This window comes from Micromonospora sp. DT231 (genome assembly GCF_049847025.1).
Classification (GTDB): Bacteria; Actinomycetota; Actinomycetes; order Mycobacteriales; family Micromonosporaceae; genus Micromonospora.
Map to the genome: position 1 here is coordinate 626,722 of NZ_JBNCNO010000001.1, position 55,727 is coordinate 682,448.

The window sequence follows — 55,727 nt, forward strand, 5'->3', positions numbered from 1 at the left end:
GCGGCCATAGCGGGAAGTTTCGTAGTGCTCGACTTCCCGACGAAGGGTGCCAGGTCGGCAGAGCCAACGACCGTCTTCAAAGAGAGTGTGTCAGGGGCTTTGTATCTTGACCGTCTTGAGGAGGTCAAAGCGTACGCCGAGGTGTGGAACACGCTCAGGGAGCAAGCTCTGAGCGTGGAGGATTCGTGCAAGCTGATGCAAGAGATCAAGGAGAGGCACCATGGGTGATCTGACCGGCGCTACCTGGCGCAAGAGCACCAGGAGCAGCGATTCGGGTAACTGCGTTGAGGTTGCTGACAACCTCCGTGACGTCGTCGGTGTGCGAGACAGCAAGGATGTCCAAGGGCCGGCCCTGGCGTTCGCTGCGGACACCTGGCGAGCCTTCGTTGCTGGCGTTCGGGCTGATTCCCTGAGCTGAGCGCGCTTCGGAAGCGGAGTCACCTGGCACCGACCAGGCGTTGATCTCGACGCGGGCTACTGAGATCATCGGTCGCTTGGTCTGCGGGCCCGGCTCGATCCGATCAGCTCACACGAAGGGGCACGACGTGCAACGTCATGGCTGCGTGATCCGACTCCGCCCGGAGCAGCGGGAAACCTACCTGCGGCTCCACGCCGACGTCTGGCCCAGCGTCGAGCAGACGCTGCGCAAGGCGAACTTCCGCAACTACACCATTTTCCTCCACGAGGACCTGCTCTTCGGCTACTACGAGTACGTCGGCGACGACTACGAGGCCGACTCGCAGCTGATCGCCGCGGACCCGCAGACCCAGGAGTGGTGGAAGCTGACCGACCCGTGTCAGGAGTCGATCGCCGAGCCCGGCTCGGGAGACTGGTGGGCCCCGATGCGCGAGATCTGGCACCTGACCGACGAGGCGGTCGCGCAGGCACCGGATCCGACCCGGCAGGGCTCCGTCACCTAGACGAGTGAGTGTTGAGCGGTATGCCGCAGAGTCATGGTTATGAATCTGCGGCATACCGCTCACTACCGCGTCCGCCCCCGCGGACGTGACCAACGGTCACCGTTGGAGGTTCGTTCGCTCCAACGGGGTGACAACTCGGCTCGCGCATTGAAGACTAGCTTCATTCGTCCATGTGGATTGGTCGATATCCTACGGAGGAAGCGTGCTCACGAGAAGGAAGCTGCTCGTCGCCGCAGCAGCGGCCGTGGTCGGCGTTGTGCCGCTGGCTGGCAACGCGGCCGCGGCCGCGTTGCCAGAGCTGAACATGGAGGCGCTGATCAAGGCGGCCCAGATCGACCCTCGTCGGCCGGACACCGCGCTGACCGAGGGGGCCAAGGACAGCGTCCTGCTGGTGGAGCGCGCACTCCAGGCGAGAGGGCTACTCTCGTCGGCGTACGTCGACGGTCACTTCGGCACCACCACGATCGCCGCGTACGCCGCGTACCAGCGGTCCCTCGGCTACACCGGTCTCGACGCGACAGGTCTACCCGGCCCGTCGTCGCTGCGGTCGCTCGGCGAGGGACGGTACACAGTGGTCAGGGCGATCTCGCCGGGCAGTGTGGTGACCCTGCGCGGTGTGCAGGTCAACACGCGCACCAGGTCGATGCTGATCGAGGCCGAACGCCTGCTCGGCCGCCAGCTCGCCATCACGCAGGGCTCGTACAGCAGCGGTGTGGGTGCCTCTGCCGGCACGCACGACGGCGGCGGCGCGCTCGACCTCTCGGTCAGCGGTCTCTCCTCGGCGGTCCGGACGGACGTGCTGCGTCGACTGCGCACGGTGGGCTTCGCCGCGTGGCTGCGGACCCCGGACCAGGGGGACTGGGGTTACCACATCCACGCCATCGCGCTCTCCGACACCGACCAGTCGACAGGTGCGCAGAACCAGGCCGGCGACTATTACCTCGGTCGTAACGGCCTGGCCAACCGGGGCGTCGACGATGGCCCAGCGGTCAGCCCGAAGCGAACCTGGGAGGAATACCAGCGCACGCTCTGAGGCCTACCGGTTCACCCACGTCGATGCCGGCCACTGAGCCCGGACATCTTCACCGTGCAGCAGGTGTCCAACCAAAAATCTTCGGCAGAACGTGGGCGTGCTTGTCGATCGGGGTCGGTCCCATTCGTAGCCCTGGTGAGAGCCCGCCACCGCGGCGGGCCACCGACCCACCGGAGGGCACGATGACCACCACAGCGACCACCACCACCCCCGCCACCACGTCGACCGTCGGCGCGCTGATCCGGACCGGTCTCGTCGCCACGGTCGCCGCGAGCGCCGCCACCATGGCCATCGCCGCCGTCGGCCGCGCGGCGGGGATCAGCCTCGACGTGGCCGACGCGCCGATCCCGGTGTCGGGCTTCGGCGTGCTGACCGCCGTATTCTCGCTGGTCGGGGTGATCCTCGCCGCGCTGCTGTCCCGCTTCGCCGGGCGTCCGCGGCGCTCGTTCGTGCGTACCACTGTGATGTTGACGGTCCTGTCGCTGGTGCCGGACGTGATCGTCGACGCCGGGGCGGCCACCAAGGCGCTGCTGATGCTCACCCACCTGGTCGCGGCCGCGATCGTCATCCCCGCTATCGCGCGCCGCCTGGCCGCCTGACCTGTCGCCACTCACCATCCAACGGTTGGAGGATCGTCATGAAGCAGTACCTGCTGTCCGTGCACGCCGTCGAGGGCGCGCCGGAGATGTCCGACGAGGAGACGCAGACCATGTTCCGGGAGACCGGCCGGGTCAACGACGAGATGCAGGCCGCCGGCGCCTGGGTCTTCGGCGGTGGGCTCCGGTCGCCGGACAGCGCCACGGTCGTCCGGGTCGAGAACGGCGCCACCAGCATGAGCGACGGGCCGTTCGTCGAGACGAAGGAACACATCGCCGGGTTCTGGGTCATCAAGTGCGCCGACCTGGACGAGGCGTTGGTCTGGGCCGAGAAGTGCGCGGCGGCCTGCGGCCCGATCGAGGTGCGCCCGTTCGACGACCTGTCCCAGGCCTGACCGGGAGCCGGCCGGCCGACATGGACCTGGGGAGCATCTACCGCGCGGAGTACGGCCGCTGTGTCGCCACCCTGGCCCGCCTCCTCGGTGACCTCAGCCTCGCCGAGGAGGCGGTCCAGGACGCCTTCACCAAGGCTCTGGAGAAGTGGCAGACCCCGCCGCCCAACCCGGGTGCCTGGATCGTGACCACCGCCCGCAACCGGGCCGTCGACCGGCTCCGCCGGGAGTCGACACGGGAGGCGCGGCACGCCCAGGCCCTGCTGCTGCACCACCAGGACGAGCCCCGAGAGGTGGGACCGGTGAAGGACGACCAACTGCGACTCATCTTCACCTGCTGCCACCCGGCGCTCGGTCCGGACGCGCGGACCGCCCTCACGCTCCGCCTGCTCGGCGGTCTCGACGTGCCCGAGATCGCCCGGGCCTACCTGATCCAGGAGTCGACTGTCGCGCAACGCATCGTGCGCGCGAAGAAGAAGATCCGGGACGCCGGCATCCCCTACCGGGTACCCGCCGAACACGAGCTGCCGGACCGGCTGCCCTACGTGCTCACCGTGCTCTACCTGATGTTCAACGAGGGCTACGCGTCCACCGCCGGACCGTTGATCAGAACGGACCTGTGCGCCGAGGCGATCCGACTCACCCGCGAGCTTGCCGCGTTGATGCCCGACGAGCCCGAGGTGTTGGGCCTGCTCGCCCTGCTGCTGCTGACCGAGGCGCGCCGCCCGGCCCGGCTCGACCCGTCCGGCGAACTGGTGCTGCTGGCCGACCAGGACCGGTCACTGTGGAACCGGGCGCTCATCGCCGAGGGGCACGACCTGGTCCGGCGTTGCCTGCGGCGCAACCAGCCCGGCCCGTACCAGATCCAGGCCGCGATCGGCGCGGTGCACACCGACGGCGCGGCCACCGACTGGCCGCAGGTCCTGGCACTGTACGACCAGCTCCTCGCACTCACGCCGAGCCCGGTCGTCGCGCTCAACCGTGCGGTTGCCGTCGCCGAGGTGCACGGGCCGGCGCTGGCCCTGGCCGGGTTGGCGGATCTCGACCTCCCGGGCTACCACCGGCTGCCGGCCACCCGCGCCGAGCTGCTGGTCCGGCTCGGCCGCGACGAGGAGGCCCGAGCCGCCTACGACCAGGCCATCGCACTGGCCACCAACGAGACCGAGCGGGCCCACCTGCGGGCTCGTCGTACCGCACTCACCCGTGAACGGAGCACATCATGACCGCCACCTACACCGTCGACGTCTTCTCCAGTCTCGACGGCTTCGGCAGCAGCAGCGGCAACTGGGGCGGCTACTGGGGGAAGCAGGGTCCCGAGCTGCTCGCGCACCGCCTGGCCGTCTACGGCGAGGAGCAGCGCATGGTCTTCGGCGCCCGTACGTACCGGGCGTTCGCGCAGATGCTGGCCGCCAGCACCGAGGAGTCCGAGGTCCGCGACGCCTGGGTGACCCGGATGAGGAGCCTTCCGGCGACAGTGGTGTCGAACACGCTGGAAGGCCCCCTCGACTGGCCGGACGCGACAGTCCTGCGAGGCGACGCCGTCGACGTCGTCGCCCGGCTCAAGGAGGAGTCCGACGTGCCCCTGCGCTCGCACGGCAGCCTGTCGATGAACCGGGCGCTGCTGGCCGCCGGACTTGTCGACCACGTCCAGGTGACGCTCTTCCCGGTGATCACCGGACAGACCGGAACCGAGCCGATCTTCTCGGGAGCGGCCGACTTCGACCTGGAGCTGATCGAGAGCCGGACCCTCGACGGCCGCACCCAGGAGTTCACCTACCGGCCCACCCTGCACGTCTGAGCCGTCTGGGCATCCTCGGATGGCCGATCGCCGGCTCACGGTGGCGGAGAGTCAGTCGACCGTGGGCGGCCGGTGGAGCGTGCGCAGCGGAGAGCAGAACACCGGAAGCCAGGTCAGCGCGTTCGCGATCGCGCCGACCACAAGCGCGGCACGGACGCCTCCGTACTGTCCGAGCACTCCGGCGAGTACCGCGCCGATGGTGAGGGCGCCGGTGAGCAGAAACCGGAAGGTGGCGTTCATTCGTCCGAGCAGCGCATCCGGGGTGGCGCCCTGGCGCAGGCTGACCCCGATCACGTTGCCTACTCCCGTCCGCCAGGCCAGCGCCAGCCAGCCGACCCCCGCCACCCAGAGCATCGGTCCCGTGTCGATAAGCGTGACCAGTCCGCCGAGTGGCGCGGCGAGCAGCCCGGGCAGCCAGAGGGCGCGGCCGTGACCGATCCGCTCGGCGAGCGGGCGTGCGGTCACCGCGCCGAGCAGGGCGCCGATCCCGCCCATGCCGAGGAACAGGCCGAGGGCGGCGGCGCCCAGCCCCAACTCGCGGAGGAACACCACGGGCAGCAGGGTCGTGGTCAGTTGCATGGTCAGGTTGATGCTCGCGGTCGAGAGGGCGAGCGGGCGGAGCAGGGGGTTGCCGGTCACGTGCCGGACGCCCGCGCCGAGCTGTTGGACGAAGCCGCCTGGCGCCCGCGGCGAACGGCTGCGGGGTGCCTCGGCACGGATCCGGGCCAGGATCACACCGGACACCACGAAGGTCACCGCGTCCAGCACGATCGCGACCGGGGCCGTGAGCGCTTGTACGACGATCCCGCCCAGACCTCGACCGGCGATCTGCATGGTCGCGCTGGTGCTCATCATCAGAGCGTTCGCCGCCACCAACCGGCCCCGGCCGACCAACTGCGGCAGATAGCTCTGCGCGGCGACGTCGGCGAAGACGGTGGCGACTCCGGTCAGCAGTACCACCAGGTACAGCTGCGGGATGGTCAGCCCCCCGGCCCACCATGCCAACGGCACCGATGCGACAAGCGCCGCCCTGGTGAGATCGGCGGTGACCAGGACGGCGCGGTGCGGCAGCCGGTCCACCCAGACTCCGGCCGGCAGGCCGATCAGCAGGAACGCGGCGGTGCTCAGCGCGCCGAGCAACCCGACCTCACCAGGGCTTGCCGACAGCAGGGACACCGCCAGCACCGGCACGGCCAACTGGCCGATGTGGAAACCGACTCCATCGACGAGGGCGGCGGCGTAGAGCAGTCGGAATGTTCGCGGCCAGGGACTGTCCTGGTCCTTCGATCCAGTCGTCATCGAGGCGGTGGTCATGCCGCCACGGTGGCGGCGGCAGCGCCTCGAACCGATAGATTTGACTCTCGCCGAATCCGTCGGGGGCGCCACATGATGCTTGTCGGTCTGAACGCGCGGGACCTGGCGATGACCCGATTCGCGGTGTCACCACTCTGGGAAGCGGTGGCGAGCGTACGAATCGTCAAGCGGCCACATCAGTTTCCGGAGCATCTGGCCTGGTCCGAGCGGGTCCGACCACGCTTGGCCGGCGTGCGGTGGCAGCTCCTCGCCGAACTGGTGCGGGTGCCGACGTCGATCATCCCGACCTTCGTCTGCCCGCCGCCGGCCACCTCACAGCCCACCCTTGACGTCGAGTTGGCGTCCCTCGTCACCACCCCTGCCGACGCGGTGCGGGCCAGCCTCGACGAGCTGTCCGGGCCCCGGTCATCGGCCCTGGCGGCGCTGTACGCCGACCCGCCCAGTCACCTGGCCCGGCTGGCCGAGGCCATTCGGGCGTACGTCGACGCGGTCATCGCTCCCTACTGGCCCCGGATGCACACCCTGCTACAGCGGGAAGTGCTACTCGGCGCACAGCGCATGGCCACCGACGGAGTTCACGGCCTGCTCAACCACCTCGATCCCAACGTCCGGCTGCAGGCCGACACGCTGTCGGTGGAGCACCTCGCCCGCAGTGGCACGGTGCGACTCGACGGGCGGGGCCTGCTGCTCGTACCGTCGGTGTTCATCGGCCGTCGGGTGTGGTCGAACTTCGGCTCTCCTGGACAACCGGTGCTGCGCTTCCCGGCGCGGGCAGCGGCTACGCTGTGGGAACGGGATCGGACCCCGCACGCGCACGCGCTCTCCCGGGTGCTGGGTCGGACCCGCGCGGCGCTGCTGCACGAGTTGGCCGTGCCGACCTCGACCCTGGAACTGGCCGAGCGGTGCCGGCTCACCTCGGGCACTGTGTCCCAGCATCTCGGCGCGCTGCGTGACGCCGGCCTCGTCGGCACCCACCGGGTCGGACGCTTCGTCCTCTACGCCCGCACCACCGCAGCCGAGGCGCTGATCGCCGCCAACGGTACGGCTGTCACCTGAGGCTGGTCGGCGAGGCCCGCCACGGCAATGGCGCACCTCGGCGGTATGACGCTTCCGCTATGCCGAACATCGATGGCCGTCACACTAACATCAACGCGTATCGATGATCTGGCGGCCGGTGGCCGTCGACGAGCGCAGGGGAGTGCCCGATGTTCCGAGGACAACTGAGACGCGCGGCGCTGGCCGTGCTGGTGGCGATCCTGACGGCGGCCGGGACGCAGCTCGCCACCGGTACGCCGGCCGCCGCCGTTCGGACCGTCTACTACGACGCGAGTCGGACCGGCGAGTTCCGCACCAACTTCGACCAGGCGGCGCAGATCTGGAACAGCCGGGTCAGTAACGTCCGACTCCTGGCCGGCACCCCGGCCAGCATCACCATCTACGTCGACGACGGCTGGCCCCGCGCGCAGCCGACCGGTCTCGGCTCGGGCCGGATCTGGATGGGCCGTACGGCCGTCAACCAGGGCTACGACCGCACCCGCATCGCCACCCACGAGGTCGGCCACATCCTGGGCCTGCCGGACCGGCGCACCGGGCTCTGCTCCGACCTGATGTCCGGCAGCAGTGCACCGGTGTCCTGCCGCAACGCGACCCCCAGCGCGGCCGAGGCGAGCCGGGTCAACTCGCTGTTCGCCGGCAGCCTCGCCGCGCCGGCGAGTACGACGTACACCTGGACCGGCGCGTCCGACGTCGAGCCGCTCGTGGTCGGGCGGTGAGCCACGTCGACCTGCCGTCCATCCGCTCGTGGATCTCCACTCAGGTCGGTGGTCTGCCCGTCTGATCCAGCAGCGACATCGCGGGCGGGGGCGAGCGCCAGACGCGCCCCCGCCCCGGTGTCGCCCACGCCGAGTCGGCCACCGGCCGCCGGTCCGCCCGGCCCGGTCCGGTCCACCGCGATCCCGGTGCCCACCACCTCGGCGGGCGGTCCCCCCGCACCCATCGCCCCCGATCGCTCCACCGCTGGCGGGGGCGCCGGCACCCCCGGGGCCGCCGTGCCGCGCCGCGACGGCGACACCCCCGCGCCGACCGTCCCGCCGGCCCTCGCCACCCCCACCTCGAATGCCTGGCCACCCACGTCGTACCTGCTGGTCGTGGTGGTCCTCCTCGCGGTGCTGGTGGTGCTGTTCCTGCGCCGCCGGGCCCCGGTCCCCGTCGCCGCACCCGGTCCCGGTCCGGGCGCCGACCCGGCACCGGATCCCGGCCCCCTGCCCGATAACGTCAGCCGGTTGCCGACCAGCCTCAACGCCATCTACGAGATGGGCCGACAGGACGAGCGACTGGAACAGGAACGCCGCCAGCCCACCTGAGGCACGGCCTCAGGGGGCCGAGTACGCGCCCTCGCGCCGCGGGACGGCGTCGTCGTAGACCCCGACCGGCCCGCTGTAGCGGTCGGTGCCCGTCGGGTACGGCCAGGCGTTCGCGGTGCAGCCGTGCAGGCCCAACGTCTGCTGCTGCATCACCGGCGCCGGCCGGCCCCGCCGGGGGCACCGCTCGTGACCGAACCCGAGTTTGTGCCCCACCTCGTGGTTGACCATGTACTCGCGGTAGGTGGCCAGACTCGCTCCGTAATCGGGCACCCCCTTGACCCAGCGCGCCACGTTGAGCACCACCCGGCCACCGTTGCGGCACGAGGTGTAGGCGTCGGGCACGTCCTGGCAGAGCGTGTCGCGGGTGCCAGGGGTCGCCAGGTAGATGGTGAAGTCGGTCGAATCGCCGGCGCCCACCCGGCGTAGCCGCCACATCCCGCCGGCCGTCCACCCGCGGGGGTCGTTCAACGTCGCGGAGATGGCCGTCGCGACGTCGCCCACCGGCAGACCCCGGATGTCGCGTTCCACGGCGATCCGGTAGCGCAACAACCGACCCTCGGTCGCTCCGGTGGGTGCCGCCTCGGCGGGTGCCGTCGTCCAGCGGTTGCCGCCGGTGGCGGGGTAGCGGACTCCGACAGCCGGCGCGGAACTGGGCGGGACACCGACGACTCTGGTCGGCCGACCGGAGGCGGTGACCGTGGCCGGCTCGCTGGGCCGTGGCCCAGCGGCGACGGGATCGGTCTCGGGTTGCCCGGCAGCCGGTAGCCCACACCCGGTGAGCAGCGCCACCACCAGGAGTAACACCGCAGAGGCGGTACGCCACCGGCGGGTAACCTTCGTCGACATGTCTCTCCCCTCGCCCGCCGGTCGGCGGCGGCGCGGAGGAGAAGACGGGCGACCACCGGAAAAGGTTGAGGTGATCTGGACTCAACTTTTCCCCGGCCTCGCCCGTCTCTGGGGTGTGGCACGGGGAGGGTTCTTAGGTGGCGCGGGGTGACGCGGAGTTCGTCGAGTTCGCCAGGGCGGCGTCCGGGCGACTGGTGCATGCCGCGTTCCTCATGACCGGCGATCACCACCTGGCCGAGGACGCCGCGCAGACCGCCCTGGTCCGCACATATGCGTCCTGGTCACGGATCCACGACGACGACGCCTACGGGTACGCCCGCCGCACCCTGGTCAACCACCTGGTCGACGGGTGGCGGCGACCGATGCGGGAGTACCCGACCGACGAGGTGCCGGAGCAGCGGCGCGGCGACGTGGCCGACGAGGTGGCCACCCGGCGCTGGTTGATCGCCATCCTCGGCGCGCTCAGCCCTCGTGAGCGGGCCATCGTCGTGCTGCGCTACTACTTCGACCTTCCGGAGGCGCAGGTGGCTCGGGAACTCGCCGTATCCGTGGGCACGGTCAAGAGCACCAGCTCGCGAGCCTTGGAGAAGCTGCGCGCCGCCTCGCCGCGAACAGCCGACAGGGAGGCGCGCCGATGAGCGAGTGGGATCTGCTCCGCGACGCCATGCGGGCCACCGAGCGCCCCGGGACCGCGCTCGACCTGGACCTGGTCCTGCGCGAGGGGCGGCGGCTCCGTACCCGTCGGCGGGTTGCCGGAGCGGGAGCGGCGACGCTCGCGGCCGGACTGGCCGCCGTCGTCGCGGTGGGGGTCGTCACGCGGCCGGACGATCGGCCCGGACCCGAGCGCCCACCGCCGGTCGCCGTCGCTCCGCCGTCGGCCGCTGTCTCGCCGACGGCCCCGGGCTCGGTCGAGTCGACGCCACCGCCGACGATGGCCCGCGACGTGCCTCCCCCGAAGCCCCTGGGCCAGATCATCGACAGCGGGGTGCGGCACGGCTCCGACCGGCGGGTGTACTACGTCATCGGGCTGTCCGTGCTCAGTGCGCCCAAGGTGACGATCGGGCTGGCCGCCGGTCGCCAGGCACCGAACGGCGCCCTGACCACGGACATCCTGGCCAACGACGTCGAGGGGTCCGACCGCAGCCCCGGGTTCCACGAGATCGGCTACGACGAGAGCTCGTCGACCGCGCCGGTGCCGACCTTCGGATACTTCGTCGGCCCCGCCCATCGGATCATCGGCACGGTGGCCGGCCGGCAGGTCGACGCCCGACTGGCCCGCTGGAGTGTCGACAAGCAGGTGGTGATCTTCTGGTTCGACCCGGCCCAGTTGACCCCGGGGGAGCCGCTCGACGGCATCATCGCCCGCGACGCCAGCGGTCGCCGACTCTGACGCGCCGGCCTGTCGCTCAGGCCGGATCGGCCAGCCGGCGCTCGATCGTCACCGTCGTCCCCTCGGCGGTGGAGACCAGCCGCACGTCGCCGTAGGCGTTCATCAGCAAGGCGCCGCGCCCACGGTCCATCGCCGGCCGGCGGTCCCGCCAGGTGCCGAAGTCCCGCACCGAGATCCGGATCAGCCCGCCGCCCACCTGGAGCCGGACCCGCACCTCCGGACGGCTGGGCTGCTGCGCGTGCTCGACCGCGTTGTTCATCGCCTCGGACGCGGCGAGCAGAAGATCCTCCAACACGTCCGGGTCGACGTCGAGGTCGTCAAGCCTCAGCCGGACGTCCCGACGCATGGCCGCCGCCGAGGTGGGTGCGGACGGGTAGGTCCACCCGACGTCCAGGACGTCGCCCAGCCCGCTGCGGTCGGTGGCGGCCCGCGCCAGCACCGGCGCGTCCTGCCCGGGTGCGACCGTCCGGGGCGGCGCGACGGCGTTGAGGGGGTCGGGCCGCGCCGACGCCGTGTCGACTGTCGGTGCGGTGACGTCGCCGACCGTGTGGCTGCGGGCCCGCCGGATGCCGGCCCGGACCCGGGCGATCAGCTCGGCCGCGGCGAACGGCTTCACCAGGTAGTCGTCGGCGCCCAGGGTGAGGCCCTCCACGCTGGCCTGCCCACCGGCCCGGGCGGACAGCACCAGCACCGGCAGAGTGCGGGTCGCCGGGTCCGCGCGTAGTCGCCGGACCAGGTCGAAGCCGTCCAGCACCGGCATCATCACGTCGGTGAGGACCAGGTCCGGCCGTTCGCGGTGGACCTCGTCGAGGGCCTGCCGGCCGTCGGTGACGGCCCGCACCCGCCAGCCCTGCCCGGTGAGCAGCCGGCTGAGGTACGCCCGCATGTCGGCGTTGTCATCGGCGATGAGGATCCGTGCGCCGACCAGCTCGTCCACGGCCGGACCGGACACGTCGCCGGGCTCGGCCGGATCGCCGCCCGACTCGGTGAGCCAGCCCATCGCCTCCTCGACGGTGGCCCGCGCCGCGTCACCCCGTCCGACCGGCGACGGCCCGCTCCCCGCCGTGCGGCCCGCCGCCGACCAGGGCAGCGCCACGGTGAACGTGCTGCCGACACCCACGCTGCTCGTCACCCGCACCGCGCCGCCCTCCAGCCGGGCCAACTCGGATGCCAGGGCCAGGCCGATGCCCGTGCCCTCGTGGCTGCGGGCGCGGGCGCCGCGGACCCGGTGGAAGCGTTCGAAGAGTTTCGGCAGGTCCGCTTCGGCGATGCCGATGCCGGTGTCCGCGACGATGAGGCGGATCTCCTCGTCGTCGGCTTCCAGGGTGACCCGGATCCGGCCGATGAATGTGTACTTCAAGGCGTTCGACAGCAGGTTCGTGACGATGCGTTCCCAGTTGACCGGGTCGATCGTGACCGGCCGGGGCAGCGGCGGGCAGACCACCTCGAGAGTGAGTCCGGCCCGTTCGACGGCGGCCCGGAACACGCTGGCGAGCTCGGCCGTGAGCGCCGCCAGGTCGAGCACGCGTGCGTCGCTGCGAGCCCGCCCGGCCTCCAGGCTGGAGAAGGTGAGCAGGCTGTTGACCAGGGTCAACAGTCGCGTGGCGTTCCGCCAGGAGGTTTCCACCCGCTCCCGCTGCGCCGCCGGCAGCGGCGCCGTGGCGTCGGTGAGGGCGTCGGCGAGCGGGCCGAGGATCAGGGTCAGGGGGGTACGGAACTCGTGGCTGACGTTGGCGAAGAAGTCGGTCTTCACCCGGTCCAGTTCGGCGAGCGCCTCGACCCGGCGCCGCTCCTGCTCGTACTCCTGGGCGTTGCGCAGCGCCACGGCGATCTGCTGGGCCAGCAGTCGGTAGAAGGACCGGTACGCCTCGTCCAGACCTCGGTTGGGGCTGATCCCGGCCAGGAGGACGCCGAGCGGCTGATCCTCGCCGCCCGAGGGCAGCGGCAGTGCCAGCGCGGTCCGGACCGGGTCGCCCCACGGGCCGCCGGGCAACGCCAACCGGTCGGCGATCTCGGACACCGCGGTCGGTCGACCCTGCGCGGCGTCCGCCAGCCCCCACACGTCCGCGGCCGGGCCGGGGTCGGCCAGCTCGACGGTGTCCGGCAGTGCCCGCGCGTACCCCTGGTCGCCGCCGGTGCGGGCGACCCGCCGCAGCACCGTGCCGTCGCGCAGGTAGATGGCGGTGAACGGGACGTCGAGCGGGTGGCCCTCGATCGCGTCGGTCAGCCGGGCGCCGGTGGCGTGCACGTCGACGGTGCGTCCGTCGCCGAGAACGGACAGGTCGCGCAGCAGTCGCAGCCGACGTTCGCCGACCACCTGCTCGGTGACCTCGCTGCACACGGTGAGCACGCCGACGGTCTGGCCGTCGTCGTCGCGGACCGGGGCGTGCGAGACGCTGAAGTACGCCTCCTCGCGGTAGCCGGCCCGTTCCAGCAGCAGTCGCAGGGCGGGGACCCAGCTGGCCACCCCGGTCGCCGTGGCCTGCTCGATGAGCGGGGCGAGGACGTCCCATCCCTCGGCCAGGGTCACCCGGACGTCGTCGCCGAGCGCGGCCGGGTGTTTGTCGCCGATCAGGGCGGAGTACGCGTCGTTGTAGAGCTGGGAGAAGCTCTCTCCCCAGAGCAGCAGCATGGGGTACCGGGACGAGAGCACCGTCCGGACCGCGGCGCGCAGGCTCTGCGGCCAGTCGGTCACCGGGCCGAGTGGGGTGCGGGCCCAGTCCAGCTCTGCCATCAGCCGGCCGGTGTCACCACCACCGGTGAACAGGTCGATGCCGGGTCCCGTCACGCTTGGTCCGGCCCCATCGCAAGCCCCCGTTCCGGGCCCGACGACCCCTGCTGGCGTTACCTACCCATCCTGACACCTCTACTCACCTGTGCCGACGCCGGTACCTACCGTCGAAGCGACGGTGGTTCGGGACGAACGACCGATGCTCGCAACATTGATATCTGTAAGTGTCTCGGGTATCTCTCCAACCCCGAGGAGCCCCCATGAGAGGCAGAACGCTGAGCGCGGGTGTCGCGCTCGCCGTGTTCGCCGGGATGACGGTGACGCTGGCCGCCCAGCCGGTGACCGCGTCGCCCACCACCGCGACAGTGGCCCGGCCGATCGCCGCGTCCGCCGCCGCGTTGGCCGCACCGGACATCTCCGTCACGAACGTCCAGGCGCACCTGACCCAGTTCAACGCCATCGCCAGCAGCAACGGCGGCAACCGCCGGGCCGGCTCGGCCGGCTACGCCGCCTCACTCAGCTACGTCAAGACCAGGTTGCAGTCGGCCGGCTACACCGTCAGCGAGCAGTACTGCTCCAGCTGCACGTACCCCTCGAACAACCTGATCGCGGAGTGGCCCGGCGGCCCGACCGACCAGGTCGTCATGTTCGGCGCGCACCTGGACGGCGTCTCGGCCGGTCCGGGCATCAACGACAACGGCACCGGCTCGGCGACGCTGCTGGAGAACGCGCTGGTCCTGGCCGCGCAGAACCCGACAATGACGAAGAAGGTCCGGTTCGCCTGGTGGACCGACGAGGAGCAGGGGCTCAACGGCTCCCGGTTCTACGTCAACTCGCTGAGCAGCACCCAGCGCGGATATATCAAGGGCTACTACAACTTCGACATGGTCGGCTCGGTCAACGGCGGTTACTTCATCAACCGGGTCAGCTCGACCACGGCGGCGCCGCTGAAGGCGTACTGGGACTCGTTGGGCCTGTCGCCGGAGGAGAACGTCGAGGGCCAGGGCCGCTCCGACGACTACTACTTCCAGCAGGCCGGCATCCCGACCTCGGGTTACGCGGCCGGCGCGAGCGCCCGCAAGTCCAGCTCGCAGGCGGCCAAGTGGGGCGGCACCGCCAACTCCGCGTACGACCCGTGCTACCACCGCTCCTGCGACACCACGGCGAACGTCAGCGCCACGGTGCTGAACCGGGCGGCCGACGGCGTCGCGTACGCGCTGTGGCAGCTCGCCGTCGGCGGCGGCACCCCGAGCTGTTCCGGTGGTCAGGTGGTCGGAAACGGTGGCTTCGAGAACGGCGGCACGCCGTGGACCGCGTCCTCCGGGGTGATCACCAACGCCAGCGGCCAGCCGGCCCGGACCGGGTCGTACAAGGCGTGGCTCAACGGCAACGGCAGCACCCGCACCGAGAGTCTGTCGCAGTCGGTGACCCTGCCGGCCGGCTGCGCCAGCTACACGCTGTCCTTCTGGCTGCACATCGACACCGCCGAGACCACCGGCTCCACGGCGTACGACCGGCTCACCGTGCAGGTGGGTTCGACCACGCTCGCGACGTACTCGAATCTGAACGCCGCCGCCGGCTACGCCCAGCGCAGCTTCAGCGTGGCCGGGTTCGCCGGGCAGACGGTGACGCTGCGGTTCACCGGCACCGAGGACTCGTCGTTGCAGACCAGCTTCGTGCTCGACGACGTGACGTTGCTGGCGAGCTGACCGCGTCGGCGAGAAAGGGCCGCCACCGGTTCGTTGCGGTGGCGGCCCGTCGCGTCGCGGGTCAGGGGAGCTGCGGGTAGAGCGCGGCGACGCCGCCGGCCAGCCCGGCCTGCACCTGACGGCTGGTGTCGTCGGTGACGATCTCGTAGGCGTCGGCCTCGATGCCGTCCACTCCGATCCGGGCGATCACGGCCGGGTCGGACTTCGGGGCGTCAACCCCGGCGGCCATGTCGGTGTCCATGTAGCCGACGTGCAGGCCGGCGACCCGCACGCCCCGCTCGGCGAGCTGGACGCGTAGCGCGTTTGTCATCGCCCACTCGGCCGACTTGGCGGCGCCGTACGCGCCGACGGCCGGAAAGTTCACCCAGGACAGCGCGGAGAGCACGTTGAGAATCGTCCCACCGCCGTTGCCCGCGATGATCGGCGCGAACGCCCGGATCATCGACAGGTTGCCGAAGTAGTGGGTCTCCAGCTCCAGCCGGACGAGGTCCAGGTCGCCTTCGAGCAGATCGGTGCCGGTCTCGATGCCGGCGTTGTTGATCAGAAGCTGCACGTCGCCGGCCAGCTTGGCGGCGGCGGCGACCGAGGTGGGGTCGGTGATGTCGAGGCGCACCGGCGTCACGCCGGGTAGGTCGACGGTGTCCGGGTTGCGGGCGCCGGCGTAGACGGTGGCGCCCCGGGCGAGGAGTTCGGCGGCCAGGTGCCGGCCGAAGCCACGGTTGGCGCCGGTGACGAGGGCGGTGCTTCCTGCGATCTTCATGGTGGTGACGCTATCCCACCTGACTTCTGTACACCAAAGTCAGCTATCTCACGAAGCCGGTCCGTCCCGATCGGGAATACGACGGGGATGCGGTCACCACGCGGCCGGTGACGACTCGTATCCTTTCCGCGAACCTCCGCACGAGCCGAGAAGGGAGACGGTGTGAGCAATCAGACCGAGACGTTGGAGTTCCAGGCCGAGGCGCGTCAGCTGCTCCAGTTGGTGGTCCACTCGATCTATTCGAACAAGGACGTCTTCCTGCGGGAACTCATCTCGAACGCGTCCGACGCCCTGGACAAGCTGAGGCTGGCCACGCTCGTCGACAAGGACCTCGTCGCCGACACCGACGACCTGCACGTCGCCCTGGAGGTCGACCGGGACGCCCGCACGCTCACCGTGCGGGACAACGGCATCGGGATGACCCGCGACGAGGTCGTCGCGCTGATCGGCACCATCGCCAAGTCCGGCACCGCCGAGCTGCTGCGCCAGCTGCGCGAGTCCGCCGACGCCCACGCCTCGCAGGACCTCATCGGCCAGTTCGGCGTCGGCTTCTACGCCGCGTTCATGGTCGCCGACCGGGTCACCCTGCTGACCCGCAAGGCCGGCGAGACCGGCGGCACCCGGTGGGAGTCCACCGGCGAGGGCACGTACTCGATCGAGGCGGTCGACGAGGCGCCGCAGGGCACCACGGTCACCCTGCACCTCAAGCCGGTCGACACCGAGGACAACCTGCACGACTACACCGCCGAGTGGACCGTCCGGGAGATCGTCAAGCGCTACTCCGACTTCATCGCCTGGCCGATCCGGATGACCGTCGAGCGCCCCGGCACCGACGACGCCCCCGCCACCAGCGAGGTGCAGACCCTCAACTCGATGAAGGCGCTCTGGGCGCGGCCCCGCGACGAGGTCGACGCCACCGAGTACAACGAGTTCTACAAGCACGTCAGCCACGACTGGGCCGACCCGCTCGAGGTCGTGCACATGAAGGGCGAGGGCACCTTCGAGTACGAGGCGCTGCTCTTCCTGCCCAGCCACGCCCCGCTGGACCTGTTCTCCCCGCAGGGTCGCCGCGGCGTCCAGCTCTACGTCAAGCGCGTGTTCATCATGGACGACTGCGAGGCGTTGGTCCCCACCTACCTGCGCTTCGTCAAGGGTGTGGTCGACGCGCACGACCTGTCGCTGAACATCTCCCGGGAGATCCTCCAGCAGGACCGGCAGATCCAGATCGTCCGCCGCCGCCTGGTCAAGAAGATCCTCGGCACCGTCAAGGACCTGAAGGCCAACCACGCCGAGCGCTACCGCACCTTCTGGACCGAGTTCGGCGCCGTGGTCAAGGAAGGGTTGATCGACGACACCGACAACCGCGACACGCTGCTGGACATCCTGTCGGTGGCCTCCACCCACGACCCGGCCGAGCCGACCGACCTGGCCGGCTACGTGTCCCGGATGAAGGACGGCCAGAGCGACATCTGGTACGCCACCGGCGAGTCGCGGGCCGCCATCGAGAACTCTCCGCACCTGGAGGCGTTCCGGGCCAAGGGCCACGAGGTGCTGCTGCTCACCGACCAGGTCGACGAGGTGTGGGTCGAGCGGGTCGGCACCTACGACGGCCGTCCGCTGCGCTCGATCGCCAAGGGCGAGATCGACCTGGACACCGACGAGGAGAAGCAGCAGGCCGAGGCCGAGCGCGAGCAGCAGCGACAGGAGTTCGCCGCGCTGCTGGACTGGCTGGGCACCACCCTGACCGACAGCGTCCGGGAGGTCCGTCTGTCGTCGCGGCTGACCACCTCACCGGCCTGCGTCGTCGGCGATGCCCACGACCTCACCCCGACCCTGGAGAAGATGTACCGGGCGATGGGGCACGAGATCCCCGCGACCAAGCGGATCCTGGAGATCAACCCCGGTCACCCGCTCGTCTCCGGGCTGCGCAAGGCCCACGAGCAGGGCACCGACCCCACCGCCCTGACCGAGACCGCCGAGCTGCTCTACGGCCTGGCGGTGCTCGCCGAGGGCGGCGAGCTGACCGACCCGGCCCGCTTCACCCGTACGCTCGCCGACCGACTGGCCCGCACCCTGTAACCGGCGTCACCCCTGCGGCCGGCGGCCTCCCGCACAGCGGGATCCGCCGGCCGCCGACGTCACTGGCCGGGAATCACCAGGCCGGACTCGTAGGCGATCATCACCGCCTGGGCCCGGTCGCGCAGGTGCAGTTTGGCGAGCACGTTGCCGACGTGCGTCTTCACCGTGTGCTCGCTCAGGTGGTGGTGGGCGGCGATCTCGGCGTTGGACAGGCCGGCCGCGATCAGGCGCAGCACGTCCGTCTCGCGAGCGGTCAGGGCGGTCACCGCGGCGGCCCGAGCCGGATCCGGGTGACCGCGCCTGTGCAGTTCACCGATCACCCGTGCCGTGACGCCGGGGGCGAGCAACGCGTCGCCGGCGGCGACCACGCGTACCGCGTTCACCAGGTCGGCTCGGGGGACGTCCTTGAGCAGGAAGCCGCTGGCACCGGCACGCAGCGCCGCGTACAGGTAGTCGTCGGTGTCGAACATGGTCAGGGCCAGGACCCGGCTCGGCGTACGGGCGCACACCTGGCGGGTCGCGGCGACGCCGTCGAGGACGGGCATCCGCATGTCCATCAGGACGACGTCGGGTAGGTGTTCGAGGGCGGCACGCACCGCACCCCCGCCGTCGGCGGCCTCGGCGACCACCTCGATGTCCGGCTCGGCACCGAGGATCGTCGCGAACCCGGCCCGGAACAGGTCCTGGTCGTCGGCGAGCACGACGCGCAGCATCAGCACCACCCCGGCGTCGGTTGCCGCGAGGCGACCGCCGCCATCAGGCCACCGCCGGCAGGGGCAGGATGGCGGTGACGGTGAAGCCGCGGCCGTCCTCGGCGGGCCCGGTGCGCAGGGTTCCACCGCAGGCCTGGGCGCGCTCGCGCATACCGACGATCCCGTACCCGGGCCGGTCCACGCCGGAGGCCCGGTCACCGAGGCCGTCATCGGTGATCGAGACGGTGAGCGCCTCCGCCGTGTGGTCCAGCAGGACGCGGACCGAGCCCGCCCCGGCATGGCGGACCACGTTCGTCAGGGACTCCTGCACGATCCGGTAGGCGGCGACCCCGACGTCCGCGGGCGGTTCGACAGGCACCCCGCGGCCGGGTCCGGCCGGCGGTTCGGACCGCTCTGCGCGCACGGGCTCCGACGGTCCGGCCGCGACGGTGAGGACGGCGTCCAGCCCGGTGGCGCGGACGCGTTCGACGAGGGCGCCGAGGTGGGCCAGGCCCGGTTGGTCGAGGGGGTGGTCGGCGGGCTCGCGCAGGCTGCCGACCGCGCGGCGGAGTTGGACGACCGCGTCGCGGCCGGTGGCGGCGATCGTGGCGAACGTGGCGTCGGCGCGGTCCGGGTGGGGACGGACCAGCAGCGGCCCCGCCTCGGCTTGCACGATCATGACGCCGACCGCGTGGGTGAGGATGTCGTGCAGGTCGTGGGCGATGCGGGTGCGTTCGCGCAGCACGGCCGCCGCCCGCTCACCGGCGACGCGACGATCGCGTTCGGCGAGGGCGGTGGCCTGGGTGCGGCGGGCGCGGGCGCTGGTGCCCAGGGCGTACGAGAAGACGTAGGCGACCGACAGGTACCGCAGCACCTCCACGTCCGGGTGTGGATGCAGCAGTGACACCACCAGCCCGGCCGCGGTGAGCACGACGCCGAGCAGGCGGATCGGCAGCGAGGACCGCGCCGCGAACGTGTAGAGGCAGACGAGCGGGCCGACCGGCAACAGCGGGGGCGCGCCGAGCGTGGCCGAGACGGTCGTGGCGACGCCCACGACGACGGCGACGGGAATCAGAGCGCGGTCCCGCCACAGCACCGGCACCGACGACGCGACCGCGAGCGGCAGCACCCACCAGGCGCGTGGCCCGCCGGCCAGCGCGGGCAGCACGGTCGCGGCGACGGCGGCCACGGTGACGGCGAGATTGACGTACCGCTTCACGTCGGCAGTATCGTCCGGCCCGGCGCCTGCGCGCCTCCCTCCACGGGACCAGATCACACCCGGCTCGTACGGCGATCCGCCCCCGCCGCCTCGGCCGCACGATCGACGCATGATGACGATCGTCGCCGCACTCCTCAGCGGCCTGCTCTGGCTCGGCGGCTCCGGGCTGCACCCCGTCGCCGCGCTGACCTGGCTCGCCCCGATCCCGCTGGTCCTCGCCTCGGTGCGGGTACGCCCGAGGACCGCGCTCGGCGCGACGATCCTCGCCTGGTCGATCGGTCAGCTCGGCCTGGTCGGGTACTACCACGACACCCTGCGCCTACCGGTGCCCGCGGTGGCCGGTGTGCTCGGCCTCGGCATCGGCCTGGCGAGCGGCACGGTTCTGCTCGCCCGGGTGCTGCTGCTGCGCGGGCGGACCGTGACCGCGGTCCTCGCCGTGCCGTCGTTGTGGGTGCTGGGCGAGTACGCCGCGTCCCGCCTGCTCCCCAACGGCGCGTGGTGGAGTCTCGCCTACACGCAGGCCGACGTCCGCCCGGTCATCCAGTGGACCGCCCTCACCGGCGTCTGGGGCGTCACCTACCTGCTGCTCGCCGTCCCGATCGCCCTCGCCGCCCTCCTCGGCGTGGCACTCCCGACCCGCGTCGGCCGGCTCGACAACCCACGCCCCGCCCTCGCCTGCCTGCTCGCCCTCCTGGTCGGCGTCGGCACGTGGTCGGCCTGGTCACTGAGCCGGTCCCCGGAACCGGGCGCGCCGCTGACCGTCGGCCTGGTCGCCCTGTGGCAGCCCGAGGACGGGCTCCGGCTCGACGAACCGGCCGGGCGGGACCTGCTCACCCGCTATGGTCCGCGCGTCGCGGGTCTGGTCGACCGGGGAGCGCGTGTCGTCGTGTTGCCGGAGAAGGTGTTCGCCGTGACCGACACGACGCTGCCCCTGCTCGTGGACGCGCTCGGGCAGACCGAGGCCCGGGTGGTCGTCGGCGCGGTGCTGTGGCGGGCCGGCACGGCGTACAACGTCGCGCTGGTGCTGGCCCCGGACGGGACGATCACCACGTACACCAAACAACACCTGGTCCCCGGCCTGGAGGACTGGATGACACCGGGTGACGAGGCGCTCGTGCAGGGACGGTTCGGGGTCGCGATCTGCAAGGACCTCGACTATCCCGACCTGGTCCGGCGGTATCGGGCGGCGGGCGCGTCGGTGTTGCTCGTTCCCGCCCTGGACTTCACCTCCGACGGCTGGCTGCACAGCCGGATGGCCCGGGTCCGGGGTGTGGAGAACGGGCTCACCGTGGTCCGCGCCGCCTGGCTCGGCCGACTGACGGTCACCGACCCCGGCGGCGCACTGGTGGGTGAGACGACCACCGCCGGTGACGCGGAGCTGCTGGTCACGGCCGCTCCGACGACCGGATGGGGCACTGTCTACTCGCGTACCGGGGACTGGTTTCCGGTTCTGTGCCTGGCCCTTTTGCTCGTCGCCGTGGCTGGGTTGCGGCGGCGGGGTATGTCGTGATGTCGAGATTTTCCACCTGATGGATGGAGCGCGGTCATGCCGGTCGACACTGTGATCTTCAGCGGGGAGGGCCCACACGCCGATGCCTGGCACGCGTTGGCCGAGACGAGCGCGGCGGTCGCCAACCTCGTCGGCGACAGGGGCCAGGTGGCGATCGTGACCACGGTCGACCAACTCGCGACCGCACTCGACGGCGCCCGCCTGCTGGTGGTGAACGCCAGCGCCGACCGCACCACCCCGATCGCGGAGGACGAGGAGTTCGGCCGCGTCCTCGACGACTTCCTGGCCGGTGGCGGCAGCCTGCTCGCCCTGCACAGCGCGACCATCGCGTTTCCCCAGCTCGCGACCTGGCGGTCCACGGTCGGGGCCGCCTGGGACCGCGGCCGGACCTTCCACCCGCCGATCGGGTCGACCCTCATCCGACGCGCCGACGTCGAGCACCCGATCACTACCGGTCTAGGGGACTTCGAGGTCTACGACGAGCGCTACACCGACCTGGAGCTGCTCGACGGCGTCGACGTCGACACCCTCTACGTCCACGACGAGGGCGGCACCACCCACCCGCTCGTCTGGGCGCGCACGGTCGGGAGCAGCCGGGTCGTCTACGACGCGCTCGGTCACGACCCCCGGTCGTACGAGTCGCCGGGGCACGTGGAACTGCTGCGGCGCATCGTGACGTGGCTTCGCCACGAGAGCTGAACGGCGTGGCTTCGCCACGAGAGCTGAACGGCGCGGTTCCGCCACCACGGCCGAACGCCCGGCCGGGTCACCGGCCGAGCGTTCGTGCGTGTGGTGCGGATCAGCCCAAGCGTTCGTACCCGGGGGGACGCCGTCACGCCGCGGAGGCGGACGCCTTCGGTCCCCGGTGCGACGCGACCGGGCCGGCGTTCCAGCCCCAGCGGGGTGCGGCGCTCTCCCCGGGCCAGCCCGTGGCACCCTCGTCGCTGTCGTCGCCGTCGATTGTCATCTCGACCGAGTCGGGGGTGCTGCGGGCCAGCCGCAGCGACTGCTCGGCGCCGTTGCGGGCCGCGCACGGCCAGGACTGCCCGGCGCACTGGAGGTTGCGGCAGTGACCCTCGTCGTCCGGCTCGTGGGCACTGAGCACGTCGATCGCCAGCTGCCACAGCAGAGGGTCGGTCACGTCGTGCGGGCGCTCGGCGCGGCGGCTCGGTCGGTTGCTGGTGTCGTCGTCGGACATTGCGGGTCCCCCCTTGTCAGGCTGTACCCCACAAGGGTCACCCGTCAGCCGCGGGTTAAACCGCCGACCTGCTGTGATGTGTCTCCGGTCGCAGCGGTCGCCGGGACACCGCACGCAGATCGGTCAATCCGGCAGCAGCGGCATCTCCACGGCCGGGCCCCGGCCGAGCAGCACCGCGCGGGTGAGCGCCGCCGATCCGAACCGGTCGCGCACCGCGTCCACCGCCGCATCCAGCTCCGCGCCCGGGTCGCGGTGGAACGGCAGCTCCGGCTGCACCGGATTGTCGTCCAGATTGCCCACCGACACACCGATCAGCGTCACACCACGGCGATCGATCTCGGTCAGTGCGGCCCGGAGCAGCGCCCGCGCGGCAGCGAGCAGCGGCGTCGTGTCGGCGGTCGCCTTGCCCACCGTGTGCGAGCGGGTCGCCCGGGTGTAGTCGCCGAAACGTAGCCGCAGCATCACCGTGCGTCCGGCCCGCCCGGCGCCCCGCATCCGTCGCGAGACCCGATCGACCAGACCGGCCAGGATGGCGTCCAACTCCGCCGGGTCGTGCGGCGTCCGGCTCAGCGCGTGTTGCGCGCCCATCGAACCGCGACGGCGGCCGACCTGCACCGGGCGGGGGTCGCGGTTGTGCGCCAGGGCGTGCAGGTGCCGCCCGGCGCCCGACCCGAGCAGTGACACCAACGCGGCCTCGCCCAGCCGGGCCACCTCGCCGACGGTGCGGATCCGGTGCTCCCGCAACGTCGCCGCGGTGACCGGGCCGACGCCCCACAGCCGCTCGACCGGCAGCGGGTGCAGGAACGCCACCTCGGCGTCCGGTGCGACCACCAGCAGCCCGTCCGGCTTGGCCACCCCACTGGCCACCTTCGCCAGGAACTTCGTGCGGGCCACCCCCACCGTGATCGGCAGGTGGACCCGTGCCCACACCTCCCGGCGCAGCCGCTCGGCGATCTCGGCCGGCGACCCGACCAGCCGCCGCAGGCCACCCACGTCCAGGAACGCCTCGTCGATGGAGAGCCCCTCGACAAGCGGGGTGGTCTGTCGGAAGATCTCGAAGACCGCACGGCTGGCCGCCGTGTACGCCGACATGCGGGGCGGCACCACGATCGCGTTCGGGCACAGCCGGCGCGCCTGCTGGCCACCCATCGCGCTGCGTACGCCCCGCGCCTTCGCCTCGTAGCTGGCCGCGAGGACCACGCCTTCGCCGACGATGACCGGCCGCCCACGCAGGCGTGGGTCGTCACGCTGCTCGACCGACGCGTAGAACGCGTCCAGGTCGGCGTGCAGGATGTGGGCGCCGGACGACACGTACACATGTTCGCATGGCGTCCGGCGACGACCGCGGTGAGCTGGGTGAACGCCGCGGTTCAGTCCAGGCAGAACTCGTTGCCCTCGGGGTCGGCCATGATGAGGTGGCCGGCCCCCAGCGGGGGAGCGGGCTCATGCCGGCTGAGCCTTGTGGCCCCGTGCCCGACGAGCCGGTCCGCCTCCGCCTCCAGGGCCGCCATCCGCTCGTCCCCCTCCAGCCCGGGAGCGGCCCGCACATCGACGTGCACACGGTTCTTGACCTGCTTGGGCTCCGGGACCCGCTGGAAGAACAGCCGGGGCCCCGAGCCGTCGGGGTCGACCACCGCCGACGCGTCGTTGCGGTTCTCCGGCGGCACACCCATCGCCTCCAGCGCCTGGTCCCACGACTCGAAGTTTCCGGGGGGCGCCTGCACCTGGTAGCGGAGCGCCTCGGCCCAGAAGGTCGCCAGTGCGCCCGGGTCGGCGCAGTCGAACGTGATCTGTATGTCGCGGGCCATGTCAGCTCCCTGTTTCCTGGTCGTTGTCGGTCATGATCTGAAGCCTCTCGCGGATAGCGGACAGGGTCGTTCCGCTATTCGTGCAACGATCGGCGCATGAGCGTCGAGGCGACCACCGAGCGGGTTCTTCGGCTGCTGGCGCTGCTGCAACGGCGACCGTCCTGGACGGCCACCGAACTCGCTGCCGAGTTGGGGGTCACCAGCCGATGTGTGCGCCGAGACGTGCAGCGTCTGCGGGTGCTCGGCTACCCCGTGTACGCGACGGCGGGCGTGGGCGGCGGCTACCAACTCGGCGCGGGCACCCGGCTGCCGCCGCTGCTCCTCGACGACGAGGAGGCGATCGCGACCGCGGTCTCCCTGCGGCTCGCCTCGGGCGGCACGGTCGCCGGTGCGGGCGAGGCGGCGTTGCGCGCGCTCGCGAAGCTCGACCAGGTGATGCCGTCGCGGCTGCGCGCCGAGGTGCGGGCCGTGCACGGTTCCACGGAGACACTGATCGGTCCGGTGGCCGAGATCGACGCGGAGTTGCTGGTGACTCTCGCACGGGCCTGTCGCGACGCCGTGCGGGTCCGGTTCAGCTACGCCGCCCGCGACGGCGGGGAGAACGAACGGACCGTCGAGCCGATCCGGATGGTCACGACAGGCCGCCGCTGGTACCTGATGGCCTGGGACGTCGACCGCGACGACTGGCGTACGTTCCGGCTGGACCGGATGGGCGGCGCGGAGGCGACGACGTGGCGGTTCCGGGCGCGCGACCACCCGGATCCGGTCGCCTTCGTGCAGCGGTCGGTGACCGGAGCGCCGTACCGGTATGTGGCCCGCGCGCGGGTGCACGCCCAGCCCGACCGGGTACGGGCGTTGGTGCCGCCCCAGGTGGGGCGCGTCGAGGACGACAGCGACGGGTGGTGCGTGCTGGTCGTGGGCGGGGAGAGCCTGGACTGGCTGGCCGCGCACCTCGCACGCCTGGATTACGAGGTGGAGGTGTTGGAGCCGCCGGAGCTGCGCGAGGCCGCGGGCCTGCTCGCCCGCCGCCTCGCGGCGATGGCCGGGGTGGCGTCGGCGCGCAGCGTGTAGCGGCGGAGCGACACCGGACCGCCGTCCGGGGCGGTCCATGGTGCGGTGCTGACACCTGTGCACCGCCATCCGGTGCGCTCGTAGAGGGTGATGGCCGCGGCGTCGCCGGTGGTCACGTCGAGCACCAGATCGGTCCCGCGCGCGCTCGCCCACTGCCGTGCCCGCTCCAGTAGTGCGCCGCCCAGCGCCAACCCTCTGGCGGCCGGCACCACGAAGAGGCGAGCGACCTCGGCCGTCGGTCGGGCGGGCAGCCCGTTCGCCGGGCCGGGCAGCCGGTGCACGGCGACGTGCCCGACAACTGCCGCCCCGGTGCCAGAGTCGGTGTCAGTGCCGGCGTCCGAGCCGGCGTCGGCGGCGATGGCGACCCAGGCGCGTGCCGGGTGCGGTTCGCGCAGCCAGCGGTGTGGGTCGGCGGGCCAGTTCAGCGGATACCCGTCGACCCGGTGGACCTCGGCGAGCGCCGCGACGCATCCGTCGAGGTCGGTGGCGCGCCGCCGGCGGATGCGCGGGGCGATCACAGGTCGTCGAAGGGGCGGGCATAGCGGAACTCGCCCCGGATCGAGTCGCGCCAGGCGTTCATGGGTCGGGCCATGAAGTACTGCGGACCCCACGGCTGCGGCGGGGTGATCCCCACCTCGACGTCGGGCCGGAACCCGAAGCGCGGGTAGTAGTCGGGGTGCCCGAGCAGCACCACGAGGGGCTCGTCGCGGGCGTCGGCCGCGCCGAGCACCGCGTGCATCAACGCGCTGCCGACGCCGCGCCGCTGCCACTCCGGCAACACGCCGAGCGGACCCAGGCCCACCGCGACCGGGTCGCCGGCCACCCGGGCGCGGGTGGCCACCACGTGCCCCACCACCCGGCCGTCCGAATCGGTCGCCACCAGGGAGTACGCGGGCAGCCAGCCCTCGTCGGCGCGCAGCGAGTCGACAAGGAATGCCTCGACCGGTGTTGCCTGGGCCGGTGTTGCCGGGGCCGCCGCGCCATCGCCCGTGGCCTTGGCGAAGGCGGCGGCATGTACCGCCCGGATGGCATCGATGTCGGCGGGCGTCTCGCGTCTGATCAGCACCGCGCCACGATACGGGTGTCGTCGACAGCGGCTCCACGCGTTATCCCCGATCAGGCGTCGACGTGACGTGGGGATGATGGCGGGTTCGGCTGCGGCTTCGGAGCGTCGGTGGTTCGACCGGGGGTGCCACACATGATCGCCGCCCTGGACCTGAGCTACCGGATCCAAGATCCGCCACCCCGATTACCCGTTCAAGGCTGCCTGTCGCGGCACTAGGTGACGATTCCGTTGCGGTAGGCATAGACGACGGCCTGAACCCGGTCCCGCAGGTCGAGTTTGGTGAGGATGCGGGAGACGAATGTCTTCACGGTCTCCGGGGTGATCGTCAGTGCGGCGGCGATCTCGTTGTTCGATCGCCCGTCGGCGATCAACCGCAGGACCTCGAGTTCACGTGGTGTCAGCCGACGCTGGGGCAGGGTTTTCTCCTCGGCGGGGCGGATGCGGGACGCGTACCGACCCACCAGGGTGCGTGTCACCTCCGGGTCGAGCAGGGACGCGCCGATCGCGACGGTGCGGATGCCGTGCAGCAGTTGGGCCGGTGGGGCGTCTTTCAGCAGGAACCCGCTCGCCCCCGCGCGCAGCGCCTCGTACACGTACTCGTCCAGGTTGAAGGTCGTCACCACGAGCACCTTCACCGGATCGGTCACCCCGGCGCCCGCGATCCGCCGCGTGGCCTCGATGCCGTCGAGGCGAGGCATCCGCACGTCCATGACCACCACGTCCGGGCGCAGGTCCGCAGCCATCGAAACCGCGCTCTCGCCGTCGCCACAGTCCCCGACGACCGACAGGTCGGGCTGCGCGTCGATGATCGTCACCATCCCGGTACGCACCAGCGCCTGGTCGTCGGCGACGATCACCCGGACCGGCCCGATCACGCCGGGATCTCCGCCTCGACGAGGAAACCCTCGTCGTCGAACCGGGCGTCGAATGTTCCACCCAGCGTCTCGACCCGCTCGCGTAATCCCGAGAGCCCACGTCCGGATCCGCCAGGGCCCGCTGTCGACGTCGTTCCCAGGGTCTTCACCAGCACCATAATCCTCTTCTCTCCGTATGACACCCGCACTGCCGTCGGCTGGCCGTGCGCGTATTTCAGCGCGTTCGTCAGCGCCTCCTGGACCACCCGGTAGGTGACGAACTCGCCGCTGCCGGCCGTGTCCGTCCGCGTCCCCTGCTCGACGAAGTCCACCGGCTGTCCGGCGTTCCTGGTCTGTTCGAGGAGTGTGTCCAACGATCCGATCGTCGGTTTTCGTCCGGAGGTGTCGTGGTCGGGGTTCAGCAGGTCGAGCAGGTGACGCAGATCGGCGATGGCCTGGCGGCCGGTTCCGGTGACCGCGCTGAGGCTCTCGTCGAGGCGGGCCGGATCGGCGGCGAGATAGCGGGCCGCCTCGGCCTGGTACACCATCGCTGTTACGTGATGGGTGACGATGTCGTGCAGTTCCCGGGCGATCCGGGTGCGTTCGGCCGTGCGCACCGATTCGGCGATGCGCCGCTGCCGCTCGGCCTTCAGCATGCGGGCCGAGCGCAGCCACGACCCGATGGCCCAGGCCGCCGCCAGCAGCAGGTAGGAGAGGAGCCACACGACGAACGGGTCCGAGGCCCCCTGTTGGTGCAGAAACACGGCCAGGCCGACGAATCCGACGGTGAGCAGCGCCATCACCGGCCGCCGGTGGCGTTCCACGTGGATGCCCGCGCTGACCATTCCCAGCACGAGGGCGGTGCCCCCAATGGTGTGGTACGACAGCGCCTGGTCGATGCCGAACCCCAGCGCCGTCACCATGATGCTCGCCCCCGGCCACCGTCGCCGGGTGGCCATCGGCACGCATTCCAGCAGCACGGCGACGAGCGCCCACCCGTCGAACGCACGGGTGGGCAGGTCGCCGAACTGGGTTCCGGAGGTGGCGAGGGTCGGCACGCTCAGGACGAGCAACAGGACCGCCGCGGGGGAGTCCCGGACCGTGACGTCCCAGCCCCGCCAACGCCTGAGCAGGGGGCCGGTATCGATCACCCCGGCCACGACAGGGCACCGTAGTCGTTGCTGGTGCGGGTGTCCGTGCTGAGCTGGACCCCTCTCATCGTGCGACGTTCGTCAAGGGGCGGCTTTCGGTGGGGGTGGAGACCGGGGTACGGCGCATCCGTCCGGTGGCGGCCGCGTACCAGATCAGGGCCACCGCGGGCACTGTGAGTACGGTGAGTGTGACCAGGCTCGCCTCCGGTCCGCCGACTCCGCCGGTGACCAGATCGGATCCTGCCAGGACGGTGTTGTAGAGCGAGAAGTCGGGCAGCGGGCTGTCGACGGTGACGATGCCGAAAACCGCTGACTCGGCGAAGTTCAGACCCAGGTGCAGGCCGATCGGCAGCCATAGCGAGCCGGTCGCCAGGTAGGCGCCACCGAGCAGGAGCCCGGCGCAGACGGTGATGGAGAGCGCACCGATCACGTCGGTGCCGTGGTTCAGCAGGTGCGGCAGCCCGAACAGCGGAGCCGAGACGGCGAGTGCGGCCCAACCGCCGAACCGCTCGGCGACCATCCGCAGCAGCACACCCCGGAAGAGCGTCTCTTCGATGACCGCAACGTTGATCATGATGCTGGTCATGGCGGCCAGGCCGATCCAGGAGTTGAACGTCACCGTCCCCACCCCGCCGAGCAGCCAGATGACGAGCATCACCAGGCCGAACAAAGCTCCGCCGGCCAAGGCGCCGGGGACCAGCCATTGTGGTCTGGAAAGCTCGGTCGGCCGGCGCTTCTCGATCCGGCGGGTGGCGTACCGATAGGCCACCAGTGCGAGGACGGCGGTGACGACACCGGACGCGAGTGCCCAGGTCGTGTCGTCCCGGCGGATGGTGGTGATGCCCTGGGCGACGACGAACACCGCGAGCGTGGTGAGGATCATGAGGGCGAACCGAACGAACCAGCTGCGGGTCATGGCGGCAATCCTTTACGTTGTGGCGCTCCTGCTGACCCGGATAACGCTAGGGATTCCACCGCGCGACATCATCCCCGTGTGGAGAACACTTGGCCGTAGCTCTCATGGGGGACGGATCAGGCCGATCACGTGCTGGCAGCACGAGTCGGCAGAGGGTGAGGGGGCGGGCGTAGTGGGCTCGGCTGGCTCGTGCTTGGTGTCGGAAACGACGAATCGCCGACGAGCCGCCCACGCGCGAAGTGACACGGCAGGTGACCTGGAAAGCGTGTGGCTCAGCCGACGGCGGTGGCCGACGGAGGGGCGCTGCCGCCCCGCGGTCCCTCCGGCGCCATCAGTCGAACGATCTCCGCCTGGTCGGTGGGCGAGGGCAGCCCCCAGTGCGGCTGGTAGCCGTACACCTCGTGCAGTGGGGTGGAGCCGGTGCGGCCGTCCAGGATCTCCACGGCGTCCGTGCCGATCAGGCCGGGGTGCTCCACCCCGCAGGCCTCGGCGACCTTGGTCAGGTCGCGGCGCAACGTCCGCAGGTAGTTGGCCGCCCGGACCGACTTCAACGCCGGGTCCAGGCCTCGGGACAGCCAGGCGTTCTGCGTCGCCACGCCGGTGGGGCAGGTGTCGGTGTGGCACTTCTGGGCCTGGATGCAGCCGATCGACAGCATCGCCTCCCGACCCACGTTGACCATGTCGCAGCCGAGCGCGAACGCCACGACGGCGTTGTCGGGCAGGCCGAGCTTGCCGCCGCCGACGAAGACCACCCGCTCGTGCAGGTCGTGCTCGGCGAAGACCTTGTAGACCCGGGAGAAGCCCTGCTGGAACGGGAGCGACACGGAGTCGCTGAAGATCAGCGGTGCGGCGCCGGTGCCACCCTCGCCACCGTCGATCGTCACGAAATCCACACCCCGACCGGTGTCGCGCATCAGGGTCGCCAGTTCCCGCCAGAAGCCCAGGTCGCCGACGGCCGACTTGATGCCGACCGGCAGGCCCGTCTCGGCGGCCAGCAGCTCCACCCAGTCGAGCAGGCTGTCGCAGTCGGAGAACTCGGCGTGCCGGGAGGGGCTGACGCAGTCCTCACCAGCCGGGATGCCCCGGGTGGCGGCGATCTCGGCGGACACCTTCGCCCCGGGCAGCAGCCCACCGAGGCTCGGCTTGGCGCCCTGGCTGAGCTTGATCTCCAAGGCCCGCACGGGCGCGCCGGCGACCAGGTCCTTCAGCCGGTCCAGGCTGAACCGGCCGTGCTCGTCGCGGCAGCCGAAGTACGCCGTGCCGAGTTGGAAGACCAACTCACCACCGTTGCGGTGGTACGGCGACAGGCCGCCCTCGCCGGTGTTCTGCAGGCAGCCGGCGAGCGCGGCCCCCTTGTTCAGCGCGGTGACGGCGTTGCCGGAGAGCGATCCGAAGCTCATTCCGGAGATGTTGACCACCGACTCCGGGCGGAAGGCACGGGCTCGCCCCCGGGCCGCGCCGAGCACCTTCGCGCAGGGCAACCGCACGTCGTGCCCGGCGGTCGGGGTCGACGGCGGCACCGCCCGGCCGAAGGTGCGGTGCTTGATGATCGGATAACCGCGGGTGTGCTCGATGTCGTTGTCCGTGCCGAAGCCGAAGTAGTTGTTCTCCTGCTTGGCCGACGCGTACACCCAGCGGCGCTGGTCACGGGTGAACGGTCGCTCCTCGTCGTTGCCGGCCACGATGTACTGCCGAAGCTCCGGCCCGATCGCCTCCAACAGGTAACGGGCGCGACCGAGCACCGGAAAGTTGCGCAGCAGCGCGTGGTCGCGCTGGATCAGATCCCGCGCGGCGAGCGCCGCGACGGCGGTGGCGACAGCGGGTACGGCTCGACGGGCCCATTTCATACCGGCAGTCTTTCCGCCCGCGCCGTGCGCCAAACCGCCCCGGCTGCACCATCGCGCTGGTGGCAGGCCCGGTGGCGGTGCGGGGACGCCCGCACCGCCACCACCGCTCAGCGGTGCCGGAAGGATTGGCGGACCGACCCGCCGACGACGGTGCACCACGTGCTCGTGCTGAGTTTGCCGTTGCGGGGCAGGCCGTGCAGCGCCTGCAGATCCTGCACGGCCGCCCGGGTGGCGTGGTCGTACGCCCCGGTCGCGGTGACCGCGTACCCCTTGGTGGCCAGGATTTCCTGCACCGCCGTGACCGGCGCGCCGGTGGCGTGCTGGTCGAGCTCCGGAGCGAGGGTCTCCCACGTCGGCGTGGTGAGGGTGGCGTCCACGTCCACCGGAATGCCGTTACGGGCCTGCCAGTCCTGGACGGCCGCCACCGTCGCGGCGTCGAACGTGCCGCTGACCGTCACCGGGTAGCCCCGGTAGGCGAGCAGGTGCTGCACCACCCGGACGGAGGGGGAGTTGACGAAGCGCCACAGGTCCGGCCAGCGGCGGGCCGGCACGTCACCCGGCCTGGTGCCGAGGGCCGCGTGGACCCGCCGCCGCAGCTCCGGGAACTGCCGGTAGAACGCGGCCCCCGGGCACTCGGTGGTGCGGAAGTCCCAGTGGCCGAAGATGTCGTAGGCGTGCAGCCCGTACTGCCGGCAGATGGCGACGCAGAGCTTGACCAGCGAGTCGGTGAGTGCCTTCGGTGGCGTCTCGGTGACGTAGGTGCCCTCGTTCTCGATGCCGATGGCCCGGCCGTTCTCACCCGGACAGTGCGCCGAGATCATCTGCCGGTCGCCCGCTTCGAGGCGTTCCAGGCTGCCCCGGCGGCCCTCCAGCACGTAACCACCGCGGCTCACCGTGAAGTGCTGGCCGGTGTCCGACCAGCCGTTGCCGTCCATGTGCAGGTCCTGGCAGTCGTGGGCCAGTGTGACCGCCTGCTCGCGGGAGTAGTCAGTGACGTTGGGAAACGCCATGTGATGCACGATGATCTTGTTGGTGGCGATGGCGCTCACCGACAGCGGGTCCTTGGGCGGGCGGGCGGCCCACTCGTCACAGCTGATGATCCAGTCCAGGTCGGTGCCGGGCGCGGCCTGTGCCGTGGCGGGGAAGGCGAGTTCGCTCCCGACGACGGCGACCGTGGCGGCGCCGAGACCGGCCCGCAGCAGTGTCCGGCGGTCCACTTCGGAATGGTCGACGTGCATGACATCTCCTCCTGCGGCCGACGGCGGGGGGATGAAAAGTAGCTCCAGTGGCCGCACGCACTCCGGAGAATATTGCCAAGACTTGCCGGTGCGCTAGGGGGCGGCGCCCGCGATCCAGCCGGCCGGGCCGTCGGTGGCTGGCGTTTCCGCACGTCGGGTCGAGGGTAGGTCGGGGACTGACCATCCCCGGCTGCGCGTAAAGGAATGACCAGATGAGTGACAACGTCAGCGACGCGGTGGGCGACGCCCTCCGCTCGGTGATGCTCTTCCTGCCCAAGGCCGTTGCCTTCCTGGCGATCCTGGTGGCTGGTTGGCTGATCGCCAAGGCCGTGTTGAAGATCGTGGAGAAGGTCCTGGAGCGGGTGGGCTTCGACCGCGCCGTCGAACGCGGCGGCATTCGTCGGGCGCTGAGTCGTTCCCGGTACGACGCCAGCGACATCGTCGCGAAGCTCGTCTACTACGCGGTGCTCCTGTTCACCCTTCAGCTCGCCTTCGGCATCTGGGGGCCGAACCCGATCTCCGACCTGCTCGCCGCAGTGATCTCGTGGCTGCCCCGAGCCTTCGTCGCGATCGTCATCGTCGTGGTCGCCGCCGCCATCGCCAATGCCGTCAAGGACATCATCAGTGGCGCGCTCGGCGGGCTGTCGTACGGCCGGGTGCTGGCCAACATCGCCTCGGTGTTCATTCTCGGCCTCGGCGTCATCGCCGCGCTGAACCAGATCGGGGTGGCCACCGCGGTCACCACGCCCGTGTTGATCGCCGTGCTGGCCACCGTCGGCGGGATCCTCGTCGTCGGTGTCGGCGGAGGCCTGATCCGTCCCATGCAGAGCCGTTGGGAGGGGTGGTTGAGCCGTGCCGAGCAGGAGTCGCAGGTGATCGCCTCGCACACCCGCGCCTACCGGGCCGGTCGCCGCGACGCCGAGGCCGAGCTGGCCCGGCGGTCGGCCGCCGCCACCGACCCGGTCCGGCCGTCGCAGGCCGCCAGCGATCCGGAGGCCACCCAGGTGGTGACCGTGCCGGCCGACCCGCGGGTGGTGACCCGACCGGCCGATCCGGAGGCCACGCAGGTGGTGACCCGACCGGCAGACCCGGAGGTGGTGACCCGACCGGCCGACCCGGAGGCCACGCAGATCGTGACCCGACCGGCCGACCTGGACACCGAGCGGGTGCCGGCCGCGCTTGGCGACTCCGACACGACCCAGGTGGTCAGCCGAGGTGGTGTTGACGCCGACACGACCCAGGTGGTCGGCAGGGGTGGTGGCGGTGGCGATACGACCCAGGTGGTCAGCCGGGGTGGCGACGCCGACACGACCCAGGTGGTCAGCACCGGTGCCGGCGGTGCGGTGCCCGGACAGCGTGCCGGCGACGACAGCGAGACCACCACTGTCATCCCGCCGATCGACCCGAACCGACGCTGATTCGCCGCGGTGCCAGCGGGGTGTGGTCCGGAACGGACCGCACCCCGCTGTCAGGTGTCGGGCACGCCGAAAGCGCTCGCCGACGCGGCGGGACGCGGCTAGCATCGCCGGCATGACCTGGCGACATTGATCCCGCACCCTAGGCCGAAACCGTGGGCCGCCACGGGCACCGCACGTCCGGTGTCCGTCTCCACTCCCACGGGAAGGCCTCATGATCCACATCGCCACACGCGTGCCCGACCCGGCGGTCCGTCGGCTGACGACCACCCTCTACGGGTACGCGTTCCTCAGTGACCTCGTGCTGCTCTACCCGCTGTACGTGGTGTTCTTCGCCGACACCGGGCTGTCGGTGGGGCAGATCTCGTCGCTGTTCGTCATCTGGTCGGCGGCCGGCATCCTGTTCGAGGTGCCCTCCGGCGCGTGGGCCGACGTGGTGTCCCGCCGGTTGCTGCTGTGCCTCGCCCCGCTGGTGACCGCCGCCGGGTACGCGCTGTGGGTGTCGCTGCCGTCGTACCCGGCTTTCGCGGTCGGTTTCCTGCTCTGGGGCGCCGGCGGGGCGTTGGTCTCCGGTGCGCTGGAAGCACTGGTGTGGACCGAGTTGGATCGGCTCGGCGCGGTCGGCCGCTACGCCCGGGTGCTCGGGCGGGCCCGGACGGCGGGCGTGCTGGGCGTGGTGCTCTCCGGAGTGCTCGCCGGCCCGGTGCTCGCCGCCGGCGCGTACCCGGCGATCGGCGCGGCCAGCGTGCTCGCCTGCCTGCTCGCCGCGGTGGTCGCCACCCAACTCCCGGAGCACCGCGCCCCGGCCGCCGTGTCCGTCCCGGTCCCCGAGTCGGCGCTGTCCGCCCGGTCGGTGGGTGCCGCACCACTCCGACCGGACGAGCCGGACACCGTCCCACCCGCGAGCCCGCACGACGATGGTGACCTGGGGTGGTGGGACACGCTGCGCGCCGGAGTGGCGCAGGTCCGCACCCATCCGCCGGTACGGGCCGCCGTGCTGCTGGTGGCCGTGGTCGCCGCCGACTGGGGTGCCCTGGACGAGTACACACCGCTGCTGGCCCTGGACACCGGCGTCGGAGCGCAGGCCGTACCCCTGCTGCTCCTGCTGCTCTGGGCCGGGGTGACAGTCGGCGGGCTGCTCGCCCCGGCGGGGGAGCGGCTGGGCAGCCGAGGGTACGGCGCGCTGTTGGGGCTGGTCGGCGTCGCACTGGCCGGAGGTGCCCTGCTTCGGCACCCGGCGGGGTTCGTGCTGCTCGCGGTGGCCTTCGGCGCCGCGCAGTTGGCCACCGTGCTGGCCGACGCGCGACTCCAGGCCCGGATCACGGGCACCAGCCGCGCCACCGTCACCTCCCTGGCCGGGATGGCCACCGACGTGCTGATCATCGTGGCGTACGCCGTCTACGGTCTGCTCGCCACGGCGGCCGGCAACGCGGTGGCGTTCGCGCTGACCGCCGGGGCGTACCTCGTGGTGGCGCTGGTGCTAGTGGCCCGCCGCCGGTCGCCTGCCGAACTCGCCCTCGGTGGCGGAAGGCTGATGACTGAGAGTCGCAGTGATTCGCGCCACCGTCACGTAAGGTTATGTCGGGAGTTCTTGACATGTCGGGAAGCTCCGACGCATCATTCCTGACGTGCCCGACGACGACCTCTTCCTGGCGCTGGCGAATCCGGTCCGCCGACGTTTGCTGGAAATCCTGACCGACGGGCCCCGCACGGCAGGCGACCTCGCCGCCAGCTTCGACCTGAGCCGGCCCGCCGTCGCGGAGCACCTGCAGATCCTGCGGCGGGCCGGGCTCGTGCACGACCAGCCCAGCGGACGACAACGGCACTACCACCTGACCGCCGAGCCGCTCGCCCAGGTGGGCGACTGGCTCCATCCCTTCGAGCGGTTCTGGCGCCAGCGCCTCCGCAGCCTCGCCGACATGCTCCAGGAGGAGACCATGACAGATACCGCCACCATCGCCGTGGACCAGTTCATCGCCGCGCCGCCATCGAAGGTCTGGCGCAGCCTCACCGAGCCGGAGTTGCTCGCCCGCTGGTGGGTGCCGGGCGACGTCGCCGCCGTCGTCGGCCACCGCTTCCACCTACAGATGCCCGGTTGGGGAGCGGTGGCCTGCGAGGTCACCGAGGTCGAGCCCGAGCGGCGTCTCGTCTACACGTTCAACGAGAACTGGGCGCTGACCTGGCGGCTGGTTCCCGAGGGCAACGGCACCCGGCTGTTCCTGGACCACTCGGGATTCGACCTCGACGACCCCCGGTCCCGAGACGCCTTCGCGCGGATGGGGCCCGGCTGGCGGGACCAGATCCTCCCCGGCCTCGCCCGGTTGGCCGCCGACCTGCCGGACTGATCACCCGAATCGACGAGGTGCCCGGCGGCGGCCCGAGGAGGCCGCCGTCGGCAATCCTCTCGGTCTGCGCCGCGGCGGACGCGGGAGACGGGGCCGCGGGCGGCTCGGTGGCCGGCTCGGCGGCCTTGTTGGTCAGGTGCCGACGAGCGGCGGTCAGGTTTGGTCACCGTCGACGTAGACCCATCGGCCGTCCTCGCGGACGAACCGGCTGTGCTCGGTCAGGGTGCCGGGCTTGCCCGTGTCGCGGTAGTGGGCGTGGAACGTCACGGTGCCGGCGGCGTCGAGCAGGCCGCCCCGCTCGGTCTCGACGATCTCCAGTCGGGTCCACCGCTGCCCCGGGTCGAGCTCCAGCGAGGCGGGCCGGGTCGAGGAGTGCCAGCTGCGCAGCAGGTAGCCGGTGTCGCCGAGGGCGAAGGCACTGAACCGGGAGCGCATCAGCGCCTCGGCGGTCGGTGCCTGCGCGTCGCCGTCGTGCACGGGCGCACAGCAGTCCGCGTACGCCTGGCCGGAGCCGCACGGGCACACCCGTCCCGTCGTGGCGTTCGCCCGCCGTCGTCCCGCACCCTTACCCACGTCGCCATCCTGCCGTACGGCCGAGCGGCCCCGTACCGCGCCTCTCCCGCGATCTTGCACTTTCGGTCGCGGCATAAGGGGCAAAAGAGGCATAACGACGACAGAAAGTGCAAGATCGGCGGGCCGGGCTGGGCCGGGCCGGGCTGGGCCGGGCCGGGCTGGGGTGGGGTGGGGTGGGGTCAGAGCCAGCCGGAGCGGCGGAACAGGCGGTACAGGGCCAGGGCGACAACGGCCATCAGGGTGAGGGAGGCGGCGAAGCCGTGCCGCCAGGCCAGCCCCGGCATGTGGTCGAAGTTCATGCCGTAGATGCCGGCGATGCCGGTCTGGGTGGCCGCGATGGCCGCCCACGCCGCGATCTTGCGCATGTCGTTGTTCTGTTCGACGGCGAGCTGCGCCAACCGGGACTGCACGATCGAGGTGAGCAGGTCGTCGTACGCGGCGACCCGGTCGACGGCTCGGGCCAGCCGGCCGTCCACGTCGACGAACCAGCGGTGCAGGGCGCGTGGCGGGCCGTCGGGGTCGAGCAGTGTCCGCATCGGAGCCTGCAACGGCAGCACCGCCCGCTTGAACTCCACCACCTCCCGTTTGAGCTGGTAGATGTGCTGGATGTCGACAGCGCGGTCGCGGGCGAACACCGCCTCCTCGACCCGTTCCAGGTCCCGCTCCACGTGCCCGGCCACCTCCAGGTAGGTGTCGACCATCCGGGCGCAGACCGCGTACGCCACCGCCCAGGGCCCGGTGGCCAGCAGGGCGGGACGGCGCTCGATGTCGGCGCGGACGCTGCGCAGCGCCCCGGCGGCGCCGTGCCGCACGGTGATGGCGAACCGGTCGCCGAGCAGCACCATCACGTCGCCGGTGTCGATCACCTCGGAGGTGTCGGTCAGCTCGTCGTGTTCCACGTACCCGGCGGTGCGCAGCACCAGCAGTGTGACCGGCCCGTGCTGCTGCACGGTGGGTCGGTGCCCGTCGGCGAGGGCCTGCTCGACGGTCAGCTCGTCGAGGCCGAAGGTCCGGCCGACCGCGGCGAGCACGGCCGGCCCCGGGTCGTGCAGACCCAGCCACACGAAGGCGTTGCGGCCGTGCCGCGCCCGGGCGTACGCGTCGGCGTAGTGCCGCTGGCCGGGCTCGCGCCGACCGTCCATGTAGACGGCGCAGTCGACGACCGCGTCCGGGTTGGACCGGCGCGGGGTGGGGGAGTCGCCCTCGACCCGGCCGAGCAGTCGACGGGCCAGGGCACGTACGCCTCGACCCGCCCGGTCCCGTACCGGTCGCTGATCCACCGCGTGCCTCCCCGTCGCCCGCGCACCGCCCCGGTCACGGTGCCCGCCGGGGATGGTGCCACCGCATTCTGCCGAGCGGGGTCGGGCGCCCGACAGGCGGGCGACGGTGTTCAGGCGGTGCGGGTGGCGAAGACGACGACGTTGTCGACGTAGTTGCCGGTCGTGGCGTCGAACCGGCCGCCGCAGGTGATCAGGCGTAGCCCGGCGGCGTCCGCCGGGCCGTAGACGAGCGTGGTGGGAAAGTGCTCCTTCGGGTACGCGCGGACGTCGTCCACGGTGAACGTGGCGACCTGCGCGTCGGCACGGGTGATCTGGATCTGCGCGCCGCCGCGCAGCCGGCCGAGGTCGAAGAAGACGGCCGGTCCGGCGGGGGAGTCGACGTGTCCCACCAGGACGGCGTTGCCGGTTTCGCCGGGGCTGACCCCGTGCCGGTACCAGCCGGCGAGGGTGGGCTTGTCAAGTGGCGGCACCTCCAGCACCCCGGCGGTGTCCGCGCCGACCGGAACGACCTCCGCGCGTACGTCGATGGCGGGGATCCGCACCCGGACCGGCGCGGCGCGGGGCAGCGGCGCGAGGTCCGGCGCGGGATGGGTGCGCCTCGGCGCGTCGGCCGGCGGTGGTGGTGGCCGCGTCGGGTCGGCGGTGAGGCCGACGGTGATCAGCCCCAGCCCGGTCACTCCGAGCAGGGCCACCACGGCCGGTAGGGTCCGCCGCCACCACACGTGGGCACACCTCCGTAGGGCATCGTCGGGGTGCCCGCGCCGGTGTCACCGGTGCGGGCACCCGTCCTCAGGGATGGAGCAGTCGCCGATCAGGCGACAGTGGACACCGGGCGTCGCCGGCGGATCAGGACCACCGCGCCGGCGAGGGCGGTGCCGAGCAGGGTGCCGCCGGCGGCCAGAGCGCCGGTGTCGCGGCGGTCACCGCCGGAGCCGGCCGGCGCGCCGCCGATCGGGGTGACGGTGAACGTCGCGGTGCCCGCCGAGCTGCCGTCGCCGCAGGTCGCGGCCACCGTGTACGTGCCCAGGGTGAATCCGGCGGTGAAGAGTTCGGCGCTCAGCCCGCCGCCGGCGGCGGCCGTGGTGGATCGGACGTTCTGGTCGCGGTTGGGGCCGGTGACCCGGAAGAGGGCGTCACCCGACTTCGGGTTGCAGGTCGTCGCGGTGAGCACGACGGTCCCACCGACCGGGGTGGTGGCCGGTGACACGGTCGTGTCGGCCAGTGCGGCGCCTGGCAGCAGGAGCGTGCCGAGGCCCACGCCGAGCGCCGCCGAGCAGAGTGCTGTTGAGACCTTCATACGCGTCTTCCCTCACTTTTCGTCCGCTGACTGCGTGGGACGTCGTTCGGGTGGCCAACTCCGTGACTAGCACCGGTGTGCCCAACACTAGGTGGGTTGGGTCCTCGATCAGGTGAAAATGAGAATTCCTCGTTGCCGTCACGTGTCCACCAGAAGGCGGGGAGAGCTGCGAGCTGTCGTCCCTGGGTCGATGGCGAGGTATGGCGTCGGCTGTCCACGAGCCGGTGGGCGCGACCGGCCGGACGGGTGGATAAAGGCCGTGGTCGCCGGCCGAGACGCTGGTAGGTTCGCTCGCCGTGACACCGAACGTGGGAGCTGGTCTGGGAACGACGTTCGCCCGACTCTGGGCGGCGACGACCCTGTCGGCCCTGGGCAGCGGTCTGGCCACCGTCGCCGCGCCGCTCTTCGTCGCGTCGCGTACCGACGACCCGCTCGTGGTCGCCGGGGCGTCCGCCGTGGCGTGGCTGCCGTGGCTGCTCTTCGCCCTGCCCGGCGGGGTGCTGGTGGACCGGATGGACCGGCGCCGCCTGATGATCGTCATCGACCTGGTCCGGGTGGTCGCGCTCGCCGTCCTGGCCACGGCGATCGGCCGGCGAGACGGGCGAACGCCGTACCCGCTCGATGGGTGGCGAGATCGTCGAGGGGCTGCGGTGGTTGGCGAACCAGCGGTTGCTGCGCACGATGGCCGTGCTGATCGGTCTGCTCAACGTGACCCTCACCGCCGCGCTCGCGGTGCTGGTGCTGCTCGCCGGCGAGCGGCTCGGACTCTCCTCCGTCGGCTACGGCCTGCTGTTCACCTGCATGGCCGCCGGTGGGGTGCTCGGCGCGTTCCTCGGCGACCGGATCATCGCCCGGATCAGCGCCACCTGGACGATCCGGATCGGCCTGCTCGTCGAGGCGGGCCTGCACCTGGCGTTGGCCGCGTCGCGCAGCACCATCGTGGTCGGGTTCGCGCTCTTCGCCTTCGGCGTGCACGGCGCGCTGTGGAACATCGTGGCGAACTCCCTGCGCCAACGACTCACCCCGCCGGCGTTGCAGGGGCGGGTGGCCAGCACGACCCTCTTCGTGGCGGCCGGTGGCAACTGCGTGGGCGCGCTGCTGGGCGGGGTGCTCGCCGCCCGGTTCGGCATCACCGCGCCGTACTGGGTCGGGTTGGTGGTGGCCATCGGCGTCGCCGCCGCCACCTGGCGGGTCTTCGACCGCGCGGCGGTCACGCGCGCCTATGCCGACCCGCCCGCGGTCGAGCAGCAGCGCACGCCCGTGCCCTGAGTGGTGCGGCGGGTGGCGGCGGGCTGCGGTGTGGCAGCGTGGTGCGGGTGACCGATTCCGCGCCGCTCGACGTCGACCTCGCGCTGCTCGGCGGTGGCGGCGCGGCCTCGCTGCTGCTGGCCGCGCTGGACCGGCACGGCGTCCGGGACCTGCGCATCGCCGTCGTCGATCCGGTCCGCCGACGCGGTCAGGACCGCACCTGGGCGTTCTGGGGCCACCCGGGCACCGACCTGGACCCGCTGCTCAGCGCGAGCTGGCAGCAGGTCGAGGTGGCGACGACGGCCCGGCGCCGCGTCCTGGACCTGACCCCGCTGCGGTACGCCATGCTCCGCTCCGGCCCGGTCTACGACCGGGCTGCCGATGCCGAACGTCGCCTCGGTGCCACCCGGATCGTCGCCCCCGCCGAGATGGTGACCGACGACGGCACGCGGGTGCTGGTGCGTACCGGCGACGGGCGCGTGGTGCGGGCGGCCTGGGTGCTCGACTCCCGACCCCGCCCGCCGGCGCGAGCGGGGCGAACCACCTGGTTGCAGCACTTCCGGGGGTGGTGGCTGGAGGCCGACCGGCCGGTGTTCGACCCGGCGCGCGCCGTGCTGATGGACTTCCGCACCCCGCAGCCACGCCGAGGCGTCTCGTTCGGGTACGTGCTCCCGGTGAGCGACAGGTACGCCCTGGTCGAGTACACCGAGTTCTCGCCCGACCTGCTCACCGACGCCGGGTACGACGCGGCGCTGGCCGGCTACCGCGACCTGCTCGGCCTGGACCCGGCCGGGCTGCGGGTGCGCGAGGTGGAGAACGGGGTGATCCCGATGACCGACGCGCCGTTCCCGGCCCGGCCCTCGCCTCGGGTGGTCCGGTTCGGTACGGCCGGCGGCGCGACCCGACCCTCCACCGGCTTCACGTTCTCCGCCATGTACCGCCAGGCCGACCAGGTGGCCCGCGCCCTCGCGGCGGGCCGCGCGCCGATGCCCGAGCCGGCGTACCCGCGCCGGCACCTGTGGATGGACGCGGTGGCCCTGCGAGCGCTGGACCGGGGCGGGGTCGGCGGCCCCGATTTCTTCGACCGGCTCTTCGACCGCAACCCGGCCGAGCGGGTGCTGCGCTTCCTCGACGGGGTCACCACCCCGGCCGAGGAGGTCGCGATCATGAACTCGACCCGGCTGCTGCCGATGATCGCCGCCACCGCCGGAGACGCGGCGCACCGCGCCCTCGACCGGCTGCGCCCGACCCGTCCGGCGCCGGCAGTCCCGCCCGCGGTGGTGGGGGATCCGCTGGGCGCGGAGCCCGGCGCGGGTGGAGCGACCCGTGGGACCTGACCGGCGTCGTGTCCTGCGCCGCCTGTAGAGCTGCCCCGCCAGTGGGGCACCGTGGGCGGGGCACGGTGGGCGGGGCACCGCAGGCGGGGCACCGGGGGCGGGCCTCGGGCACCGTGGGCGGGGCGTCGCCCCGGCGTGCCGGCCCCCCGAGCGGGGAGGACGACGTCACCGCCCGGTAGGTTGCCGGGCATGGTGGACGCGGCGGCCGGCAGGGGCGTGCAGATCTGGACCGACGGGGCGTGCAGTGGCAACCCCGGGCCGGGCGGTTGGGGCGCGCTGTTGCGCTACGGCGACCACGAGCGGGAGTTGTGCGGTGGCGAGGCCACGCCGACCACGAACAACCGGATGGAGCTGATGGCGGCCATCCAGGCGTTGGAGAGCCTGAACCGGCCGGTCACCGTGGAGCTGCACACCGACAGCACGTACGTGCGCAACGGCATCACCAGTTGGCTGGCGTCCTGGAAGCGCAACGGTTGGCGGACCGCCGCGAAGCAGCCGGTGAAGAACGCCGACCTGTGGCAGCGGCTGGAGGCGGCCTGCGAACGGCACGAGGTCACCTGGCTGTGGGTCAAGGGGCACAACGGCCACCCGGAGAACGAGCGGGCCGACGGGCTGGCCAACAAGGGCATGACCGAGGCGCGAGCCGCACTGACCAGCCGCTGAGCCCGGGTCAGCGGGTCGCGTCGGGGTGCCCCGGCATGCTCGACCCGCCGCCGCTGCTGCCGGACGAACCACCGGCGACACCCGAGTTGTCGGGCTCGGTCACGATGTCCGGCCGGACGTCGGTGTCCGCCGGCGCGGGCACCTCGGTGTCCGCCTCGACCTGCACCAGCGGCACCTGGCCGGCCTCGTCCTCGCTGTGCTGCGGGTCGCCCGGCAACTCACCGTCGCGCTTTCGGTAGCCCACGCCGTGCCCCCCGTCGATGCCGGTCCGCGTCGGCGCTGGCTACCCGGCGTCGTACCGGCCGAAACCTCGCGCTCAGCGCCGTCGGCGGCGGCCGGTGGAGGCGGTTGCCCGGGAGGGCTGGCGGACCGGGGTGAGCGGCAGCGCCGTCCAGTGCGGCGGCCGGGTGTGGGTCGCCGGCAGGACGGTGCGTGCGTCGCCCCGAGCGGCGTCCAGCTGGGACTGGTGCAGGAAGAGCGTGCTCCGCAGATCGGCCCCGCGCAGGTCGGCCCCGCGCAGGTCCGCGCCCGTGACGTCGGCCCGGCTCAGGTCGACGCCGCGCAGGTCGGCGCCGATCAGCAACGCCCCGCGCAGGTTGGCCCGGCGCAGGTTGGCCCGGCGCAGGTCGACGCCGGGCAGGTGCGCGCCCCGGTGGTCGGCGCCACCGGGTGCGCGGGCCGCGTCGCTGGCCCGGGACAGCAGCGGGTTGACCCGGTCCCGGTGCGCGGCGACGTCCACCGTGCGCAGGCGCGCCGGGTCACCCTCGGTCAGTGCCGCCGTCTCGGCGCGGGCGCGGACCAACTCGTCGCGCAGGTCGGCCGGCGGATGCAGCGCCAGCGCCTCGGTGACGTACCAGAGCAGTTCGTGCAGGGGGCGCAGCACGGCGAACGCCTCCGCCATGGCCGGCAGCGTCTCCGGCGCGTCCCGCCAGTCCCGCCCGCCGAAGGTCACCTGGGCGACCTGCTGCCCGGCCCCGAAGCAGTCGAACACGGTGCAGCCGGGAAACCCCCGTTGGCGCAGCTCGGTGTGGATGCCGCAGCGGTGGTCCGGACCGAGGTTGGGGCAGGCCCGCCCGGCCGGCTTGTCGATGGCGAAGTCCGCCGAGCGGGCGAACGCGGGCACCACGCAGCACAGGCCGAAACAGCGTCCGCAGTCGGCGCGGAGCTGCGCCGACCCGGGCGGCGGTGCGGTGCTGGGCGACACGTGGCGGGTCCTCCTGGCGTTCGGGGCGAGGCCACAATTGTCTCGCGCCCCGAGCCGACCGGTCGGGTGGGGGTCACCGTCCGTGCGTGTCGTCGGCCGCCGCCGAGCGGGGCGCCGGCGGACGGGAGCTGCCCGGTGGCGGCACCAACCGGTAGATCGCCCGCTCCCCGTCGGCGTGCCCGTACTTCTGGTCGAAGTGTCGTTTCACGGTGTCGGCCGGCGTGTGGTCCCCGTCGGCGGGCTCCGCCAGCGCGAACATCGCGGGGGACGCCCCGGGCGCGCGGGGCGGCAGCATGGCGCGCGCGGTCAGTTGCCCGGTCACCCGGAACCCACGGCAGTCGACGTAGTGCTGCCCGTCCACCGTCACGTACGGCACGCGTACCTCGGCCACGTCCGAGTCGTCGTGCAGGAGGGTGACCATGACCGACCAGTAGCGCTCCAGGTCGAGGGTGGCCTGTTCGTGCTCCCACAACTCCTCGAACCGGGCGTGCACGAACCCGCCCCACGGGCTGTCCATGTCGACCTCGAGCTGGGGGACGTTGAACGACAGCTTCCCGATCGGGAAGAACGAGATCAACGCCCGCCCGTCCCACTGGTAGAGCTGGATCGACGGGGACGCGTCGTAGAGCCGGATCTGCAGGCGTTGCCGCAACCGGGCGTCGAGGGCGTCGGTGAAGGCGACCAGGTGGCGCAGGTTGGTGCGGATCTGCCGGGGCACGTCGACCCGCTGCCGTTCCAACTCCTCGGAGCGTTGCTGCGCGGCGGTGCAGTCCGGATCGAGCAGGAGAAGCTGCACCTGCGCGCCGTTGGCGAGCGCCGTCCGGATCGCGCTCAGCGTCTCCTCGCGGTGCCGCTGCTCCAACAGGATCGTCCAGGTGTCGAGGATGCGCACCCGGCGGCCGGAGCGGTGCAACCGGGTCACGAACGCCTGCTGGTCGAAGCTCAGGTGCTCCTGCACCCGTGCCTTGCGGGCCTCCTCGAACAGCGGGTCGAAGATGACGTACGAGATGGCCGCCAGCACCACGCTGGCACCGAGGTTGAGCAGCAGGTCGCTCAGGAAGCCGGTGCTGCGCCAGGCGCCCACGAGCATGACGACGGCGACCCCGAGCAGGGCCCCACCGACGACGAAGGCGCGTCGTTGCCGCCCGCCTCGACCAGCCCACCCGGGCATCCGGTCCCCTTCCGCTGTCGGTCGGCCCACCGCCGTTTGCTGATCACCGGAATTCGGAGGATACGTGCCCGCTTTGCTGGGCGCTGTCCCCTTCTCCGAGCGGCCGGTTCACCGCTCGGAGAAGCTCCGCCGCTCATAGGGTGACGGTAACGGAGTCGTGCGACCACGGAGGGTGGCGGGGTGGACGAGGGCGAACGCGAGCAGGCGCTTCTCTCCGTCCTGACCACCGAGCACTACGCGTTGCAGACGTCCCGCGCCGGAACCATCGCCGAGGCCACCGGCCGCGCCACCATCTTCCTGTCGGTCCTGTCGGCGGCGCTGATCGGCCTCGGCTTCGTCGCCAGCAACGACAAGCTGGTCCGGCCGTACCTGGCCGCGGTGCTGCCGACGCTTGTCATCCTCGGGGTGCTGACGTTTCTGCGGCTGGTGGAGACCACCGTGGAGAACTCGTTGGACCTGCGGCGGATCCAGCGCATTCGGGCCTACTACCAGCATCATCTCGCGGGCGAGCACGACTTCTTCGCCGACGCGGTGGTGGCCGACGACGCCATGAGCACCGCCTGGAACCTGGTCGGCACGCGACCGGGGCGGTGGGAGTTCCTGCTGACCACCGCCGCACTCGTGGGCGCGGTCAACGCGGTGCTGACCGGGCTCGGCGTCGCTCTGGTGGCCGCGACCGTCGGGGCCGGGAGCGTGGTGACGGTCGCCGTCGGGGTGCTGGTCGCGGTGGTGGCGTTCGCGGCGCAGTTCGCGTACATCGCCCGGGCGTCGGCCGCGCCGATGCGTTGACGTCGCCCGCCCGTGCCGGTCAGACCGATCGCCAGTCGTCGTTCGTCGACGCCGCGGCCTGGGGACCCATCAGCCGATCTGTCGACCGCGTACCGTCGCCGGATGCGGATCACCCGATTCACGCACGCCTGCGTCCGGATCGAGCACGACGGCGGGGTGCTTGTCGTCGACCCGGGGACGTGGAGCGAGCCGCGCGCCCTCGTCGGCGCGGACGCCGTCCTGGTCACCCACGAACACACCGACCACGTGGACGTGCTGCGCCTGGCCGGCCTGGGCGTCCCCGTGTACGCCCCGGAGGGCGCCCGACTGCCGGATCTCGTGCCGCTGCCGGTGACCCGGGTCCGCGCCGGGCAACGCTTCACGGCGGCCGGCATCGAGGTCACCGCCCACGGTGGCCGACACGCCGCGATCCACGAGGGGCAGCCCGACTGCCCCAACCTCGGCTACCTGATCGGCGACGGGCTCTACCACCCGGGCGACGCCCTGCACGTGCCGGACGAGCCGGTGCGGACCCTGCTCGTCCCGGCCCAGGGGTCCTGGCTGCGCCTCGACGAGGCGATCCGGTTCGCCGCCGCCGTGGGTGCCGCCACGGCGTACCCGATCCACGACGCGCAGCTCAACGAGCGAGGGCTGGCCAGCGTCGCCGGCTGGTTCGGCGAGACGATCCCCGGCTACCGTCACCTGCTGCCCGGCGACACCGCCTGACCCCGGTCGTCGCCCGCCGGGGTGCGGAACCGGGGCGCGGCGGCGGTGAGCACCGCGGCGGCCGTCGGGGCGGACCACCGGATGGTCAGTTCCGTCACGAGGTCGGCGACCAGGCGGCTCACGGCCGGCCCGCCTCCCGGGTGCAGCGCCTCGGCGACGATCAGCACCGACGAGGTGCCCGCCCGCACGGCCGACCAGCCGCTCTGCCGGTTCGTCCACCGTCGGGCGTGTGCCCGCCCGGCGGAGTCGACGAATGTCACCTCGCCCGGCTCGGGATGCTCGGTGTCGCCCGCGAAACTCAGGTACGCCTCGTCGCCGTGTGCCGGCCGGACCACCAGGTCGCCGTCGACCCGGTCCAGGTCCAGCGCCGCGACCGGGATGGCGTACGCGGCCGAGATGGCGTTGCAGAGGTCGACGAGCGGGTGCACCCGGGGCAGCTCGCCGTCGAGGCGCAGCCGACGCAGCAGCGCCTCGGCGGCGCAGCGGTACTTGGTGGGGCGCAGCCCCATCGCCGCGTACGCCCGCCGCCACGCCTGGATCTCCGGGAACCCGCTCTCGGCTCCACCGGCCAACCGCCGCCGCGCCTCGGCGAGATGAACTGCCGTGCGTGCCGCCACGTCGGCGGTGGCGGTGATACCGGCGGCCTGCACCACACCGGCGACCAGATCGGGGTACGCGTCGCGAAGCTGCGGAGAATGTTCGAACTGCACGGTGGTCCTATCGTTCGGTGAGGGCGAGGGTCACGCCGAGCGCGACGAACGTGCCGGCGGCGGATCGGCGCAGCCAGTCGGTGACGCGGGGGCGGGTCAGCACCCGGTCGCGTACCCGGGCCGCGAAGATGCCGTAGCCGCTGAACACCACGAAGGTGAGCAGCATGAACACCGCGCCGCAGCCGAGCATCATCCGGGTCGAGCCCGGTGCCGTGGTGTCCACGAACTGCGGCAGGAACGCGACGAAGAACATCGTCGGCTTCGGGTTGAGCAGGTTGACAAGCACCCCGGAGACGATCACCCGGAGCGCCGAGCGGGGTGGGGCGTCGGTCGTCACCGCGAAGGCGTCGCGGTCCCGAATCATGGACCAGGCCAGGTAGAGCAGGTAGCCGACGCCGAGGTAGCGGACGGTCTCGAACGCCACGGCGCTGGTCTGCATCAGCGCGGCCAGCCCGGTCATCGCCGCCAGCAGGTGCGGCAACGTCCCCAGCGTGCAGGCGAACGCGGCCAGCACCCCGGCACGGGCGCCCCGGGACAGGCCGGCGGAGAGGGTGAAGAGCACCCCGGTGCCGGGGGTGACCACCACGATCAGCGTGGTGATCAGGAACGGGATGGTCACGGTCGTCCTCCGGCGGGGTTGGCAGGTCGGGCTCCTGTTCACTCTGCTGCCACAATGGCCCGATGGGCAGAGCCAAAGCGACCATGTCCGAGGGGTCCATAACGGCCGGGTCGGACTTCCTGCACCTGAGCCTCGCCGACGCGGAGCCGGGCGGACGGACCGACTGGCTGACCGACCGGCTGCGGCAGGCCATCGCCGAGGGACGGGTGCCCGTCGGCGAACGGTTGCCCCCCACCCGGGTGCTCGCCGCCGACCTCGGTGTCTCCCGGGGCGTGGTCACCGAGGCGTACCAGCGCCTGGCCGAGGAGGGGCACGTGTCCGGTCGGGGCCGGGCCGGAACGGTGGTCGTCGGCGCGCCGGCCGCGTCCACCTCCGCCCCGGCCGCCGCGCCGGCACCGCTCGCGACCTTCCCGCCGGCACCGGGCACCGACATCTTCGACGCGGTACGCGCGGCGCACGCGACAATCGACCTGACGCCCGGCGTACCCGACCTGACCGCCTTTCCCCGTGCGGACTGGCTGCGCGCCGAGCGAATCGTGCTGCGCCGCCTCGCCGCGGCCGACCTCGGCTACGGCGACCCGCGCGGCGCGCCCGCGCTGCGACAGGCCGTCGCCGCCTGGTTGGCCCGCAACCGCGGGATCAGCGTCGACCCCGTCGAGGTGATCATCGTGGCCGGCGTCTCCCAGGCGCTCGGGCTGATCGCCCAGGCACTCACCGCCGCCGGTGTCGACCGGATCGCGGTCGAGGACCCGGGCTCGCTCGGCGTGCGGCAGCACCTGAACAACTGGCGGATGGACACCCCGCCGATCAGTGTCGACGACGCCGGGCTGCGGGTCGACGAGTTGGCCGCCAGCGGCGTACCGGCGGTGATGCTCACCCCCGCGCACCAGTTTCCGACCGGCGTCGTGCTCGACGGTGACCGCCGCCGCCACCTCGTCGCCTGGGCGCGGGCCGGCGGTCTGATCATCGAGGACGACTACGACGCCGAGCACCGCTACGACAGGGCGCCGGTGCCGGCGCTGCGGGGCCTGCTGCCCGAGCAGGTCTGCTACGCCGGCAGCGTCTCCAAACTGCTCGCCCCCGCCCTGCGGGTCGGCTGGCTGCTGGTGCCACCGCGACTGCGCGAGGCGGTGGTGGCCGCCAAGCGCAACGCCGACCTGGGCAATGCCGTGCTCCCACAACTGGTGCTCGCGGAGTTGCTGACCTCCGGCGCCTTCGAGCGGCATCTGCGGTTGCTGCGCCGTCGACACATCCGTCGGCGGGACGCGATGATCGCCGCGCTGGCCCGTGCGCTGCCGTCGGCGACGGTGCACGGCGCCGCGGCCGGCCTGCACCTGATGATCACGCTGGACGACGACGTGGTCGACACCGAGCTGGCGGCGGCGACGCTGGCGCGTGGGGTGAAGGTGCAACCGCTGTCCTGGCACTGCCAGCGTCCCTACCCGCCGGGCCTCGTGCTCGGCTACGCGGCCCGTACGACGACCGAGATCGACGAGGGCGTCGCGCAGATCGCCGCCGCGCTCGGCCGCCGCCGGTCTTGAGCACCGCCAGTGCCGCCGGGCGTCTCCCCGGTTGCGGGGTGGGGGCTCAGCCCAGGAACAGCTGCACCAGCACCAGCGCGGCGAGCAGCGCCGGCCCGCGCGAGCCCTGGCGCACCAGATCGACCGGCATCATGCCGAACGGCGTGTTGACCGTCGCGCCACCGTAGTTGATCGGCGGACGGGTGCCGGCCCGGAACGCGGCGGCCACCACTCCCAGCGCCAGCGTCGGCGCCAGCCAGGACGGCCCCGGCTCGACTGTCGGCAGGGTCAGCAACCACCACAGCCCCGCGCCGACGGCCGGCACCACCACGTGGATCCCGCGCAGCAGCGCGTCGCTGCCGCCCAGAGCCCGGCGCAGTCCGGGTGACCGGCTGATCGACCGCAGGCCACCGGTCAACCGGTTGGCGGCGAGGTACGCGAACACCACCTGCGCGGCCCCCGCCAACCCGGGCAGGGCGAGCGCGGCAGCGTACTGCACACCGATCAGCGTCACCCAGAGCAGCAGGGCGCTCGGGTGACGGCGCAACCGGCGTACGTCAGCCTGCAGAAACGCCCACCAGGCGGGACCGGGCAGCAACCGGCGGCTGCTGACCCGGCCGATCCGACGCCACCGCCGGCTCTCCACCAGGCCGGTGAGCAGGCTCGGATCGAGCAGGATCGTGGCCGTGGCGGCGGCGTTGGCGAACTGCGCGCCGGTGGTGAGCGTGGCCCGGTCGACCTGCGGCAACGCGCGTACCGCGCGGATCGTGCCCAGTCCCGCGAGGGGCAGCGCGAGGGCGAACAGCGCGACTGTCGGCGTCACCGCCGGCCGGGGCAGCCCGTCGCCGAGGTGACCGAGGAGCACCACCACTGCGGTGACGACGGCGGCCACCACCATCGGCGCCGCGCCGGCCACCGCCGGCCACCGTCGACCCGCCCGGCTGCTCTGGGCGACGACGCTGAGCGCCAGCGCCGCCGCACCCCAGGCCGCGCCGGCCGCGGCCGCCCAACCCAGCGTCGCCGGATCGCTGGCCCCGCCGAGCGCCGCCACGGCCAACCCGAGCACCGCCGTGCCCACCGCGGCACCGGCCAGCAGCAGGACGAACCGTGGCGCCAGCCACGCCCGCCGGTCGACAGGCGCGCTCGTCGCCCAGCTCTGCGTGGCCGGGGTGACCAGCAGCGGTCCCAGCGCGCGCAGGCCACGCCAGGCCAGGCCGGCGCCGGCCAGCAGCGCGGCGAGCGCCAGCCACCAGCGCACCCCCGGCTCCGCCTGCCCCACCGTGGGCGAATCCAGCAGGTCACGGCTCGCGCTGATCGCGAACCAGCCGTACATGCCCGTGAACAGGACGATGACGTACGCGTCGCCCAGCACCTCACCGAGGGAGTGATCGTGGTGTCGGCTGCGGGCCCGGCGCAGGTGGGTACGCAGTTGCCGGGCGGTGGGCACCCCGGCCGGCGTGGCGGCGATGGTGGCCGGTGGGGCGCTCACCTGCCGATCTCGATGCGCTCGTCGACCACCGCGTCGATCAGCTCCGGGTCGTGCGAGGCCAGCAGCACGGCGGTGCCGGCCTCGCGTTCCCGCACCAGCCGCTCGGCCAGCCACTGTCGCCCGCGTACGTCGAGGCGCTGCTCCGGCTCGTCCAGGATCAGCACACGGCGTGGCCTCACGAAACAGGACGCCAGCGCCAATCGGCGGCGTTGCCCGCTGGACAGGGTCACCGGGAGCTGGTCGCGGGCCGGCTCCAGACCCAACTCGGTGAGCACCTCCTCGACCGGCTCGGCGTTGCCCCCGTGGGCGTACGCGACAAGCTCCAGGTGCTCGACCACGGACAGGTCCGGGAAGAAGTCGATGTCGTCCAGGGCGGCCGCCACCAGCGCCCGGACCTGCGGGTCGGTCTCGTCGGCCCGGCGGCCCTGCACCAGCACCTCGCCGGCGTCCGGCCGGTCGGCGCCGACCACGCAGCGCAGCAGGGTGGTCTTGCCGCTGCCGTTGGGCCCCAGCACCACCGCGATCCGGCCGGCCGCGAGCGTGAAGCTCACGTCGTCGAGCACGACCAGGTCGCCGAAGTTGCGGCTAAGTCCCCGTACCGAGAGCGCGTCCACGATCACAGAGTCTCCCAGAGCGGTCCCACCGACCAACCTGAGCGACCTATGTCACGCGGTCGGCGGCGTCGTCGGGTCGGGCGGGTAGAGCGCGGCGAGCGCGGCGGCGGTGGCGGCCAGGCGTTCGCGCAGCGCGACAGGGGTCAGCACCTCGACGTCGGCGCCGAGGCGCAGCAACTCGCCGTGGGCGTGGGTGAGCGACTCGATCGGCAGCACCGCGGTCACCCAGCCCCGCGCGTCCGGCGGCTGGGCGCTGGCGTCCACCGCGGTCACCACCGGATCGCTGCCGATCTCGCGCAGCCGTTGCCGGCCGGCCGGGGAGAGCCGGACGGTGGCCTCGTCGCGGTGCAGGCGGGCCCGGAACTGCACCACGTGTGCCCGCCACCAGGCCGGCAGGTCGAAGTCGGCCGGTCGGACGAACTCCTGCGGCAGCGGGGTCAGCGCGAGGATCTGGTTGACCCGGTAGGTCGCCGGAGCGCCCCGGCCGGGCTGGTCGGCCACCACATACCAGCGGCCGCCCTTGAGCACCAGACCGTACGGCTCCAGCACCCGGGTCACCTCGCCGTTCCACCCGCGGTAGCGCACCTCGATCCGGTGCTGCCGCCAGACCGCCTCGGCGGTGCGGGACAGCTCGGGGGAGGCGTCGCCGTCGGCGTACCAGCCGGGGGTGTCCAGGTGGAAGCGTTGTTGGAGCTGGGTCGCCCGGTCGCGCAGGGGAGCGGGGAGCGCGGCGTGCAGCTTGAGTCGCAGCGCGCCCACCACGTCGCCGTAACCCAGCTCGTCGGCGGGGCCGGGCAACCCGGCCAGGAACAGCCGGTCGGCCTCGTCGGCGGTGAGCCCGGTCAGCCGGGTCCGCCAGCCGTCGACAAGGTGGTAGCCGCCGGCGTGCCCGGCCTCCCCGTACAGCGGGATGCCGGCGGCGTGCAGCGACTCCACGTCCCGGTAGATCGTGCGGGGGGAGACGGCCAGCCGTTCGGCGAGCTGGGTGGCGGTCAGCCGGCCGTGTTGCTGCAGCAGCAGCAGGAGGGAAAGAAGTCGAGAAGCCCGCACTTCACTGACACTAGTTGTCAGGGGACCCGTCCTACCGTCCCGGCATGGCATTTCGCGACAAGGAACTTCGGGCGCCCGGACCGATTACTGTGGACGGCCGGCAGCTCAAGCGCTACCACATAGACCAGCCGGAGCAACCGATCGAGCCGGAGGTGGAGAAGGCCGCGTACGACCACCTGCCGTTGCTGCTCGTCGACCTCGACGACGACGGCACCCCGGCCGCCGGCTGGGTGGTGCTGCACCGGGGCGCGGACACCGGCGCCTACCTGCTGGCGTACACCTGGGTGTGGGACAACGCGCTGGAGGTCCGGGTCGCCGCGGCCGGGCAGCCGGCGCTGGACTGCCCGGACGAGGACCCGACCCACTTCGTGGAGGTCGGTCGACCCGCCGTCGGCTGCGTGTGGGAGTTGGCGGTGTTGGAGCACGAACGGGCCGCCTGGGTTCGGCACGTCCTTGCGCCGGAGGCACCCGACCTGACTGGATATCTCAACGACACGCGAGCGGAAGGGCCGGTGGGCCGCTGATGGGCGACTTCGACTTCTATGTGGGCACGTGGAACGTGGTGAACCGGCGGCTGCGCAAGCGGCTGGTGGGCTCCGACGAGTGGGAGGAGTTTCCGGGGGTGTCGGTCGCGCACAGCTTCTTCGGTGGTGGCGGCAACTTCGACGAGATCACCTTCCCGACCAAGGGCTCCGCGGGCGCCACGGTCCGGATCTTCGACCCGGCCAGCGAGGAGTGGTCGATCTACTGGATGAGCAGCGTCGACGGCGTGCTGGGGCTGCCGCCGATGGTGGGCCGCTTCGTCGACGGGGTGGGCCGCTTCTACGCCGACGACCAGCACGAGGGTCGACCGGTGCGGTGCCGGTTCATCTGGTCGGACATCAGCGCGACCACCGCCCGCTGGGAGCAGGCGTTCTCGGTCGACGGCGAAAAGACCTGGGAAACCAACTGGATCATGACCTCGACCCGGGTGTCCGACTAGTTTCCGGCCATCAGGGGGCGGTGTTAGTGTCCGACCACCGCCCCCTGCTGGAGGAACGCGATGGCCTCCGACCACGTCGACGTGCTCATCGTCGGCGCCGGCCTGTCCGGCGTCGGCGCGGCCTGCCACCTGCGCCGCGACTGCCCGGACAAGACGTACGCGGTGCTGGAGGCGCGCGACGCCGTCGGCGGCACCTGGGACCTGTTCCGCTACCCGGGCATCCGGTCCGACTCGGACATGTTCACCCTCGGCTACTCGTTCAAGCCGTGGACCGCGCCGAAGGCCATCGCCGACGGCGCCACCATCCGGGAGTACGTGCGGGAGACCGCCCGGGAGTACGACGTGCAGCGGCACATCCGCTTCCGGCACCGGGTGCTGCGCGCCGACTGGGACAGCGGCACCGCCCGCTGGACGGTGCACGCGCAGCGCACCGACACCGCCGAGACGGTGGTGCTGACCTGCTCGTTCCTGTTCGCCTGCACCGGCTACTACCGCTACGACGAGGGATACACCCCGGCCCTGCCCGGCGTCGACGCCTACGGTGGGCGGCTGGTGCACCCGCAGCACTGGCCCGAGGACCTCGACCACAGCGGCCGGCGGGTGGTGGTGATCGGCAGCGGCGCCACCGCGGTCACCCTGGTGCCGGCGTTGGCCGAGCGGGCCGCCCACGTGACGATGCTCCAGCGCTCACCCACGTACGTCCTGGCGCGGCCCTCGCGCGACCGGCTGGCCGACGCGCTGCGGCGCTGGCTGCCGGCGGCCGCCGCGTACCCGGTGGCGCGCTGGAAGAACGTGCTGCTGTCCACCGCCACCTTCCAGCTCAGCCGCCGCGCCCCCGGCCTGGTGAAGCGGCTGCTGCGCCGGGCCGCCGCCGGCCGGCTCCCGGTGGGGTACGACGTCGACAGGCACTTCGCGCCCCGGTACGACCCGTGGGACCAGCGCCTCTGCGTGGCCCCCGACGGCGACCTGTTCACCGCCGTGCGCGAGGGCAGGGCGTCGGTGGTGACCGACACCATCGACACCCTCACCGCGCACGGTGTCCGGTTGACCTCCGGCGCCCAGGTGCCCGCCGACATCGTGGTCACCGCGACCGGGCTCAACCTGCTCGCCCTCGGTGGCCTGACCCTGTGCGTGGACGGCGCCGAGGTCGACCTCGCGAGCACCGTGGCCTACAAGGGCATGATGGTGTCCGGGGTGCCGAACTTCGCGCTGACCCTCGGCTACACAAACGCGTCGTGGACGCTCAAGGCCGACCTGGTCGCCGGGTACGTCTGCCGGTTGCTGCGCCACCTGGACCGCACCGGCCAGCAGGTCGTCACCCCGCTTTCACCCGACGACGACGCGCGCGTGCCGCTCATCGACCTGCGCTCCTCCTACGTGCTGCGCAGTCTCGACGCGTTGCCCCGGCAGGGCGTGCGCGCACCCTGGCGGCTGCACCAGAACTACGCCCGCGACGTGTTGCTGATGCGGCACGGCCGGCTCACCGACGAGGGGGTGCGCTTCTCCCGCGCCACCGCGCCCGCCCCGCGTCCCGTCCCGACCCGTCCGGCCGCTCGCCGGTAACCGTCAGCGGAGGAGCACCGATCGTGCGGAGATTCGACTTCACCGGCGCGACAGCCGTGGTCACCGGGGCGGCCAGTGGGATCGGCGCGGCGCTGGCGCACGCGCTTGCCGGCCGGGGCACCGACCTGGTCCTGCTGGACCGCGACGCCGACCGGCTGGACGCGGTCGCCGCCGCGATCCGCGCCGACCACCCGGACCGTCAGGTGCACACGTACCTGGTGGACCTCGCCGACGCGGACGCCACCGCCCGGGTGGCCGCCGAGGTCGGTCGGCGGCACCCGCGCGTACGGCTGCTGGTGAACAACGCCGGCGTCGGCCTCGGCGGCCGGTTCGACCAGGTGACGTTCGACGAGTTCAGCTGGGTGGTCGACGTCAACTTCCGGGCCGTGGCGCAGCTGACCCACGCACTGCTGCCGACGCTGAAGGCGGAGTCCGGCGCGCACCTGGTAAACGTCTCCAGCCTGTTCGGGCTGATCGCGCCGGCCGGGCAGGCCGCGTACTCGGCGAGCAAGTTCGCGGTGCGCGGCCTCACCGAGGCGCTGCGCCACGAGCTGGTCGACGACGGCATCGGGGTGACCTCGGTGCACCCCGGCGGGATCCGCACCCGGATCACCGCGAACGCCCGGATCGGCAGCGGCGTCTCACCCGAGGA

57 protein-coding genes and 3 pseudogenes (2 of these 60 only partly in view) are annotated in these 55,727 nt (G+C 72.3%); 32 read left to right on the plus strand and 28 right to left on the minus strand.

The genetic code is table 11. The annotated features are described in order from the left end of the window. The 8 genes from ACPXBU_RS02665 to ACPXBU_RS02700 all read left to right on the plus strand — a co-directional run. Positions 1-228, plus strand: partial view of a helix-turn-helix domain-containing protein gene (locus ACPXBU_RS02665; RefSeq protein WP_425756107.1) — the 3' portion only. 639 nt of this gene lie to the left of the window's left edge; 228 of the gene's 867 nt are visible here — the last part of the coding sequence; the start codon falls outside the window, past its left edge; it ends in the stop codon at positions 226-228. Next, positions 221-418 carry a DUF397 domain-containing protein gene (locus ACPXBU_RS02670; protein WP_425756109.1) on the plus strand — a complete coding sequence of 66 codons (198 nt, stop codon included), beginning with the start codon at positions 221-223 and terminating at the stop codon, positions 416-418. Before ACPXBU_RS02665 ends, ACPXBU_RS02670 begins: the two co-directional genes overlap by 8 nt. 145 nt (positions 419-563) lie before the next feature. After that, positions 564-920, plus strand: coding sequence for an L-rhamnose mutarotase (locus ACPXBU_RS02675; RefSeq protein WP_425756111.1), 357 nt, complete (start codon positions 564-566; stop codon positions 918-920). A 202-nt stretch (positions 921-1,122) separates the two neighbouring features. After that, positions 1,123-1,953 carry a peptidoglycan-binding domain-containing protein gene (locus tag ACPXBU_RS02680; protein ID WP_393368922.1) on the plus strand — a complete coding sequence of 277 codons (831 nt, stop codon included), beginning with the start codon at positions 1,123-1,125 and terminating at the stop codon, positions 1,951-1,953. A gap of 182 nt (positions 1,954-2,135) precedes the next feature. After that, positions 2,136-2,552: a DUF6069 family protein gene (locus tag ACPXBU_RS02685; protein ID WP_425756113.1), complete on the plus strand. Its 417-nt coding sequence runs from the start codon at positions 2,136-2,138 to the stop codon at positions 2,550-2,552. A gap of 38 nt (positions 2,553-2,590) precedes the next feature. Then, positions 2,591-2,944, plus strand: a complete 354-nt coding sequence (locus ACPXBU_RS02690; protein ID WP_425756115.1) for a YciI family protein — start codon at positions 2,591-2,593, stop codon at positions 2,942-2,944. 20 nt (positions 2,945-2,964) lie between these two features. After that, positions 2,965-4,164 carry an RNA polymerase sigma factor gene (locus tag ACPXBU_RS02695; protein ID WP_425756117.1) on the plus strand — a complete coding sequence of 400 codons (1,200 nt, stop codon included), beginning with the start codon at positions 2,965-2,967 and terminating at the stop codon, positions 4,162-4,164. Beyond that, positions 4,161-4,739, plus strand: coding sequence for a dihydrofolate reductase family protein (locus tag ACPXBU_RS02700; protein ID WP_425756119.1), 579 nt, complete (start codon positions 4,161-4,163; stop codon positions 4,737-4,739). The genes ACPXBU_RS02695 and ACPXBU_RS02700 overlap by 4 nt, the downstream gene beginning before the upstream one ends. A 51-nt stretch (positions 4,740-4,790) precedes the next feature. Here the strand turns inward: ACPXBU_RS02700 and ACPXBU_RS02705 are convergent, their stop codons facing one another. Further along, entirely contained in the window at positions 4,791-6,053 is a 1,263-nt protein-coding gene (locus ACPXBU_RS02705) for an MFS transporter (protein ID WP_425756121.1), read from the minus strand. 72 nt (positions 6,054-6,125) lie between these two features. Here ACPXBU_RS02705 and ACPXBU_RS02710 point away from each other — a divergent pair, with 72 nt between their 5' ends. The 3 genes and pseudogenes from ACPXBU_RS02710 (at position 6,126) to ACPXBU_RS02720 (ending at position 8,416) form a co-directional block, all read left to right on the plus strand. Next, a complete protein-coding gene (locus tag ACPXBU_RS02710) occupies positions 6,126-7,109 on the plus strand; it encodes a DUF5937 family protein (RefSeq protein WP_425756123.1) in 984 nt (327 codons plus the stop codon). Between the two features lie 149 nt (positions 7,110-7,258). After that, a pseudogene (locus tag ACPXBU_RS02715) lies at positions 7,259-7,819 on the plus strand (snapalysin family zinc-dependent metalloprotease); the annotation flags it as partial. Between the two features lie 192 nt (positions 7,820-8,011). Next, a complete protein-coding gene (locus ACPXBU_RS02720; RefSeq protein ID WP_425756125.1) occupies positions 8,012-8,416 on the plus strand; it encodes a hypothetical protein in 405 nt (134 codons plus the stop codon). 9 nt (positions 8,417-8,425) lie between these two features. Here the strand turns inward: ACPXBU_RS02720 and ACPXBU_RS02725 are convergent, their stop codons facing one another. Beyond that, positions 8,426-9,262 (minus strand): DUF3152 domain-containing protein, encoded by an 837-nt coding sequence (locus ACPXBU_RS02725; RefSeq protein WP_425756127.1) that lies wholly within the window; start codon positions 9,260-9,262, stop codon positions 8,426-8,428. Between the two features lie 137 nt (positions 9,263-9,399). Here ACPXBU_RS02725 and ACPXBU_RS02730 point away from each other — a divergent pair, with 137 nt between their 5' ends. After that, positions 9,400-9,900 carry a SigE family RNA polymerase sigma factor gene (locus ACPXBU_RS02730; protein ID WP_393368940.1) on the plus strand — a complete coding sequence of 167 codons (501 nt, stop codon included), beginning with the start codon at positions 9,400-9,402 and terminating at the stop codon, positions 9,898-9,900. Continuing rightward, complete coding sequence (locus ACPXBU_RS02735; protein ID WP_393368942.1) at positions 9,897-10,652, plus strand: hypothetical protein; 756 nt, start codon at positions 9,897-9,899, stop codon at positions 10,650-10,652. The genes ACPXBU_RS02730 and ACPXBU_RS02735 overlap by 4 nt, the downstream gene beginning before the upstream one ends. A gap of 16 nt (positions 10,653-10,668) precedes the next feature. On the opposite strand, the gene ACPXBU_RS02740 is transcribed toward ACPXBU_RS02735, so the two are convergent. Continuing rightward, the gene (locus ACPXBU_RS02740; protein ID WP_425756130.1) at positions 10,669-13,440 is read right to left on the minus strand and encodes an ATP-binding protein; all 2,772 of its coding nucleotides are present in this window, start codon (positions 13,438-13,440) and stop codon (positions 10,669-10,671) included. Positions 13,441-13,643: 203 nt separating this feature from the next. Between ACPXBU_RS02740 and ACPXBU_RS02745 the strand changes: the two genes are divergently transcribed. Next, entirely contained in the window at positions 13,644-15,092 is a 1,449-nt protein-coding gene (locus ACPXBU_RS02745; protein WP_425756131.1) for a M28 family peptidase, read from the plus strand. 61 nt (positions 15,093-15,153) lie between these two features. Here the strand turns inward: ACPXBU_RS02745 and ACPXBU_RS02750 are convergent, their stop codons facing one another. After that, complete coding sequence (locus tag ACPXBU_RS02750) at positions 15,154-15,852, minus strand: SDR family oxidoreductase (RefSeq protein ID WP_393368949.1); 699 nt, start codon at positions 15,850-15,852, stop codon at positions 15,154-15,156. 162 nt (positions 15,853-16,014) lie between these two features. On the opposite strand from ACPXBU_RS02750, the gene htpG reads away from it, so the two are divergent. Beyond that, the gene (htpG, locus tag ACPXBU_RS02755) at positions 16,015-17,931 is read left to right on the plus strand and encodes a molecular chaperone HtpG (protein ID WP_425756133.1); all 1,917 of its coding nucleotides are present in this window, start codon (positions 16,015-16,017) and stop codon (positions 17,929-17,931) included. Between the two features lie 59 nt (positions 17,932-17,990). Here htpG and ACPXBU_RS02760 read toward each other — a convergent pair whose 3' ends face one another. After that, positions 17,991-18,644, minus strand: a complete 654-nt coding sequence (locus ACPXBU_RS02760) for a response regulator (RefSeq protein ID WP_425756135.1) — start codon at positions 18,642-18,644, stop codon at positions 17,991-17,993. Positions 18,645-18,687: 43 nt separating this feature from the next. After that, positions 18,688-19,842, minus strand: a complete 1,155-nt coding sequence (locus tag ACPXBU_RS02765; RefSeq protein WP_425756137.1) for a sensor histidine kinase — start codon at positions 19,840-19,842, stop codon at positions 18,688-18,690. 109 nt (positions 19,843-19,951) lie between these two features. Here ACPXBU_RS02765 and ACPXBU_RS02770 point away from each other — a divergent pair, with 109 nt between their 5' ends. Both ACPXBU_RS02770 and ACPXBU_RS02775 read left to right on the plus strand, forming a co-directional pair. Beyond that, positions 19,952-21,352: a nitrilase-related carbon-nitrogen hydrolase gene (locus ACPXBU_RS02770; protein WP_425756139.1), complete on the plus strand. Its 1,401-nt coding sequence runs from the start codon at positions 19,952-19,954 to the stop codon at positions 21,350-21,352. Positions 21,353-21,388: 36 nt separating this feature from the next. Continuing rightward, positions 21,389-22,051 carry a ThuA domain-containing protein gene (locus tag ACPXBU_RS02775; RefSeq protein WP_425756141.1) on the plus strand — a complete coding sequence of 221 codons (663 nt, stop codon included), beginning with the start codon at positions 21,389-21,391 and terminating at the stop codon, positions 22,049-22,051. 133 nt (positions 22,052-22,184) lie between these two features. Here the strand turns inward: ACPXBU_RS02775 and ACPXBU_RS02780 are convergent, their stop codons facing one another. The 3 genes from ACPXBU_RS02780 to ACPXBU_RS02790 form a co-directional block, all read right to left on the minus strand. Continuing rightward, on the minus strand, positions 22,185-22,550 hold the full coding sequence (locus tag ACPXBU_RS02780) for a hypothetical protein (protein ID WP_393368965.1): 366 nt from the start codon (positions 22,548-22,550) through the stop codon (positions 22,185-22,187). Positions 22,551-22,673: 123 nt separating this feature from the next. Beyond that, positions 22,674-23,861 carry a DNA polymerase IV gene (dinB, locus tag ACPXBU_RS02785; protein WP_425756143.1) on the minus strand — a complete coding sequence of 396 codons (1,188 nt, stop codon included), beginning with the start codon at positions 23,859-23,861 and terminating at the stop codon, positions 22,674-22,676. Positions 23,862-23,920: 59 nt separating this feature from the next. Next, positions 23,921-24,358: a VOC family protein gene (locus ACPXBU_RS02790; RefSeq protein WP_393368968.1), complete on the minus strand. Its 438-nt coding sequence runs from the start codon at positions 24,356-24,358 to the stop codon at positions 23,921-23,923. A 96-nt stretch (positions 24,359-24,454) separates the two neighbouring features. Here ACPXBU_RS02790 and ACPXBU_RS02795 point away from each other — a divergent pair, with 96 nt between their 5' ends. Then, the gene (locus ACPXBU_RS02795) at positions 24,455-25,429 is read left to right on the plus strand and encodes a helix-turn-helix transcriptional regulator (RefSeq protein ID WP_393368971.1); all 975 of its coding nucleotides are present in this window, start codon (positions 24,455-24,457) and stop codon (positions 25,427-25,429) included. On the opposite strand, the gene ACPXBU_RS02800 is transcribed toward ACPXBU_RS02795, so the two are convergent. The 7 genes from ACPXBU_RS02800 to ACPXBU_RS02830 form a co-directional block, all read right to left on the minus strand. Continuing rightward, positions 25,324-25,947, minus strand: a complete 624-nt coding sequence (locus tag ACPXBU_RS02800; RefSeq protein ID WP_393368972.1) for a GNAT family N-acetyltransferase — start codon at positions 25,945-25,947, stop codon at positions 25,324-25,326. The genes ACPXBU_RS02795 and ACPXBU_RS02800 overlap by 106 nt on opposite strands. Then, a complete protein-coding gene (locus ACPXBU_RS02805; protein ID WP_425756147.1) occupies positions 25,944-26,495 on the minus strand; it encodes a GNAT family N-acetyltransferase in 552 nt (183 codons plus the stop codon). The genes ACPXBU_RS02800 and ACPXBU_RS02805 overlap by 4 nt, the downstream gene beginning before the upstream one ends. Positions 26,496-26,707: 212 nt before the next feature. Beyond that, positions 26,708-27,370 (minus strand): response regulator, encoded by a 663-nt coding sequence (locus tag ACPXBU_RS02810; RefSeq protein ID WP_393368977.1) that lies wholly within the window; start codon positions 27,368-27,370, stop codon positions 26,708-26,710. Next, positions 27,367-28,500, minus strand: coding sequence for a sensor histidine kinase (locus ACPXBU_RS02815; RefSeq protein WP_425756687.1), 1,134 nt, complete (start codon positions 28,498-28,500; stop codon positions 27,367-27,369). Before ACPXBU_RS02815 ends, ACPXBU_RS02810 begins: the two co-directional genes overlap by 4 nt. Before the next feature lie 64 nt (positions 28,501-28,564). Beyond that, positions 28,565-29,416 (minus strand): CPBP family intramembrane glutamic endopeptidase, encoded by an 852-nt coding sequence (locus ACPXBU_RS02820; protein ID WP_393368980.1) that lies wholly within the window; start codon positions 29,414-29,416, stop codon positions 28,565-28,567. A gap of 272 nt (positions 29,417-29,688) precedes the next feature. Further along, entirely contained in the window at positions 29,689-31,263 is a 1,575-nt protein-coding gene (locus ACPXBU_RS02825) for a glutamate synthase-related protein (protein ID WP_425756149.1), read from the minus strand. A gap of 107 nt (positions 31,264-31,370) precedes the next feature. Next, positions 31,371-32,501: a peptidoglycan recognition protein family protein gene (locus tag ACPXBU_RS02830; protein ID WP_425756151.1), complete on the minus strand. Its 1,131-nt coding sequence runs from the start codon at positions 32,499-32,501 to the stop codon at positions 31,371-31,373. Between the two features lie 212 nt (positions 32,502-32,713). Between ACPXBU_RS02830 and ACPXBU_RS02835 the strand changes: the two genes are divergently transcribed. The 3 genes and pseudogenes from ACPXBU_RS02835 to ACPXBU_RS02845 all read left to right on the plus strand — a co-directional run bounded on the left by ACPXBU_RS02835 (position 32,714) and on the right by ACPXBU_RS02845 (position 36,261). Further along, positions 32,714-33,919, plus strand: coding sequence for a mechanosensitive ion channel family protein (locus ACPXBU_RS02835; RefSeq protein WP_425756153.1), 1,206 nt, complete (start codon positions 32,714-32,716; stop codon positions 33,917-33,919). Positions 33,920-34,130: 211 nt separating this feature from the next. Beyond that, positions 34,131-35,411 (plus strand): annotated as a pseudogene (locus ACPXBU_RS02840) (MFS transporter); the annotation flags it as partial. A 133-nt stretch (positions 35,412-35,544) separates the two neighbouring features. Further along, positions 35,545-36,261 (plus strand): metalloregulator ArsR/SmtB family transcription factor, encoded by a 717-nt coding sequence (locus tag ACPXBU_RS02845; protein ID WP_425756155.1) that lies wholly within the window; start codon positions 35,545-35,547, stop codon positions 36,259-36,261. Positions 36,262-36,414: 153 nt separating this feature from the next. Here the strand turns inward: ACPXBU_RS02845 and ACPXBU_RS02850 are convergent, their stop codons facing one another. From ACPXBU_RS02850 to ACPXBU_RS02865, 4 genes are all read right to left on the minus strand, one after another. After that, on the minus strand, positions 36,415-36,834 hold the full coding sequence (locus tag ACPXBU_RS02850; RefSeq protein ID WP_425756156.1) for a YchJ family metal-binding protein: 420 nt from the start codon (positions 36,832-36,834) through the stop codon (positions 36,415-36,417). 179 nt (positions 36,835-37,013) lie between these two features. After that, positions 37,014-38,114 (minus strand): magnesium and cobalt transport protein CorA, encoded by a 1,101-nt coding sequence (locus ACPXBU_RS02855; protein WP_425756158.1) that lies wholly within the window; start codon positions 38,112-38,114, stop codon positions 37,014-37,016. 110 nt (positions 38,115-38,224) lie between these two features. Beyond that, positions 38,225-38,836, minus strand: coding sequence for a class F sortase (locus ACPXBU_RS02860; protein ID WP_425756160.1), 612 nt, complete (start codon positions 38,834-38,836; stop codon positions 38,225-38,227). A gap of 89 nt (positions 38,837-38,925) precedes the next feature. Beyond that, entirely contained in the window at positions 38,926-39,411 is a 486-nt protein-coding gene (locus ACPXBU_RS02865; RefSeq protein ID WP_393369004.1) for a hypothetical protein, read from the minus strand. A 308-nt stretch (positions 39,412-39,719) separates the two neighbouring features. Here ACPXBU_RS02865 and ACPXBU_RS02870 point away from each other — a divergent pair. The 4 genes and pseudogenes from ACPXBU_RS02870 to rnhA form a co-directional block, all read left to right on the plus strand. Continuing rightward, a pseudogene (locus tag ACPXBU_RS02870) lies at positions 39,720-39,929 on the plus strand (MFS transporter); the annotation flags it as partial. Between the two features lie 103 nt (positions 39,930-40,032). After that, on the plus strand, positions 40,033-40,680 hold the full coding sequence (locus ACPXBU_RS02875; RefSeq protein WP_425756162.1) for an MFS transporter: 648 nt from the start codon (positions 40,033-40,035) through the stop codon (positions 40,678-40,680). 47 nt (positions 40,681-40,727) lie between these two features. Continuing rightward, the gene (locus tag ACPXBU_RS02880; RefSeq protein ID WP_425756689.1) at positions 40,728-41,996 is read left to right on the plus strand and encodes a lycopene cyclase family protein; all 1,269 of its coding nucleotides are present in this window, start codon (positions 40,728-40,730) and stop codon (positions 41,994-41,996) included. 189 nt (positions 41,997-42,185) lie between these two features. Further along, complete coding sequence (gene rnhA / locus ACPXBU_RS02885) at positions 42,186-42,659, plus strand: ribonuclease HI (RefSeq protein WP_030491933.1); 474 nt, start codon at positions 42,186-42,188, stop codon at positions 42,657-42,659. A gap of 7 nt (positions 42,660-42,666) precedes the next feature. Here the strand turns inward: rnhA and ACPXBU_RS02890 are convergent, their stop codons facing one another. From ACPXBU_RS02890 to ACPXBU_RS02900, 3 genes are all read right to left on the minus strand, one after another. Then, positions 42,667-42,903 (minus strand): preprotein translocase YidC, encoded by a 237-nt coding sequence (locus tag ACPXBU_RS02890; RefSeq protein WP_238648548.1) that lies wholly within the window; start codon positions 42,901-42,903, stop codon positions 42,667-42,669. 72 nt (positions 42,904-42,975) lie between these two features. Further along, entirely contained in the window at positions 42,976-43,863 is an 888-nt protein-coding gene (locus ACPXBU_RS02895; RefSeq protein WP_425756165.1) for a pentapeptide repeat-containing protein, read from the minus strand. 73 nt (positions 43,864-43,936) lie between these two features. Beyond that, complete coding sequence (locus tag ACPXBU_RS02900) at positions 43,937-45,034, minus strand: DUF5919 domain-containing protein (protein ID WP_425756167.1); 1,098 nt, start codon at positions 45,032-45,034, stop codon at positions 43,937-43,939. 180 nt (positions 45,035-45,214) lie between these two features. Here ACPXBU_RS02900 and ACPXBU_RS02905 point away from each other — a divergent pair, with 180 nt between their 5' ends. Both ACPXBU_RS02905 and ACPXBU_RS02910 read left to right on the plus strand, forming a co-directional pair. Beyond that, entirely contained in the window at positions 45,215-45,823 is a 609-nt protein-coding gene (locus tag ACPXBU_RS02905; protein WP_425756169.1) for a hypothetical protein, read from the plus strand. A 102-nt stretch (positions 45,824-45,925) separates the two neighbouring features. Next, a complete protein-coding gene (locus tag ACPXBU_RS02910) occupies positions 45,926-46,528 on the plus strand; it encodes an MBL fold metallo-hydrolase (protein WP_425756171.1) in 603 nt (200 codons plus the stop codon). Here the strand turns inward: ACPXBU_RS02910 and ACPXBU_RS02915 are convergent. Together ACPXBU_RS02915 and ACPXBU_RS02920 are read right to left on the minus strand one after the other, a co-directional pair. Then, positions 46,501-47,238, minus strand: coding sequence for a B3/B4 domain-containing protein (locus ACPXBU_RS02915; RefSeq protein ID WP_393369022.1), 738 nt, complete (start codon positions 47,236-47,238; stop codon positions 46,501-46,503). The two genes, ACPXBU_RS02910 and ACPXBU_RS02915, sit on opposite strands and share 28 nt — an antisense overlap. 7 nt (positions 47,239-47,245) lie before the next feature. After that, positions 47,246-47,857 (minus strand): LysE family translocator, encoded by a 612-nt coding sequence (locus ACPXBU_RS02920; RefSeq protein ID WP_425756174.1) that lies wholly within the window; start codon positions 47,855-47,857, stop codon positions 47,246-47,248. Between the two features lie 62 nt (positions 47,858-47,919). Here ACPXBU_RS02920 and ACPXBU_RS02925 point away from each other — a divergent pair, with 62 nt between their 5' ends. Beyond that, entirely contained in the window at positions 47,920-49,398 is a 1,479-nt protein-coding gene (locus ACPXBU_RS02925; RefSeq protein ID WP_425756176.1) for a PLP-dependent aminotransferase family protein, read from the plus strand. 46 nt (positions 49,399-49,444) lie between these two features. Here ACPXBU_RS02925 and ACPXBU_RS02930 read toward each other — a convergent pair whose 3' ends face one another. From ACPXBU_RS02930 to ACPXBU_RS02940, 3 genes are read right to left on the minus strand one after another with little or no spacing between them, the layout of a single operon-like run. Beyond that, positions 49,445-50,866, minus strand: a complete 1,422-nt coding sequence (locus ACPXBU_RS02930) for a DUF6297 family protein (RefSeq protein WP_425756178.1) — start codon at positions 50,864-50,866, stop codon at positions 49,445-49,447. Continuing rightward, positions 50,863-51,486, minus strand: a complete 624-nt coding sequence (locus ACPXBU_RS02935; protein WP_393369031.1) for an ABC transporter ATP-binding protein — start codon at positions 51,484-51,486, stop codon at positions 50,863-50,865. Before ACPXBU_RS02935 ends, ACPXBU_RS02930 begins: the two co-directional genes overlap by 4 nt. A 45-nt stretch (positions 51,487-51,531) precedes the next feature. Beyond that, positions 51,532-52,530 (minus strand): helix-turn-helix transcriptional regulator, encoded by a 999-nt coding sequence (locus ACPXBU_RS02940; protein WP_425756181.1) that lies wholly within the window; start codon positions 52,528-52,530, stop codon positions 51,532-51,534. A 44-nt stretch (positions 52,531-52,574) separates the two neighbouring features. Between ACPXBU_RS02940 and ACPXBU_RS02945 the strand changes: the two genes are divergently transcribed. The 4 genes in view from ACPXBU_RS02945 to ACPXBU_RS02960 are tightly spaced (at most 60 nt apart) and all read left to right on the plus strand, a layout consistent with a single transcriptional unit that may run on beyond the window. Next, on the plus strand, positions 52,575-53,054 hold the full coding sequence (locus ACPXBU_RS02945) for a hypothetical protein (RefSeq protein WP_425756183.1): 480 nt from the start codon (positions 52,575-52,577) through the stop codon (positions 53,052-53,054). Next, positions 53,054-53,512: a hypothetical protein gene (locus ACPXBU_RS02950; RefSeq protein WP_393369039.1), complete on the plus strand. Its 459-nt coding sequence runs from the start codon at positions 53,054-53,056 to the stop codon at positions 53,510-53,512. Before ACPXBU_RS02945 ends, ACPXBU_RS02950 begins: the two co-directional genes overlap by 1 nt. Before the next feature lie 60 nt (positions 53,513-53,572). Further along, a complete protein-coding gene (locus tag ACPXBU_RS02955; protein ID WP_425756185.1) occupies positions 53,573-55,075 on the plus strand; it encodes a flavin-containing monooxygenase in 1,503 nt (500 codons plus the stop codon). A 23-nt stretch (positions 55,076-55,098) separates the two neighbouring features. Next, on the plus strand, positions 55,099-55,727 hold the 5' portion of the coding sequence (locus tag ACPXBU_RS02960; RefSeq protein WP_425756188.1) for an SDR family NAD(P)-dependent oxidoreductase. The gene runs 277 nt beyond the window's last position; the window shows 629 of its 906 coding nt (coding positions 1-629); it begins with the start codon at positions 55,099-55,101; the stop codon falls past the right edge of the window.

What these genes read in the sequence shown, in the direction of transcription:
- ACPXBU_RS02775 (WP_425756141.1), top strand. Translation starts at nt 21,389, where the DNA reads ATGCCGGTCGACACTGTGATCTTCAGCGGGGAGGGCCCACACGCCGAT.
- ACPXBU_RS02750 (WP_393368949.1), bottom strand. Translation starts at nt 15,852, where the DNA reads ATGAAGATCGCAGGAAGCACCGCCCTCGTCACCGGCGCCAACCGTGGC.
- ACPXBU_RS02950 (WP_393369039.1), top strand. Translation starts at nt 53,054, where the DNA reads ATGGGCGACTTCGACTTCTATGTGGGCACGTGGAACGTGGTGAACCGG.
- ACPXBU_RS02760 (WP_425756135.1), bottom strand. Translation starts at nt 18,644, where the DNA reads ATGCTGCGCGTCGTGCTCGCCGACGACCAGGACCTGTTCCGGGCCGGG.
- ACPXBU_RS02900 (WP_425756167.1), bottom strand. Translation starts at nt 45,034, where the DNA reads ATGCCCGGGTGGGCTGGTCGAGGCGGGCGGCAACGACGCGCCTTCGTC.
- ACPXBU_RS02700 (WP_425756119.1), top strand. Translation starts at nt 4,161, where the DNA reads ATGACCGCCACCTACACCGTCGACGTCTTCTCCAGTCTCGACGGCTTC.
- ACPXBU_RS02780 (WP_393368965.1), bottom strand. Translation starts at nt 22,550, where the DNA reads ATGTCCGACGACGACACCAGCAACCGACCGAGCCGCCGCGCCGAGCGC.
- ACPXBU_RS02690 (WP_425756115.1), top strand. Translation starts at nt 2,591, where the DNA reads ATGAAGCAGTACCTGCTGTCCGTGCACGCCGTCGAGGGCGCGCCGGAG.
- ACPXBU_RS02795 (WP_393368971.1), top strand. Translation starts at nt 24,455, where the DNA reads ATGAGCGTCGAGGCGACCACCGAGCGGGTTCTTCGGCTGCTGGCGCTG.
- ACPXBU_RS02835 (WP_425756153.1), top strand. Translation starts at nt 32,714, where the DNA reads ATGAGTGACAACGTCAGCGACGCGGTGGGCGACGCCCTCCGCTCGGTG.
- ACPXBU_RS02790 (WP_393368968.1), bottom strand. Translation starts at nt 24,358, where the DNA reads ATGGCCCGCGACATACAGATCACGTTCGACTGCGCCGACCCGGGCGCA.
- ACPXBU_RS02910 (WP_425756171.1), top strand. Translation starts at nt 45,926, where the DNA reads ATGCGGATCACCCGATTCACGCACGCCTGCGTCCGGATCGAGCACGAC.
- ACPXBU_RS02955 (WP_425756185.1), top strand. Translation starts at nt 53,573, where the DNA reads ATGGCCTCCGACCACGTCGACGTGCTCATCGTCGGCGCCGGCCTGTCC.
- ACPXBU_RS02875 (WP_425756162.1), top strand. Translation starts at nt 40,033, where the DNA reads ATGGGTGGCGAGATCGTCGAGGGGCTGCGGTGGTTGGCGAACCAGCGG.
- ACPXBU_RS02825 (WP_425756149.1), bottom strand. Translation starts at nt 31,263, where the DNA reads ATGAAATGGGCCCGTCGAGCCGTACCCGCTGTCGCCACCGCCGTCGCG.
- ACPXBU_RS02670 (WP_425756109.1), top strand. Translation starts at nt 221, where the DNA reads ATGGGTGATCTGACCGGCGCTACCTGGCGCAAGAGCACCAGGAGCAGC.
- ACPXBU_RS02745 (WP_425756131.1), top strand. Translation starts at nt 13,644, where the DNA reads ATGAGAGGCAGAACGCTGAGCGCGGGTGTCGCGCTCGCCGTGTTCGCC.
- ACPXBU_RS02820 (WP_393368980.1), bottom strand. Translation starts at nt 29,416, where the DNA reads ATGACCCGCAGCTGGTTCGTTCGGTTCGCCCTCATGATCCTCACCACG.
- ACPXBU_RS02830 (WP_425756151.1), bottom strand. Translation starts at nt 32,501, where the DNA reads ATGCACGTCGACCATTCCGAAGTGGACCGCCGGACACTGCTGCGGGCC.
- ACPXBU_RS02945 (WP_425756183.1), top strand. Translation starts at nt 52,575, where the DNA reads ATGGCATTTCGCGACAAGGAACTTCGGGCGCCCGGACCGATTACTGTG.
- ACPXBU_RS02770 (WP_425756139.1), top strand. Translation starts at nt 19,952, where the DNA reads ATGATGACGATCGTCGCCGCACTCCTCAGCGGCCTGCTCTGGCTCGGC.
- ACPXBU_RS02695 (WP_425756117.1), top strand. Translation starts at nt 2,965, where the DNA reads ATGGACCTGGGGAGCATCTACCGCGCGGAGTACGGCCGCTGTGTCGCC.
- ACPXBU_RS02735 (WP_393368942.1), top strand. Translation starts at nt 9,897, where the DNA reads ATGAGCGAGTGGGATCTGCTCCGCGACGCCATGCGGGCCACCGAGCGC.
- ACPXBU_RS02710 (WP_425756123.1), top strand. Translation starts at nt 6,126, where the DNA reads ATGATGCTTGTCGGTCTGAACGCGCGGGACCTGGCGATGACCCGATTC.
- ACPXBU_RS02865 (WP_393369004.1), bottom strand. Translation starts at nt 39,411, where the DNA reads ATGAAGGTCTCAACAGCACTCTGCTCGGCGGCGCTCGGCGTGGGCCTC.
- ACPXBU_RS02685 (WP_425756113.1), top strand. Translation starts at nt 2,136, where the DNA reads ATGACCACCACAGCGACCACCACCACCCCCGCCACCACGTCGACCGTC.
- rnhA (WP_030491933.1), top strand. Translation starts at nt 42,186, where the DNA reads ATGGTGGACGCGGCGGCCGGCAGGGGCGTGCAGATCTGGACCGACGGG.
- ACPXBU_RS02925 (WP_425756176.1), top strand. Translation starts at nt 47,920, where the DNA reads ATGGGCAGAGCCAAAGCGACCATGTCCGAGGGGTCCATAACGGCCGGG.
- ACPXBU_RS02725 (WP_425756127.1), bottom strand. Translation starts at nt 9,262, where the DNA reads ATGTCGACGAAGGTTACCCGCCGGTGGCGTACCGCCTCTGCGGTGTTA.
- ACPXBU_RS02705 (WP_425756121.1), bottom strand. Translation starts at nt 6,053, where the DNA reads ATGACCACCGCCTCGATGACGACTGGATCGAAGGACCAGGACAGTCCC.